The sequence below is a fragment of the Candidatus Erwinia haradaeae genome (assembly GCF_900698965.1).
In the GTDB taxonomy this organism is placed as follows: Bacteria; Pseudomonadota; Gammaproteobacteria; order Enterobacterales; family Enterobacteriaceae; genus Erwinia_E; species Erwinia_E haradaeae_A.
This window is the reverse complement of record NZ_LR217725.1, coordinates 403,701-461,371: the sequence shown is the minus strand read 5'-3', so window position 1 is coordinate 461,371 and position 57,671 is coordinate 403,701. Positions and strand designations below refer to the sequence as shown.

The window sequence follows — 57,671 nt, the reverse complement described above, 5'->3', positions numbered from 1 at the left end:
GTAAAAGTTGCTCTATTAGAGATGTGTTGCTCTATCAGAGATGTTTTGATCATCTATGATAGTTATCATAACTATGATCTATAAGTAGCTAGATCTAGCTCTTTCGGTATTTTTTTTGGATTAATCCTGTTCAGATCTTTGTAAGTAGTAAATAAAGTTCCAATTATAAACAATATCCCTACAAGCCACCCATACTGTTTTATCAATTTCATCGCACTGCCTTTTAAACAATAAGCTGCTCCATAATACTCTGATACATTTTACTTAAAACGTGTAAGTCTGAGCCTCTAACGCATTCATTACTTTGATGAATAGTGGCATTGACTAACCCCAGCTCTATAACCTGAGCTCCCATTTTTTTAAAAAAATATCCATCAGAAGTTCCACCAGTAGTTAATATTTTCGGGGTACGTTTTATATAATGCTCAACTGTTTTAACAACTACATCTATCAAATTACCCTTGAGGGTTAAAAATGGCTTTCGAGTCATTTGCCATATAATATTGTAACGAAAATCATATCGGTCAAGACATTCCTGAACGCGTCTCTGAATTAATATTTCCGTAAGTTGTGTGCTAAATCGAAAATTCAATTTAACAAAACAGTCTCCTGGAATAATATTGTCTGAACCGGTCCCAGCCTGTATATTAGAAATTTGCATACAAGTTGGTGGAAAAAATTGATTTCCTGTGTCCCATTGAGTTAATAATAACTCATGAAGAACTGAGATCGCATGGTGTATGGGGTTCTCAGCTAGATCCGGATAAGCAATATGCCCTTGGAAGCCCTGGACATGAAGATTGGCACTAATGGAGCCACGACGACCATTTTTGATTACATCACCTACTCTCTGAGCACTAGTTGGCTCTCCGATCAAACAATAATCTAGGGTTTCATGACGAGCGATCAATGTCTCCACCACCTTGGTTGTACCATTCTCGCCGCTGCCTTCTTCATCTGAAGTAATTAAAAATGCTAGCCGTCCCTGATGCCTTGGGTATATTTTTAAAAAACGTTCAGCCGCGATAATCATTGCTGCTATAGCACCTTTCATATCTGCCACCCCACGACCAAATAACATACCATTACGGGTAGTAAGTTCAAAAGGAGGGTATATCCAATCTTTCAAGTTACCACTTGCTACTACATCAGTATGACCTGCAAAAGCTAAACTTTTACCATGACCGTGCCATGCCCAGAAATTTTTTGTATCCCCAATATTCATTGGTTCAATTGTAAAACCTATCCTCTGAAGGCGAGACATTAGAATTTCTTGACAACCAGCATCATTCGGGCTAATAGATGGACAAACAATGAGTTGTTTTGTTAGCTCAACAATTGGACAGTTGTTCATAAATACATGCCCTAAACAGTAACTTAACTAGCTAATATATCTAAAACTTTAACAGATTCATAAATTATACGTACATAATTAAAGTATAGCATATACTGAATAATACAAGAATACTTAAATTTATCTTTTGATACATAACGCATGGCAGTTAGGAAGAGCTTTTATATTGCACAATCCTATTAGAGGTGCACGAGTTATTTCTAATATCGACTGGTTTGATACTTACCTAGCAAGGTGCTTAAACAAACTTTATGCCACTTTAATAATAATTAAGCCTAATAGCGCTTATTAACATAGATTATGTATAGACCTTCAGAAGGCATATCCTTACTGCTTACTCTTAAATAAACTATTGCTGTAATGATAAATCTAATCTAGATATATTATATCAGAATGTCTCACTGCAATGATCAAATGTGTATTCTATAAACTTCGAGAACCACATATAATGTGTCATTAAGCAATAAAATAGAAATGTAGTAACTGCTATAGCTATATTCTAAGATTGAACTTTTATTTTTTAGGATACAGATCTGGACGATCGTATGGTTCTTTCTCACCCCGTCTACGTGTTTTCAGTAGTTTTAATATCCAAGTATATTGCTCGAGATTCGGTCTGACTAATATTTCAACTTCTGAATTTAATCGCCGTGCCTGTTCAGCATTATTAATAAAAATAAAATCTTGCATGAGAGGCGCCCTTAGATAAATCTCTAGAGAATGGGTTTTACTATTATATACCGGAAAGAGTGGCACAACTGTTGCGTGACACACTTTCATCATCCGACCAACAATGGGTAAGGTCGCTTTGTATGTTGCAAAAAAATCTACAAACTCACTCTGCTCTTCTCCATGATCTTGATCTGGAAGATAATAACCCCAGTATCCCTGACGGATAGAGTTAATAAAAGGTCGTATCCCATCATTGCGAGCATGCATTCGCGCACCGCATCTACATCTAACTACATTCCAGATGTAATCAATAACCACATTGCTCTGATTATGAAACATGGCTGCAATTCTCTGACCTTCAGTTGCCAATAGCATCGCTGGTAAATCCACTGCCCAGCTATGAGGGGCTAATAATATAACATTATGTCCGCTTTGACGTAAATCGTCAATGATGTCCCTTCTATGCCAATGAATACGAGCTTTCGCTACATTTGGTCTTAGTGCTAATTCAGCCATCATAGCCATTGCCTGTGACATAGTGGAAAACATAGAATCTACAATTTTTTCACGTTCTGATTCAAGTTTTTCTGGAAAACAATACAATAGATTTATTAATGCCCTCCGTCTAGCATCTCGAGATAGTCTACCTGCTATGCGCCCTACAGTTCCTAGAATAGAATCACGAAAACATATTGGCATAAAAGTTAAAAGAGCTAAAACAGCAACACCTAGCCAAATGCCCCAATATCGTGGCAGTAAAAATGATTTTCGAAACATAGGAATAAACTGAGTGTGATTTTGTTTTTGGTTGTCCATGCACTGACTCTGCAATAATAATCAACATCTCATCTAAGGATAAGATTCATAACAAATCAGAAAGCCAAGCACAAATAATGATTTAGCTTTAAAAACTTTATATGCTCATATTTGATTGGCAATATTACTAAAGAGATCATTATTGAATGATACATATACCTTCTATAGAAGGCGATTGGTGATGCCATATTCGTTCATGCTTACCTAGAATACTAAAAACTTCAAATTATATAGTATTTGATTAAATAAGAAACCACCACACGAATGCAAAATACTACATCAATCTAGACTCCACTTCTTCTCGGGTGGATATGCCTCTTTAAGAAAAATCTTAATATCTTCATTAAAACGCAAAGATAAAACAGCATCAATAAAATCTCGTCATAAGATATGGAAAAACTCTAAATATAGTCATATGTGTCATGACTTTAAAATACTACGTATAAAACTAATTTTAGTAGTATTTTAATCAGAGCATCCACGCGCAAGATACTGATGAAATCTACATTAAAGACAGGTTCGATGCCATGCTAGCAAGAACTCTCATGACCATTCCTAGCCTAACATAGATCATAATAACATTGGCATCGGTAGCGACACATACAAGATTAGAGTTATCACTTAACACGACGATATGTGACATCGAGTACTAATCACGCTATAAGTCAAAAAATACATGTAACTAATTTCTATCTGATTTATTTTTATAATTTTAATTGCTGAATCTTTAGCAGGGGGAGGAGCTCTGCATAAAAATGATCATTGCTTCTAATGGTAATAAGGCATCGTAAACAAGTCACTATAGAAATGCAAGAACGCAATAACTATAGGAAAGCAAGTGTGACCAGTAAAGCTAGATTCACCTATACGAGTTTGAGGTCCCTAATGTATATATGATGCATATATAGAGGAATATGAGAATACTTATCGAGAAGATTCTCATAGTCATTAATAAAACAAAAACTAAATATGCATGATAGCTATGTGTAATGAAGTTACACTAGAATCTTAATATTCATTCTTCAGTTATTGATTTAATACCGCAGATTTTTAAGAGAAGCCCGTATACAATGTAAAGCACATCTCTTTTGGCTTGAACAATACAGGTTGAGTGTTTTATTACGAGCGAAACCCCAAATATCAGCTTTATCTTCTAGCATGCGCACTGTCCTTATTAGTCTCAGTAAAAAATGTAAAAATTTTCTGAAATTTCAGAAAACATTAAAATTATGATTCACTATTGAGATAGTATATGACAGTTTTTATATTTTATTCTATTTTAAAGCTTATTGAAAATAACATATAGCGAGATGCATGGCAGATATTGTCTTCACATGAAGAATGCTCGACCTGTATTATACCGAATGATAGTGTTATTTAGAAGTTTTATATCTTTTATATAAGACAACACAAATAATCTAGATATAGAAAAATACTTCAGAGATTTTTTCAGAGAAGATGTTTTACTGATACAACATAGAAACTATGGAGTTTCCTTTATCAAATATTTTCTGTAAATATTAAGAATAAATATTAATTTTGCACTAGTGGAAGGACTAGCACAATACAAGACACCTGATTTTTTAATCTTACTATCTAAGGTTTTTACCTTGATCGCTAATGATATTTCTGTGAAATATTATCAATATTATATATATAAGCTATAACTATACATACAATATAAATATTCCATAATAATACCCGAGTGTCAATCGTATGTAATCTATCTTAGACGGGCCCGCTGTGACAATATGAAAAAATTTTAATGATAACATTAGCGATTCCTTAGGTCTTAGTAAAACTAATGACTTCACCCCATCCATATATTGCTTAAATGACAGATACTTAGATTTTCGAAGATCTACATCTGTATAGCTCTTTTGATACTTAGTAACATTTTTTATCTTGCAGATCAGTGTTGCGCTCAATACGATATTTTATAATAATCAGTATTAAATCGCTCATATATGTAACTCTATCAAAGTATCACATTAGAGAGCACACTGAATAAGTTATTAATGTATCAATTTCAGTGCTTTTTGATGTCACTGAGCATCATAGAGTATCTCTTACAGAGATACTCTATGATGCTCATATTCTCATAAGAAGATCAAATGCTATATTTTTTCATACATATATCGAATCAACTGATATTTATCATGCAGTTACTATGTATATAGCCTATATTATCACTAATCTATGCATCTGATCTCTACACAGATATGAGCTTACGACATAATGTCTCTCTATAGAAATTTAAAAGAATGCTGTATTTGATTATGAAATTTCTGAATTTTAACTACCGTCTATTTCCAACATCTGATAACTCGTACACAGAGTGATATAAGTTATAAAAGGTTATAAAGTTGCTGATACATTTTTTAGCATAACTCTCAGTGAACCTATAAACAACCTCACTAGCGGTCAAGCAGTAACTGAACTTTTACGGTTAAACTGGATCTTCTGCTCTACTGGTCATGACATAAAATCATTACTAACAAATACTAGAAAGACTTATATACGCAATTACCTGTGAAACTCTTCCCATTTACCATTAATAAAGTGTGCACACCAACCAGTACTTTTACCATCTTTTTTAGTACTGACATACTGCTTTTTAGTTTTTCGGCTAAAATGTACTGTTGTTTTATTGCCGTCTACATCTGTCGTAGGCGCATTAGTTAAATATAGCCATTTTTTTGGTAATAGACTACAATAACGCTTCAGCTCTATCACCTGAGGGGCTCTAGTCTCACGTGATCTTGGAAATGTATGAGCTGCTAAAAACATTCCAGAAGCGCCATCGCGTAAAACAAAATAAGCATCTGAATTTTTACAGATTAATTCTGGTAAAGGTACTGGGTCTGTTTTTGGTGGAGCAATGTCACCATTACGCATTAATTTTCGTGTATTTTTACAATTATGATTGATACAAGCTACATACTCTCCAAATCGACCTAGCTTTATAAACATCTCGGCACTGCACTTTTCGCAGTTCATAACAGACTTGGTATAACTTTTGATCTTGAATTCACCGTGTTCAAGTTCATAACCATCACATTCAGGATTTTTACCACAGATATGTAGTTTTCGTTTATGATCTATAAAGTATACATCCATAGCAACACCACACAAATTACAACGACGTTTTGCACGTAAGATATCTGTATCGTCATTGTTGCCGCTTGACGTATTCACTAGTTCAGCGTTATCTGCAATAAGATGCATCGTCTGTTTACAACGCAATGCTGGTTCCAAAGTATATGCGCAGCATCCAAGAAACACCCCAGTCTTAGCAGTACGAATATTCATGTATCGTTCACACGAAGGACACTCAATAGAAGTGACTACTATTTTATTAGGCCTCATACCGCCTTGCACAGGATCTCTTTCTGCTACCGTTACCTGCTCTCTAAATCTTTTAAAAAAATTATCCAGAACCATCTTCCATTCTGCGGTATTACTTGCCACCTGATCTAAATGGTCTTCCATGTGCGCAGTAAAGTTATAATCCATTAAGTCAGGAAAGCTCTCCGTTAGCCGATCAGTGACTATCTCACCTATTTTTTTAGCATAAAAACGACGAGAATCGAGTTTAACATATCCGCGCTCTTGAATAGTCGCAATGATAGATGCATAAGTTGAAGGACGACCAATGCCACGCTTTTCTAGTTCACGCACTAGTAATGCTTCATTGAATCTAGCAGGAGACTGCGTAAAATGTTGACTAGGTAAAAGTTTTTTTAAGCTTAATTTGCTACCAACTATTAATTGTGGAACAATCTGTTCTTCATCAATCTTTCTTAGAGGCGGTATCACTTTCATCCAGCCATCAAAGAATAAAGTGCGTTCTTTTAAATTTAGTTTAAAGCCTTCTGCCTCTACGCTTAAGGTTCGAGAATTATACTGTGCAGAGATCATTTGGCAAGCAACAAATTGACGCCAAATCAGCTGATATAATTTTTTTGCATCAGATGTCATATGCGGTAATTGCATACTGAGCACGTTTACATCTGATGGGCGAATAGCTTCATGCGCTTCATCTCCATGCCCTTGATTACGATATACCCTCTCTATTTTTGGAAGATACTTTTTACCAAATTCCTTTGTAATATAACTACGAGCCATCCTAAGTGCATCACGACTGAGATTAGCAGAGTCAGTTCGTATGTATGTGATATACCCTGCCTCATACAATTTTTGCGCCAACATCATTGTTCGTTTTACACTAAAACCAAGACGAGTACTCGCAGCCTGTTGCAATGTAGAAGTAGTAAATGGGGCTCCTGGCTTTAGGGTTTTTAACTGATCTATGCAATTTTTAACTATAAAACTAGCTGTAGATAATACAGTGCTAGCGTCATGAATCTCAGACCGACTAACAGGATAGAAAGATTTTTTTAGATATTGCGTTACCTTCATCTGAAAAACAATACCATCAGGGGTTCTCAAAACGGCATGCAACATCCAGTATGCTACAGGAACAAAAGCTTTAATCTCACGTTCACGCTCAACAACCAAGCGAACCGCCACCGACTGCACTCGACCAGCGGAGAGTCCTCGTGCAATTTTCTTCCACAGAATTGGTGATATCATATAACCAACGACGCGATCCATAAAGCGACGCGCCTGCTGCGCATTCACACGGCCCATATTTATCAGACCTGGCTGCCTAAAAGCTTCAGAGATAGAAGATTGGGTGATTTCATTAAAAACTACACGACTATAACGTGATTGCTCTCCACCAATTACTTCTCTTAGATGCCATGCAATAGCTTCTCCTTCACGATCTAAGTCAGTTGCAAGGTAGATGTGGTCTACCTGTTTAGCGAGTTCTTTGAGCTCTGCTACGACCTTCTCTTTACCTGGCAAGATTTGATAAGTAGCCTCCCAATTTTTAAAAGGATTTACTCCCATCCGGCTCACTAAAGATGTTATCTCGTTTCTTTTATTTTTTTTATGGTCGCTACTAGTTATACAGTTAGTTCTTTTGTAAAATGATGAACCACTAGTAGGTAAATCACGGATGTGCCCTACGCTGGGCTTCACTATGTAGTCCCTGCCAAGATATTGATTAATCGTTTTTGCTTTTGCCGGAGACTCAACTATTACTAGAGCTTTACCCATAGTCATTTTCACCCAATGATAACCTTCTCACGTTATGTCTACCATTGCATAAAGTTAAATAGTCTATTTTGAGAGTAGCCTTGCCAAATAGCGTAATCGTAAGCTACTTAATTTACTTGATAAACTCTATTATTCAGTAGATATGTTTATGTCTCTGGTATAGCCATAGTTATCATAGTTATGGATTATACTGTCCTGTGTCTTACCTATCAGGTATGGCAATCTTGATGACAAGAGCCTCTCATATACTATGAGACAATAGCATATGAGACACTTACTTTTTTGAGTTATCACTCCATAAATAAAAATATGCAATATCAATAAAATATGCAATATCAATGATTAGTGAAGCATACAATCTAGCATAGCACTGGTCTATTTTGATATTACATACCTAACTGGCATGACCATAATATACAGTCTACTCTAGATTACGCCCATGTAAACCAATATAATAATGGTCGTATGCTATCTACAATGCAACCAAAAAGCCTGAAAATAACCAATTAAGGATACAATATCTACACTCTGTACCTCATATACTCGAACTGAACTCTTTATCCAATATCATTAACCATTTAAGAGTTATCTAGAAACGTCTATGATATTATCAAAAGGATTGATTTTATATAGTATCTATATTTTAGATAAATTGATTTAAGGACATAGCCCCTAAATATATTACATATTCATTTTACCTATGGCATGCATTACTATAATCTATATTTAATAATAGCTATTACTATGCCACTCCAGTACTTAATCCATATAAAAAATCCCATGTATAATCTTTTAGAGGTACTTTTGAGTAAACATCCTACTATAAAGCAAGTCAAGACTATCAATCTAACCATGCATTATCTAATAATATAAAAGCGATAACTTAAAATGCTTTATCGATACCACACGATCATTACATAAATATGTACATATACTTGAATGGTCACAGCACTGATAATAGTCTAGTAATAGTACTACATACTATATCTGAATACTAAAAAGATATATTACGTGCGGATGTAGAAATATACACTTATGATGATACAAATCAATATTTCTAGATTCATTGATGCAATGAATTTAAGTTAAGGCACCTAATATTCTATGAGTAGAAAAAATAAAAAGTAGCAGCTTTATTTGCTCGCTGGTAATCAATATTTTTCTTGTGTTGCAGTAAATCGCTCATACTTTATTACAGGCATAAATATATATTATATTATTTATGCCTGTAATAAAGGTCTAGGGATCTAATTGATATTGATAGATTTGTTTCCAAAGCGCTCGTTTGGCGCTTGGATTATAATGAAGTTCCGATAATATAGGTGACGTAATTTGAATTCCGGTAAAAACTTTAGAAGGTTGAACCCCTAGCAACCACCTGTGATGATGATTATCTTGTGGTAATAATGATAACTGATGCGTAGTTGCAACCTGAACTTCTATAGATCTTAAATTTAAGGTTCGTAATACATTTTCTACTATTGGATCTGTTAAAGCGGGCGGTTTATCTGCAACGATAACCAAACGAGTTTCGATGGGAAGATTAATTAGAACATCCCCCTGTAGGACATGAAGTCGCTTTAGTGCATACTGAGTAATACCTATTTGTTGTAACAACTGCTCACGACGTCTTATCAACATGCTCATTGCCTATCTATGAATTAGATTCTATAGCTATATAGCTATATATATAGCTAGGATCGATAAAGAGAAAGATTTTATTTGTGATTTTCCTAAAAATGTTAACAATACAATTAAGTACCATACTTTCCTTTAAAGCATCATCTGGATTTGGGTAATTGTTAGCAGGGTTATACATAAAACTCAGCACAGATAAAACCAAGAATTTTGTGTTATATGCAATAATATGCATATAACAGCGATCAGTGTATCTATCACTCTACAGATATATATCACTATATATAGTATCACTATAATACATTAGGATGTATGAATGTCCATGTTTAGCCCGGCTAGCATGATGCTCTTGCGACATCATAATAAATTTACTAAACGACATATAATTTTTTCTGGTAACCTGCAAGACACATTATCTGTTCAGCTCGAAACAGAAAATAGCTATATACATACCCAGCAATACCATCATTGGGAAACTCTAAATAAGATACTACAAACCAACGTTGATTTTAGCCTATTACCAGCATCAAACATCGTAGATAATTGTGATACCCTCATTTATTACTGGCCAAATAACAAGAAAAAGGCAAAATTTCAGTTACACAATTTATTGTCTTTACTGACATGTGGAAGTGATATTTTTATAGTTGGAGAATATTCTCATGGCATACGAAGCGCTCACAACATGCTTTCAAGTTGGGTAGACTTAATAAAGATCGATAGCGCTTATCGTTGCGGTCTGTATTATGGATCGCTTGAAAGAAAACCATATTTTAATTCTTACGAATTCTGGCATGAACACTTAGTGGGTGGACTCATTCTTAAAAGCTTACCAGGGGTTTTCGGTTATAATGGTTTAGATCACGGTACCCAGCTTTTGCTTTCAACTTTTAGCCCGGGTATACAAGGAAAGATTTTAGATATTGGTTGCGGTACAGGTGTGATTTCTGCTGTTATAGCTAGCCGTTCACCATTAGCTAATATCATGTTAACCGATGTTAGTGCAGCAGCCCTTGCCGCCAGCAAGGCTACACTATTATGTAACAACCTGACAGGAACTGTCATAGCTAGTAATGTTTATTCTAAAATCACAGGATATTTTAATATGATTGTTGCAAATCCACCATTCCATGATGGATCAAAAGTAACCCTAGATATTGCACGCACGTTAATTAGAGGAGCGCCTGAGTTTTTATATAAAGGAGGAGAGCTACGAATTGTCGCTAATGCCTTTCTTCCTTACCATCATATACTCAATGAAGTATTCGGTCATTATACAGTGATTATACACAACAAATATTTTAAGGTGTATAGTGCTAAAAAAACCCATTAGATAATTTTCAATAACTTGCAATCAGCACCTGATTTTCTTAAGTTTATCTATCATTACAGAGTAAATTTTAAAAAACTATTATTGTAATTACTCATTACAATAATAGTTTTACTTTAAATAAAAATCTTACATATAGTGTAATGAGCCAATTTGTATTGTTTTTACTGAAAATATCTAAAACCATTATTAGATTAGAAGGTTGTTTTTAAAGTTAAAACTTCATAATAGTCATATAACTCCAATGATCTATGTCATTGTGTATCGTGTTATCATAACGTGTCTTAAACGTTTTATCATACAATGTTCTTGATTTATTTATTATATATAAGATCTATATAATAGATATTGCTTTTAGCAGAGCTAATCTTTCATCAAATAAGATTAGGAATACTTGGTGAGTTTATCAGCTTATTATATCCAGTTTGTCTATAATATGTATAAAATGCAGCATAATCTGTCTAACTTTAACTGATTTAGCATATCACAACCTAGATAGCCATAGGTTCTCTAAAAATTAGGGCAAGGCCATTATAGTAGCCATTTAGAAAGTTCTAGGCAAGTTCTAGGCAAATGATACGGTTATAGTTTCGGTATTATATATATACATGCATCCATTAGGCTATGATTTGAGTGACTCATTCAAGTCAGAATTATTAGAGTCAGCATTGTCCGATAATCCTTTGATATATGATAGGTTAATATCATATACTTATGGCTAATATCATCAGGATATGCACCCAAACATGGTATAATCTCATAGAGCTTATATCTCTAATTAGCAAAGAGCGATATTGCTTCATTTGAAATTTATACACTGTGTATAAAAAACTACCATATCCTTAAACTTTAGTAATATCTAAAGAATTATGCAAGCTCAGCACTATTAACAATTAGCACTGCCAGCTAAAGCAGTTAGATATCCTGAGTATATGAGAATTCGTATCTCATAAATCACCATGAGATATTTTTAATATAAATAGTTCTCTATGCCTAACGAAACCTGATAGACTAAATGAAAATTTAGATATGACCGAGACTGGATAGTAACTTACTATAGGATGCGACATAACTCTAAATTATGCATTTTATTCACGTCTGTTATAATTCTATTATAATACCATTTGATAGTAGAATCTCCATGTAGTTTTTGTCACTATGATTAGTGATTTGTCTAGTTTTTAATTATTCTATGGTTTAGGGACCAGATGTTGGTAATCATAAAACGGAGCTATGCATAATGACATGGGATGAGCAATACCAAGGTGCTCTATTGAATTTATTATAACAATAATAAAAAATTAAAAACTCTTTTCAAACGGTATATACATCTTTATTCTAATTATCATAATATACTACTTATTATAATTCACTATTTCATTTAGTAAAGTCGTCTTAAACATCTTGCTAAGAATTACGCCAAGCGGTTAAAGCAGAAAGCCGACGCCTACAGAGCTCCTCGCTTACTTTGTAGCCCACAAACCCAGCAGAAATTATTGCTTGAGTAGATACACTTTTCGCAACTTGCCAAGCATCATGCAAGCACTCTCCTTTTGAAGAAAGATGTCCTAAGCATGTTTTAGGTGTTCTTGACTCAATGTCAAGAATTAGCGCGATCTGCTGAATACGATATGGTTTTCTCCAGGCATCGATACGGTTAAATAGTGTTAATAGCTGCTTAGGAGAGGAAAAATGAATGTTGTGTAAAATACTATAAAATTCAAATACTAATAGCGCAAGTTCACGATATTCTCTCGGAAGTCGCAAACGTTTACAGAAAATTGAAGTTATCGTGATACCCGGTACGTCACCTTTACTATCATTAGCAGCATTCTCTTGTGTTATCAAAGATTTTGTCAGATCATAGCACAGCGCAGCAAAGCGAATTTCAACTTCTGAGCTATATTGTGCCACTTTAGATAATGTTATGAAAGTGTTATATTTATGAGTGATCACCTGAGAACGTTTCTTTTTTTTCGCAGAAATGGAATAATATACAGAGTCTAATTCAGGAAATAGTTCTTTTAGGGCGCCACAAGCCTTTAAAACCTGAAAAAAAACCTGAGGACAACTTGTCTTAAGAGCCAGATCCATCTCGTTCCATATACGTTCTGGGGAAAGATAAGATAACTCACCACTCTGCACCACCTCCTTCATTAGAGCCAATGTCTCATGAGAAACACGAAACTTTAAATTAGCAAGATATGCAGAAAAACGAGCTACACGTAATACGCGTAATGGATCCTCACAAAAAGCAGAAGAAATATGACGCAATATTCGCTTTTGAAGGTCAATACGTCCACCGTACGGGTCATAATATGTACCATGTTTATCTAGTGCAATAGCATTAATTGTCAGATCACGGCGAGCTAAATCTTGCTTGAGGGTAACATCGGAGTTTGCATAACACGCGAACCCGGTGTATCCTCGTCCTGATTTCTGCTCAACACGAGCTAAAGCATATTCTTCATGAGTAATTGGATGTAAGAAAACTGGGAAATTACGACCAACCTGCTTGTAGCCCATTGTAAGCATTTTCTTAGGAGAACCACCTACTACCACCCAATCTTTATCCTTCACTGGCAAATACAACAGTTGATCACGGACAGCACCACCAACTAAGTAAGTTTCCATGCGTATACTCCAAAAAAATAAAATCAATTATTCATACAATCACTTACTTGCATTAATACGCAGCTTCTAATGTGTAATAACGTTAAGACTTTTTCTTTATAAGGAATGGTGAACTGTAACAGAGCCGGGGGTCTCTTATGCTCTGCATGGCAACTGGAATGCGAAAAATGATAACTTGATAAAGAATATATCTAGAATACAAAATTACTGGCAGCTTATCATGCCATCTACTTCGTGTCTTTTGAGTTCTTTTTATCTTTGAGAACACACTCAGTAACACGATCAAGCCCATGCATCCGTAATGCATACTCAGTAAATATTAAATGCCTAGTTAGTTATAGCCAATCATAGTGATTAGTTGAAAATTTTCTTGATAGTCAATTGTATAATATTTTTAAAAAAATTTTATTTTGTCATCTAACTATAGCATCAGCTCTGATTGTTAAATCTACATGAAGCTCTATAGAAACTTTCTCCAATAGACGTGTAAAAACAACTCATGATATCCTATAGCTAATTATAGCTAATTATTTTAGCCTTAGAGTTATATTTACAATAGACAGATCATGATTGATCTAAGTTATCCAATAGTATGTGTAAATATATATTTTATATACAATACCTGTAATTAAGACTAATATAGATTATGTATTTTTCAAAAAAAATTTAATAAAAAATGATGCATACACATAAATTGCACTCTTATGAGTCTTATCTGAGCATCCGTATGTCTTGCTGAGCACAATACAAAATCTAAAACCTGTTGACTTATGACCAAAACTATCGTCATATACCTGACATGATATATAAAGATATTAATTGAGGCATAAAAATAGGCCTGATGAAAAAACTTTACATATTTACTATGCATAGATATCCATAACATGCTAAAACTATCTATATAATGCATAGATATCCATAACATGCTAAAACTATCTATATAAATAGAGTAGATCAATATTTTATAAAATACAGACAAGATAAAAAATAGATTTCAAGACACCGATTATTTGCTAACTACAATGTAAGCATTGCATACCTATACAGTCACTGTAACAAGTAACTTACTATCCAAAATACAATAAACTCGATAGACCTGTCATATCTTATTATAAGGCGGATCAAGTGGATTTACTCTCTTTTTATGGACTCTTTCTTGCTAAGATTATTACTATAATAATAACATTAGTCATAGTATCGATGATACTTCCTAATCTTACCAAGCGTAGTAATGCTAGAGCCGGAAAATTAATACTGACTCGATTAGATAAATATTATCTTGAAATACAAAATAAAATCAATTTAGAAAAACTGACACCTTTAGAACAAAAATTATGGAAAAAGGAATATAAAAAGAACGAGAAAAAAAAACAGAAAGAATCAAAACAAAAAAATAAGATAGGGCACGCTGCAAGCAAAAAAAGACCAACTTTATATATTCTTGATTTTATAGGTAGCATGGATGCTAAAGAGGTGTCATCTTTACGACAAGAAATCTCTGCAATCATATCTGTTATTGAAACAGGCGATGAAGTATTGCTACGTCTTGAAAGCCCTGGTGGCGTAGTACATGGTTATGGTCTAGCCGCATCACAACTTCAACGGTTACGGCAAAAAGATATTCCGCTAACAGTTTCTGTAGATAAAATTGCTACTAGCGGAGGTTATATGATGGCCTGCGTTGCTAACCATATTGTTGCTGCGCCATTTGCATTAATTGGCTCGATTGGTGTAGTGGCGCAGATCCCTAATTTTCACCGTCTTTTAAAGAGAAAGAACATTGATATGGAGCTCCATACGGCTGGAGAGTATAAGCGTACCTTAACGTTGTTTGGTGAAAATAGCGAAGAGGGACGAGAAAAATTCCGTGATACTTTGAATCAAACACATGCGCTATTTAAGCAGTTTGTACATCAAATGCGGCCACAGATAAATATAGATATGGTATCAACTGGAGAACATTGGTATGGTAGTCAAGCTTTAAATAAAGGGTTAATAGACAGTGTTAGTACGAGCGATGATTTCATCATAGATAAAATGTCACAATATAGCATAATTAATTTATGTTATACTCAACATAGAGGAATTCTAGAACGTTTTAGCTATAATATATACAGTAATATCACTCAGATCATAGAGAAAACTTTAAGAGGATAATTATATAATTACTTTAATAAAGAAATATATCTAAAAGCTTTCTTACCTCAGAACGCTTTGAGATATAGCAAACATCTTGCTATTGATCTAAAGCTAATTAAATAGTATTACTCAGAAAGGTAGATAAAAATTATGCTTAAAATCTACATTCATTTAGCACAGTATTCATTTAGCACGGTACTCATTTAGTCATCTCAACAACATTTGATATGACTAAATGAATTTACATAGTGTTACAATGCACCATATAACTTAAATAAGCCGCATGGTGCTACAATAACCCTTTGAATGGATATTGTTAAAATAAAAGCTATCTCTATGATTATATTGATATTTATAGCACACCAGAGAGGCTGCATGTAGGTACATCCTCACTGTACTGTAAAAGAATCCACTCTCTAAAGATAGATCAATACAATCTAAAAATCTACCAATATCAATGAAGATATATTTAATAAAAAATATTGAAAAGATCAGATTTTTAGCAGCGTATAAAATATTGACGATAGTAGACTAGTTCTGCAATGGAATCATAAATATCATCTAGTGCTCGATGTGCACCTTTTTTTTGAACTCCCAATAAAATTTCCGGTTTCCAAATACGTGCTAGTTCTTTTAGGGTGCTGACATCTAGATAACGATAATGAAAATAATTCTCCAAATCTGGCATATACTTAAACAAAAAACGACGATCTTGAGCTACACTATTACCACACATGGGTGAGCATTTAGCGGGTACTAATGGTTTTAGAAATTTTAAAATTTCAATTTCAGCAGAACGTTCACTTATTTTGCTATTCTGTACCCTACTTATTAAACCACTAGCAGTGTGTGCTTTTATATTCCATTGATCCATCATGCCTAGAAGCTCCATGGACTGGTATATCGCAAAAACCGGTCCTTTAGAAATAATTTGCAAGTCCGAATTTGTTACAAGTATTGCAATTTCAAGAATACGATCTCTGTCTGGATTTAAACCAGTCATCTCAAGATCAATCCATATTAGGTTATTAATACTTAAAATCATAAACGCTCTCATAAAACAGATTAGTTACTTAAATAGATAGCGCATGTATTTTCTTTTAAAAAAATCTTTATCAGTAGTAATACTATCGATAAATCATGTGTGCATATCGGTTAGAATATCAGCGCGTGACAGAAGTAGACTATAATCTAGTAATTTTATAACCTTTGATGAATGAGGCTCTTTTAGGGCAATTCTTAAACCACGCTATAGCTATAAAGATACCTATTTAGCAAAATTTCCCCAAGCATTAGAATCTATAATTCTACTCTGTGTATACTATCAAAAGACTTTAAAAAGATAATTGTATACAATATAAAATTAAGTATTATGAGATAATGCATTTCTATTGAGCTAATCAAATTACACAGGATCGCTTAATGGCATTCAGATATTTTCTTCAAAATCCTTCAATAAACTATATGCCCAAAGATATCGCTGTGACATCAAAATGTATCTTAATCTTATAGAGTAAGATGTGTTAACCCTAATAACTTTCTAGGCAATCAGTACACATATTGTGGATCCTAATATTCTCTCTATCAAAAAGCAGGATTTTTAGAAAAGTTACATAATTATGATTATAATCATATGTTCATGTATATTTGAATATATAAAATTTTATTAATCTTTGATAATAAAATAACTATTCCATACTGAGTGAGCTCACTGGTACATAAACATAAACTTATTAGTTACTGGGGGGGTAAATGTCAAAACGATGCTTTTTAGTTTTTATAGACTTATTAGTGATCATTCCTGCTAATGCTTTCGCATAATTTGGACGCTTTACTACTACACGTTGTTTTGCAAGAGCACGCGCAGGTTTCAATAGCTCATCTGAGTCTTCGTCTTGACCTACTAGGCATTGTAATATGCGCATTTCTTTTTTTGCTAGAGCACTTTTTTTATTTTTCGGGTACATAGGGTCGAGGTATACGACATCTGGTTGTGGAGAGATCTTACTAAAAACTAGTAAACCATCAGGATTAAGCAAAATTAAACGCTCACGTAACCATGATCCAATCTCTAAATCAGCATAGCCCCGTCTTAAACCATCTTCTAATAGCGCTAGAATCACTGGATTACGCTCTAACATCTGAACTCGACAGCCGCATGAAGCTAGCACGAAGGCATCACGCGCTAATCCTGCAGTGGCATCTAATATGCTTGGAAAATGCTCTCTCGTTATACCGACAGCTTTTGAGATGGATTCTTCTATTCCACCCCCAAATTTACGTCTATATGATTGTGTCTTAGAAGAAAAATTTACTAATATACCACCCAATGCAGGTTCATTGCGCTTTTGTAATTCAAGATGAGATGGCTTCATTACTAAAGCCATTACAGTGTTATTATCATGTTCTAGCTTCCAACGAGCGGCTAAAGCTGATAGATTATTTCCATTTATTATACCCGATTCGTCTAGTAAACCAATACGCATAAAATAACTTATATTTTATTATTTATAGATGTTATGCCATACTGCTCTAACATTGTATCTATTTTTGGCTTACGACCAAGGAAACGATAGAACAAAATCATGGGGTTTTCAGACCCACCGCGTGTTAGAATATGTTCTAAAAGTGACCGCCCAGTATCTCGATTAAACACACCCTCCATCTCAAAACGCGACCAAACGTCTGAAGCTAAGACATGCGCCCATAAATAACTATAGTAGCCTGCTGCGTAGCTACCAGAAAAGATATGGTTAAATGCATTAGGAAAGCGACTCCATTTTGGTTCTGGTATCGCAGATATCTGATTTTTAATATCTTGAAATAACTCTACAATTTTTATACCTTTATTTGATTCATACTTCATGTGCAAGCGAAAATCAAATAAAGAAAGTACTAGTTGTTTTTGTATGGATAATGCTATTTGATAGTTTTTTAGTGCTAATAGCTTATCTAAAAATATTTGTGGTAATGCCTCTCCAGTTTGATAATGACCAGAGATTAACGCTAACGCTTCTGGCCGCCAACACCAATTTTCCATTAATTGACTAGGCATTTCAACTGCATCCCATGGTATACCATGAATACCAGATACGCCGCGTGTTTCAATGCGCGTTAACATATGATGTAAACCGTGACCATACTCATGAAATAGCGTAATGACTTCCTGATGAGTAAAAAGCGCTACCTCTTTGTTATATGGACGATGAAAATTACAAGTTATATACGCTATTGGTTTTTGTAAACTACCGTCTGATCTACGCATCTGACTTACACAGTCATCCATCCATGCCCCACCACACTTATGATCCCTCACATATAAATCGAGAAAAAAACTACCACGCATTACTTTATTTTCATCAAACAACTCAAAGAATCGAACATCTTCATGATATACCTCAACATCATAGCGCTCTATAGTTGTGATACCGTAGATATTTTCAACTATTTTAAATAGTCCATTCAGAACGAGATTCTCTGGAAAATAAGGACGTAACTGTTCATCAGAAATATTATACAAATGCTGCTTTTGCTTTTCACTAAAAAAAGCTATATCCCACGGCTGTAGATCGTTAATATTATATTCTTTTTCTGAAAATATACGCAATTGCTTTAATTCTTGCTCTGCTTGTAAATGCACACGTTTTGCTAGATCATTTAAAAAACTAATCACTTGATCTGGGTTTTTTGCCATTTTCATAACCAATGACTGCTCGGCATAAGATGAAAAACCAAGCATTGTAGCTAATTCACAGCGTAAAGCTAATATTTCATCCATTATTAATGTATTGTCCCACTTACCAGCATTTTGTCCCTGATCGGAAGCGCGCGTCGAGTAAGCATAATAGATCTCTTTACGCATTGTTCTATTATCACAGTAAGTTATCACTGGTAAATAGCTGGTTATATCTAATGTTAAGCGCCATCCATTCTGGTTTATGGCTTGTGCTTGTAATTTCATGGCCTCCAAGGAATTCTCTGGTATACCGCTTATCTTATTTTGATCTGTGATTACTGTGCTCCACCCCATGGTAGAATCAAGAACGTTATTACTGTAAGTCGAAGACAGAACAGATAGGCGCACAGAGATTTCTTTATAACGATGCTTCTCTACCTCTGATAATCCTATTCCAGAAAGCTTAAAGTCCCGAAGAGTATTATCTATAAATTTTTTTTGTTCGATATTTAACGATTGATAGATAGCAGTATTATCTTTAAGTTTGCAATATGCTTGATATAACGCTTCATTTTGACCAACCCAAGCACTATATTCAGATAACATCTCTAGCACTTCCTCATACGCTAAGCGTAATGCAGGATTATTTTTTACTAAGTTTAGGTGGCTAATAGGAGAAAAGACACGACTTAGATAATCGTCTGCCTCTATTAAAGGCTGTACTAAATGGTCCCAATCATATGGACCGCATTGAGATATTATTTTTTTTACTACCTCTCGACACTCGTGTATAACATGCTTCATAGCTGGAACAATATGCTCGGCCTTAATAGAAGCAAAGGGAGGAAGAACAAAAGAAGAAAGCAAAGGATTAGTCATCATACAACCCTGATGTTAGGAAAATAATCTATCATTCAATAATACATGATAGTAATATAATTGGTATTATTTCAATATAAGCTGTCGTGATAACTATAAAAACAATATTTTAAAACCGCTACTACCACACATGATTGTGTATTTTTTATGCAATATACAGTATGGTATACTGCTATGCATGGTAGTGAAATAGATCTTAATTTATTAATGGTTGTGTATAACCTGCTTAGTAAGTTTTATGTAAAGTAATTTAAAGCGTTAGATAGAATTTCGAGCAGCACTAACACAGATTTCAGCTATATTATCTCGCATTATATATCCTAGCTCACTCCCAGCTCGCGCCGCTATCAGATTATTATCTGATAACATTTCGAATAAATATCCTACGCTAGTGATATATTTAATAGCATTCATAATAAAAAAGTACAGCTAAATATACTATACAGTATATAAGATATCTTTTAGATATGCTTTTGTTTTTTATAAAGACATCATCTATATAATCTTTAAATGTAATTTATACATGCTTGAACTGTATTAAATAAAAATTTGACTTATCTTTTCAACAAGATATCAATCAATTTAGAAAAAAGGCGCTATACTAATACTTAGTGTAGCTTTTCATGATATAAATCATACTAACTACATTAGTTTTCTAAAATATTCCTGGAAAATCTAGATTTTTATTCATGTAAACAATTTTTTCTAGCAAAAATTGTTCATCTTCAACACAATAAGATAATCTTTAGTATTTAAAGCGCTTGTTCAAAAAATGTCATACTTATTTCACACCTACATGGTAATGATATGATATAATATCTATTATTAATCAGCGATCTACAAATTAAAAGCGATACACATAATAAAGATTCATTAAAGCATGAATTTTTATTGGTTGATAAGGTTGATAAGGTTGATAAGGTTGATAACGATACAAGCATGTCTTCACTCTATTATTATACAGTTTTAGAGATATTCAAATTAGACCGATATAGTTGTAATGTTAATTCAGAAAGCTCTGAATATAAACAACAAGCACTTCCATATATCATATAGATGAAAAATTTTGTAATATCTCGAATATTAAACAAAATAAAGATAAGTATAGTCACTTATGTGACGATCATGCTATAGATTTTACATCACACAAACTCTACACAATATGTTAAGGTTGTCAAAAGATCATTACCAGTAATGCTTTTAAAAAAATCCAATTATCTATATTTAGATAGATAATGAAATTATTTTTTTAATGATATTGCTTGTACTGATACCTTCTTGAAAGTGTAGAATTCGCACATCCCCGCCATTGGCCAAAACTTCTTGACTACCCGCAATATCTTCAATGTTATGTTGGTAATCTCCTCCTTTAACTAAAATATCAGGTAGTATGTCTGTAATAATCTTCTGCGGAGTATCCTCTTCAAAACTAACCACCCAGTCTACCATTGCAAGAGCACTTAAGACATGCATGCGATTCATTAGTGAATTAACTGGTCGAGATACCCCCTTGAGACGACTAGTTGAAGCGTCACTATTCACTGCAACAATGAGTCGATCACCTAACTTTTTTGCACTAACAAGATAAGAAATATGCCCGGCATGTAAAATATCAAAAACACCATTAGTCATGACAATTGTTTCACCGCATTGCCTTGCTTTACTAACTGCAACAATCAACTGTGCTTTATGTACCACTCCACAATCTGTCTCTGATCTGGTTACCATTGCTTTTTTGAGCTCTTTTAGCGAAACCGTTGAGGTGCCAATTTTACCAACTACCACGCCTGCAGCTGCATTAGCAAGTATACAACTCTCTTCTAGAGTTCTACCAGCCGCTAAAGAACTTGCTATAACAGCAATAACCGTATCCCCAGCACCAGTCACATCAAAAACTTCCTGTGCTTGGGTGGGCATATAAAAAGGTGCTTTCTCAGGTTGCAATAAGGTCATCCCGTGCTCTGAACGAGTAATTAATAATGCAGAGATGGCATACTGTTTTAATAATGCCATGCCTCTTTTAATAATATCATTTTCGCTGGAGCATTGTCCAACTACTTCTTCAAATTCATGCAAGGTAGGCGTAAGAAGAGTGGCGCCACAATAACGGGAAAAATCTTTACCTTTGGGATCTACTAAAGTCAGAACATTTTTTTGACGCGCCAAACCGATGATATTTTGTACACTAGTCAGAGCCCCTTTGGCATAGTCAGATAAAATCATTACACTTACCTGGGGTAAAAACTGCCTAATTTGATTCTCAATAAGAGAATGATCAATGTTTTCTTTAGATTCTTCCTCAAAATCTATACGAATCAGTTGCTGATTACGTGAGAGTACACGTAATTTAATCATAGTGGGGCGTTCGGCAATAGAAACACAATGGCAATATACGTTGCTATTGGCTAGGGATTCCATCAACACTTGACCTTCATAATCCTCTCCAATTAAACCAATTAGATAAACCTTGGCGCCAAGTGTTGCGATATTAATAGCAACGTTAGCTGCACCACCGGGGAATTCTTTTACACTACTGACTTTAACTACTGGAACCGGTGCTTCAGGAGAAATTCGATAAGTTGGACCATACCAATAACGATCTAACATCACATCCCCCACGACTAAGATTTTTAAATCTTTAAAGTCAGGCAGGGTATTTTTCATTTCAACACTCCACGCTAGATTCAGATTGATTGTATTGTATAACAGAGTTAATGTTAGCGAACTAAATAGTTGCGACACAAGAGACGAAAATATAGCGATGGCCTATCAGTTATAGATACTATTAAGACTATAATCCATCAATAATCTACCCTTATGAAATAAACTTTAGGATAAAGTACAATACATAGAACTGCGATTAATGCATTAAGAACAAAAGTTAAAGATTTAGGTTAATGCTCCGCTCAATATATACTCAATATACCGAACAAAAGCCTAAGATACATAAGTCTACTAATGTTTGGTATTAACAAATAATGCATATATTCTATCAATGTAACATTCTTAAAAATACTGTCACAGTAGAGACGATGACAGTTTGAGACATATTAACAGAAAGATAATAGAATAAAATTCATAAAATGTTATCTATTTAAGAATGTATACTCATATATACGCCAGAGAAGTTTAGTCATTGCATCTTATTAAGACTATATGGATAAGCATATATTAGACTCATAAATGTTATAACGATATCACAATACTCTCTAAATATCAGCGGCCTGTATTTGTTTATCCAGTGATGATTCAAATTATTAATCTATACCTAGATTATTTAAATTCAGTTTCTTCTAGTCATGTGTTCAGCTAAAGTGTTAGATAATTTACTGAACCTTGTAGATTTTATGTTCCAGATCAATCTCAATAGATATACCTAATAACTATATGGTAAAACAGTTTTGCTTTTCTTCGTTTTGATTTTTATATCACTCTATTACGCATGAATTGTGTATTCATATAATGATCAATATAGTAAACACCTAGGCGACCCCATTATCATACGGTGTGCACAAAAGTAAAAAATGAGAAAGCAAAATTTTTAGCATGAGCATTCTATATACATTAATGCAGTGTATGAATATTAATTAATACAAAATATATCTGTAAGGACAAAGACTAGCTGACATTAATATTTACACCGATGTTTTTAAGGTTTGTTGTTTATTAAAGTAATAAAAATTATTAAATTTCTACACGCACTAAAATATACAACCATCTCCTGTTCTTTGTTAGAGAAATAATTATCTATTAGTAATGAGAAATGCAATGGATATTTATAGACACCTTACAGGTTTAGGTAGTCCAGCAATTTTAGTTGCTTGTTTTGCTGGACCTTTTGGAAATAACCGGAAAAGATAACGGCTATTTCCGTATTCTCTACCATACTGTTTTTTTATAGCTTGAACTAGCATACGCACTGTGGGAGAAACATTGAATTCTAAATAAAATCTATGTACAAAATAGATAATCTCCCAATGCGCAGTGCTAAGCTCAATTTTTTCCTCTCTTGCGAGTTCTTTTGCAAGATCCTCACTCCAATCGCCCAAGGATATTAAGTACCCCTGTTCGTCACGAGCGACTGAGATAGTAGTATTTGTTCGCTGACTACACTTCATTATGTAGACTCAACTGTTTGTATCAATAGTTATATTATTTACCTTTAAAGATAAAAATAACAATATATGCAATCTACCATTCCATATTATTTTCTGTCGTGCGATATAACTGATCAATCGACAGGATGGTTTTTCGCTATAGAGGAGAAAAACCATCCTAACACAAATCAGTTATCATAACGCACAGCATAATTCAGTCTTGATTTTTATGACGATCCATAAGTTCAATATACGCCATCGAGGCATTATCACCTAATCGAAAACCGCATTTTAAAATTCTTGTGTACCCGCCAGATCTATTTATAAAACGGGGGCCTAGCTTAGTAAATAATTTTGCAACCATCTCATTATTACGAATACGAGCAAATACTAAACGACGATTAGAGACACTATCAATTTTAGACAGTGTAATCAGGGGCTCAAGAATGCGGCGGAGCTCTTTTGCTTTTGGAACAGTTGTTTTAATAAACTCATGATGTATTAAAGAGATAGCGATATTTCGAAACATGGCCTTTCGATGGCTGCTGTTACGATTCAGTTGACGACCGATCTTGCGGTGTCTCATAACTTTTCCTTCTCAATAAGGGCTTAATTTATAATGAGGTTATTTATTAATAATTCTGGAGGCCAATTGTCTAATCGCATTCCTAAAGATAAATTACGGGTTGCTAGAACATCTTTAATTTCAGTCAGAGACTTTTTACCGAGATTAGGCGTCTTTAAAAGTTCCACCTCTGTACGCTGTACTAGATCACCAATATAGTGAATAGCTTCCGCTTTAAGACAATTGGCAGAACGAACAGTTAACTCTAGATCATCGACTGGACGTAATAAAATCGGCTCAAATTCTGGTTTTTCTTCTTTGGTTTCAGGATGGCTGACATCACGTAAATCAATGAAGGCTTCTAGTTGTTCTGATAAAATAGTAGCTGCTCGTCGGATTGCTTCTTCTGGATCAATAGTGCCATTTGTTTCAATTTCTATGACTAATTTATCTAAGTCAGTCCTCTGTTCTACACGTGCTGATTCAACATTATAGGCTATACGATCTACTGGGCTATAACAAGCGTCGACCAATAGTCGACCAAGTGTGCGCACATCTTCTTCGATCTTCACACGAGAAGAAGCAGGGATATAACCACGACCACGTTGTACTTTCATCCGAATACTAATACTAGCGTGCTCATGCGTTAAGTTGCAAATTAAATGTTTCAAATGAACGATTTTAACATCTTCGTGATGAGCAATATCCGCCGCAGTGACTGGACCAACGCCTGACTTACATAACGTAAGAATAACCTCATCTTTGTCATATATTATAATTGCTAGTTCTTTCAAATTCAGAAGAATTTCCAGAATATCTTCTTTAACACCCTCTTTTGTGCTATATTCATGCAATACACCGTCAATTTCGACCTCTGTCACCGCACAACCAGGCATTGATGATAATAAAATACGGCGCAGTGCGTTACCTAGTGTATGACCAAAACCACGCTCTAATGGTTCAAGGGTCACTTTAGCATGCGTTGAGCTAATTTGTTCAATATCTACTAGTCGCGGTTTTAAAAATTTAGTCACAGAACCCTGCATTATGTCCTCTCTTAAATACTACTTTACTTAGAGTAAAGTTCGACGATAAGGTGTTCATTGATATCTGCAGTAAGATCAGTACGTTCCGGAACATGTTTAAATACCCCTTCCATTTTTGTAACATCAACAGCTAACCACGTTGGTTGTTCACGCTGATTTGCTAGTTCTAATGCGGCTTTGACACGAGATTGTTTTTTGGCTTTATCTCGAATGCTAATAACATCGTTTAATGATACCTGATAAGAAGCAATATTTACTACTCGTCTGTTTACCATAATGGCTTTATGGCTAACTAACTGTCGCGCCTCAGAACGTGTAGCACCAAAACCCATACGATACACTACATTATCTAAACGACCTTCTAAGAGCGATAATAAATTATCGCCAGTATTACCTCGTAATCGAGCCGCTTCTTTATAATAATTGCGAAATTGGCGCTCTAGTATCCCATACATACGGCGAACTTTCTGTTTTTCACGTAATTGAATTCCGTAGTCTGATAGACGTTTTGTATGGGCTCCATGCTGACCAGGGGCTTGCTCTAAATTACATTTTGTGTCAATTGCGCGCACACCAGACTTGAGAAATAGGTCTGTGCCTTCGCGACGACTAATCTTTAGTGTCGGACCCAAATATCTTGCCATTTTCTTTCTCCAATCTTCCTTAAAAAGAAATGTTAAACTCGACGTTTCTTGGGTGGACGACAACCGTTATGTGGGATTGGGGTTACATCGGTAATATTTGTAATACGAAAACCAGCAGCATTGAGAGCGCGAATAGTTGATTCGCGACCCGGACCTGGTCCTTTAACCATTACCTCTAAATTTTTAATACCATAATCCTTTACAGATTCTGCACAGTGTTCTGCAGCAACTTGTGCAGCAAATGGCGTAGATTTACGAGAACCACGAAAACCAGACCCACCAGCTGTTGCCCAACCTAATGCATTACCCTGACGATCCGTGATGGTGACAATAGTATTGTTAAAGGAGGCATGAATATGAGCTACTCCATCAGAGAGTTGTTTTTTTACTCGCTTACGTGAACGAACCGGTACCTTAGTCATTATTTAATTATCCAGATTATTTCTTGATCGGTTTACGCGGACCCTTGCGCGTCCTAGCGTTAGTCTTTGTTCGTTGACCGTGAACTGGAAGACTGCGGCGATGACGCAATCCACGATAACACCCAAGATCCATAAGACGCTTAATGCTCATGGTGACTTCACGACGCAGATCACCTTCAACAACAAATTTTGCCACTGCATCACGAAGCATGTCAAGTTTCTCTTCGGGTAGATCTCTGATCTTAACATGTTCAGCAATACCCGTTGATCTGCAAATAAACTGTGAACGGTTTTTGCCAATACCAAATATCGCAGTTAATGCAATTACGGTATGTTTTTGATCAGGAATGTTAATCCCTGCTATACGGGCCACTATGCACTCCTATATCTTAAGAACTGGTGTCTCCTGGTGTTTCTTTTATCCAAAAGCCCATTTTAGAATACTTCTATTAGAACATATAGTCAATACACAAGTATTTAAATCGGTTTAATCCAATTACAACATATAAGCATTTCTTAACCTTGTCGCTGTTTATGTTTAGGCTCAGTACTACAAATTACGCGGACCACTCCATTACGACGAATAATCTTGCAATCACGACATAATTTTTTAACAGAAGCACATACTTTCATTTTTCCCCCTTAACGACTGTAACCTTTTAAGTTTGCTTTTTTTAATACAGATTCGTATCGACTAGACATTAACAATGTTTGTACTTGCGCCATAAAATCCATGATAACAACTACCACAATCAGCAAAGATGTGCCACCAAAATAAAATGGAACTTTCATTGCATGACGCAGAAACTCTGGAATGAGGCAAATCAATGTAATATATAAAGAACCAATTAATGTTAGTCGGGTCATAACCTTATGAATATACTTGCCGGTATGTTCTCCTGGACGAATCCCTAAAATAAATGCACCACATTTTTTTAAATTATCTGCTGTTTCACGTGGATTAAAAACTAACTCTGTATAAAAAAAAGAGAAAAAAACAATTGCTGTTGCATAGAGTAACACATAAAGTGGCTCTCCAGGCTGTAGGAAAATTGAAATTTTAGTCAACCAACCAGAACCAATACCACCACCAAACCATGATGTTAGCGTAGCAGGAAGTAAAATTAGGCTAGAAGCAAAGATAGCAGGAATAACCCCAGACATATTAACTTTTAAAGGTAAGTGTGTGTTATGTGCAGCATAAATTCTTCGACCTTGCTGACGTTGTGCGTAATGCACAGGGATTCGTCGTTGACCACGCTCAATAAATACAACAAATAAGGTGATAGAAAAGACTAGCGCTGCTAGTAATATTAAAAAAAGAACATGTAACTCACCTTCTCTGGCTTCTTCAAGAGTATGCCCAACTGCAGGTGGCAAACCAGCTACAATACCCGCAAAGATAATCATAGAAATACCATTACCCATTCCTCTCTCTGTAATTTGCTCACCTAACCACATAAGAAACATGGTTCCAGTTACTAGACTAATAACAGCAGTGACGCAGAATCCCAGCCCTGGATGCAATACCAGACCGTGCATTCCTGGCATATTTGGTAAACCTATAGCGATTCCGATGGACTGAAGTATGCCAAGCGCTAAAGTAGCGTAACGGGTATACTGGCTAATTTTTTGACGACCAACCTCTCCTTCCTTTTTTATTTCAGATAGCGTAGGGTTAACCATCGTTAATATCTGTACGATAATTGATGCGGATATATATGGCATTATCCCTAGAGCAAAGATAGAAGCGCGACTTAAGGAACCTCCAGAAAACATATTGAACATGTCAATAATAGTTCCACGCTGGTTCTCAAGTAGATTGGAAATAATAGTAACATCTATGCCTGGAATAGGAATAAAAGAACCAATACGAAAAATAGTCAGCGCACCGATAAGAAATATTAGTCTAATTTTTAGCTCACTAAAGCCACCTTTTGTGCTTTGAAAACCAAGTCGTGATTGCTTAACCATTGATTAGTTATGCCTCAATTTTTCCGCCAGCAGCAAGGATTAAAGAACGAGCACCTTGGGTTACACGTAACCCACGAATCGTTTTGGCTGTCTCAATACCACCAAAAAGTATCACTTTGACAAATTTAGTCTGCATACGAATTAAACGTGCTTCTTTTAAGGTATGGAGATCAATGATAGGATTTTTAATCCTATTTAAATCAGATAAGCGTACTTGTGCGGTAAACATAGCCTTACGAGAAATAAAACCAAATTTTGGTAGACGCCGGTACAAAGGTGTCTGACCCCCCTCAAATCCGCGATGTGCACCACTACCAGCACGAGATTTTTGTCCTTTATGACCCCGTCCAGCGGTTTTTCCAAAACCAGAGCCAATACCTCGTCCTAAACGTTTTGCGACATGTTTAGAACCTTCAGCAGGCGATAAAGTATTTAAATACACCTATAACCCCTCCCCGGATTTAATCATGTAAGACACGGCGCTCATCATACCTCGAATAGCTACTGTATCTTTACGATATACAGTATGACCAATTCGCCGCAGACCTAAACCAAGCAAAGTGGCCTTATGCTTAGGTAGGCAACCGATCGCGCTACGAGTTTGAGTAATTTTGATCATTTTAGCCATGCCGCATATCTCCAAGGATATTGTCAATAGATTTACCGCGTTTAGCAGCAACCATCTCTGGAGATCTCATTTTCATAAGACCATCTAAAGTAGCGCGAACCACATTGATAGGATTCGTTGAACCGTAAGCTTTAGCTAGCACATTATGAATACCGGCTACTTCTAGCACGGCGCGCATTGCGCCACCAGCAATAATACCAGTTCCTTCTGATGCTGGCTTCATAAATATACGCGACCCTGTATGAGAGCCTTTAACAGGATGTTGTAAAGTACCATGGCATAACGCAAAGTAATTCATATTTCGTCGAGCTTTTTCCATTGCTTTTTGAATAGCGGCTGGCACTTCACGTGCCTTACCGTAACCAAACCCCATACGTCCATTACCGTCTCCCACAACAGTTAGGGCTGTAAAAGAAAAAATACGGCCACCTTGAACAGTTTTAGAGACGCGATTTACAGAGATGAGCTTTTCCTGTAGTTCACCAGGTTGTTTTTCGATATGTGCCATCTTACACCTTATACCTTAGAACTGTAGACCAGCTTCGCGAGCGGCGTCTGCTAATGCCTGCACACGACCATGATATTGAAAACCAGAACGATCAAAAGCTACATGTGTGATGCCTTTTTCAATTGCACGTTCTGCAACCACTGTACCAACAGTGGTTGCAGCGTCCTTGTTTCCAGTGTATTTTAATTTTTTACTAATGATTTTTTCTACTGTAGAAGCAGCTACTAAAATTTCAGCACCATTAGGAGCAATAACCTGTGCGTAAATATGACGTGGAGTACGGTGCACTACTAGGCGAGTGGCACTGAGCTTTTTTAGCTGATAACGTGAGCGAGTTGCTCGTCGAAGACGAGAAGATTTTTTATCCATAGTCTTACCTTATTTCTTCTTGGCCTCTTTGCGACGCACAACTTCATGAGCATAACGAATCCCTTTACCCTTATAAGGTTCAGGAGGACGATAAGCACGTAGATCGGCGGCAACTTGACCAAGCAGCTGTTTATCAGCACTTTGTAGTGTAATATCAGTTTGAGTGATACATGTAGCCGTAATGCCTTCTGGAAGCACATGATCGATAGAATGAGATAGGCCTAGCGATAAGTTTAAGCGATTCCCTTTTAGGGAAGCACGATAACCTATGCCAACGAGCTGTAGTTTTTTAGTAAAACCTTGGGTCACACCTATGACCATCGCGTACACTAGAGCACGAGCAGTGCCTGCTTGAGTCCAACCACCAGTAAAACCTGTCCGTGGCAGAAAAATCAGAGTGTTTTCAACTTTTTCTACTAATACAGCTTTATTTAACGTGTGTATTAACTCATCGTTTTTACCTGTAATAGTAATCACCTGACCGTCAAGTTTTACCTGTACATGGATCGGAATACTAACAGGTGCTTTAGCAACACGAGACATTTTTCCAGTCCCTCCAATTAAGCTACGCGCAGTTACGCTATGTAGCAGACAATTTCACCACCGAGACCTGATTGACGAGCCGAACGATCTGTCATCACACCCTTAGAGGTAGAGACTACGGAAATACCTAGTCCAGCCATAACCTTTGGTAATTCGTGTTTTCGTTTGTAGACTCTTAATCCTGGACGACTCACACGCTGAATACTTTCAATAACAGACTTTCCTTGAAAATACTTTAAAGTTAACTCTAGCTCTATCTTGATATCTCGTATTATAGAATATGTTAAAATATATCCTTCCTCTTTTAGAAGAACAGCAATAGCTAATTTTAATTTAGAAGAAGGCATTTTAACTGAAATTTTATTCGCTGCCTGAGCGTTACGGATACGAGTTAACATATCTGCAATTGGATCCTGCATACTCATCTGTTTTACTCCTAGTATATAGCTAGTCTTTACCAGCTAGCCTTTTTTAAACCAGGTACCTCACCGCGCATGGCGGCCTCACGCAATTTGATGCGACTTAAACCAAATTTACTAACGTAACCATGTGGTCGACCAGTCTGACGACAGCGATTACGCTGACGAGAAGGGCTGGAATCACGAGGTATATTTTGTAATTTTAACATGGCATTCCAACGCTCTTCCGTAGATGCATTGACACTAGAAATAACATCTTTTAGTGTTTTACGTTGAGAGCGATATTTTTTGGCCATTTTTACGCGAACAACTTCGCGTGCTTTTAATGCTTTTTTAGCCATAAGAGCGCCCCTTAATTACTTGCGAAATGGAAAATTAAATGCAGATAAGAGCGCCTCCCCTTCAGTATCAGATTGTGCCGTAGTAGTAATACTGATATCCATCCCACGAATTCGATCAATTTGATCATAATTGATCTCTGGAAAAATAATCTGCTCGCGTACACCTATACTGTAATTGCCATGTCCGTCGAAAGATTTGGTAGATAAGCCTCTAAAATCACGAATACGTGGAACAGCAATAGAAATAAGACGCTCTAAGAATTCCCACATACGTTCGCCACGTAGAGTTACTTTGCACCCAATCGGATAACCCTCACGAATTTTAAAACTTGCTATAGACTTACGTGCTTTAGTAATCAGAGGTTTTTGACCAGATATGGCCGCCAAGTTAGATACTGCGTGATCTAATATTTTTTTGTCCGAACTTTCTTGACCTACACCCATATTTAGAGTAATTTTTTCAATTCGTGGTACACGCATGACAGAGTGATACCCAAAGTCAGTCATAAGTTTTTTCACTATTTCTTTTTTATACACAGCATATAATCTTGCCATTGAACTACTCCATATTACTTATGGTCTTACTGTTAGATTTAAAGAATCGGACTTTTTTTCCTCCCTCAAATCTAAAGCCTACTCGATCGGCTTTACCAGTGTCTGAGTTAAAAAGTGCAACATTAGATATCTGTATTGCCGCTTCTTTTTTCACAATCCCACCTGGGTGATTAAGAGCTGGAATTGGTTTTTGATGTTTAATAACTAAATTAATACCCTCAACAAGGATTTTTCCACAAACTAACACATGCTTTACTTTACCGCGCTTGCCTTTATCTTTGCCAGATAACACAATTACTTCATCATTACGCCGGATCTTAGCGGCCATTTTTGGTTCCTTAAAGCACCTCTGGTGCTAAAGAGATAATCTTCATGAATTTTTCACTTCGTAATTCACGAGTTACGGGTCCAAAAATTCGCGTCCCAACTGGTTGCTCACTGTGATTATTTAATATCACACATGCATTTCCGTCGAATCGAATGATAGAACCGTCTGGGCGACGCACACCTTTTTTGGTACGCACAACTACTGCTTTAAGAACGTCACCTTTCTTAACTTTACCACGAGGGATAGCTTCCTTGATGGTAATTTTAATGATATCGCCTATACCCGCATAACGTCGGTGTGAACCACCCAGAACCTTGATACACATTACACGACGCGCGCCAGAGTTATCGGCAACGTGCAACATAGTCTGTTCTTGGATCATTTTAGTACTCCGCTAGTTTTAGTTACATATTTGAATACCTACACTGACTTAGATTTGATTAATCTTTCTATCAAAATAGAAATAGTATAGCACTGCTTCTATTGTTATAGATAGAAATAATAAACGGCTCGCTGTCGGAGCCGTTTCTCTTAAAATATGAGGTGTGTGGCATCCTATTATATAATTGTTTTCTCTATAACACGAACGAGAGTCCACGACTTGGTTTTGGATAACGGACGACACTCACGGATACTTACAACATCGCCAATCTCGCATTCATTGTGCTCATCATGCACATGTAATTTAGTCGTACGCTTTATAAATTTACCATATATCGGGTGCTTTACAAACCGCTCAATAACCACGACAATTGATTTTTCCATTTTATTGCTAATTACTCTACCTTGCAATGTACGAATTTTGTCAGTCATGATACTTTAGCCTTGTGAGTCAGCACAGTCTTAACGCGTGCAATATCGCGACGAACCTGCTTAAAAACATGAGTTTGTTTAAACTGACCGGATCCTGATTGCATACGTAAATTGAACTGTTTACGTAAAAGGATCACAAGTTGGATATGAAGATCTTCAATGCTTTTTTCACATAGATCTATAGCTTTCATTACATCACCGTTTTAGTTACAAAGGTGGTTTTAATGGATAGTTTTGATGCTGCTAATTTAAACGCTTCACGGGCAAGCTCTTCTGAAACACCGTTCATTTCATATAAGATCTTACCTGGTTGAATTAAGGCTACCCAATATTCCACATTACCTTTACCCTTACCCATACGCACTTCTAGTGGCTTTTCAGTAATTGGCTTATCTGGGAAAATACGGATCCAGATTTTTCCCTGACGCTTCATAGCACGAGTCATGGCGCGGCGTGCTGCTTCGATCTGGCGGGCAGTTAAACGACCACGATCAACAGCTTTAAGACCAAAGACACCGAAGCTAATATCCGTACCTTGCGCTAAACCACGATTTCGGCCTTTCTGCATCTTGCGGAATTTTGTACGCCTTGGTTGTAACATCAGCGATTCTCCTTACTTGCGGTTTTTACGCTGTTTCTTTTTAGGCGGAGCAGATTGTTCCGGTTGTTCAATCGCAGTCATACCACCTAGGATCTCCCCTTTAAAGATCCATACCTTGACCCCAATAACACCATACGTAGTATGAGCCTCAGAGGTATTATAGTCAATATCTGCTCGTAGAGTATGCAATGGTACGCGACCCTCGCGATACCATTCAGTACGTGCAATTTCCGCACCGCCCAGGCGACCACTGACCTTGACCTTTATTCCTTTGGCACCTAAACGCATTGCATTCTGTACGGCTCGTTTCATAGCACGACGGAATATTACACGACGCTCTAATTGTGCTGCGATATTGTCAGACACTAACTTAGCATCTAGTTCTGGCTTACGAACTTCAGAAATATTAATCTGTGCGGGAACACCAGAAATATTTGCGATAACTTGACGAAGTTTTTCTACATCTTCGCCTTTTTTTCCTATAACTATACCCGGACGGGCAGTATGAATTGTTACGCGAATGCTTTTAGTAGGTCTCTCAATTACAACACGAGAAACTGATGCTTTAATTAGTTCTTTCATGAGGAATTGACGAACTTTAAAGTCGCTGTCTAAGTTATCAGCAAATTCTTTGGTATTAGCGAACCAAGTAGAGTTCCAGGACTTTACGATACCCAATCGCATACCATGAGGATGTACTTTTTGACCCATTTCTACTCTCCAGAGTCTTATCGATCGGATACGGCCAAAGTAATATGACTAGCTCGCTTTAAGATGCGATCAGCACGACCTTTTGCACGAGGCATAATGCGTTTCATACTGGGGCCTTCGTTAATAAATATTTTCGTAATCATTAAGTTATCGATATCGGCGCCCTCGTTATGCTCAGCATTAGCAATAGCAGATTCTAAAACTTTTTTGACTAAAATCGCTGCTTTCTTATTTGTGTAGGTTAAAAGGTCTAAAGCTTTTGACACTTTTTTTCCTCGTATAATATCAGCAACTAAGCGAATCTTTTGTGCAGAAGATCGAGCATATCGTTGTTGTGCAATAATTTCCATCTTTGATCCTCCTGTTTTAGCGTTTCTTGACTTTTTTATCAGCAGTGTGGCCGCGATAGGTGCGCGTAGGAGAAAACTCACCTAATTTGTGACCAACCATATCATCAGACACAAATACAGGAATATGTTGGCGACCATTATGAATCGCAATGGTTAAACCGATCATTTTTGGAAAGATTGTCGAACGACGTGACCAAGTGCGCACAGGCTTTCTTTCTCCGGTTACTAAAGCTTTTTCTACCTTCTTTAGTAAGTGTAGGTCAATAAATGGACCCTTCTTAAGAGAACGCGGCATGGCTTATCCTTTAAATTATTTGCTACGGCGACGCACGATAAATTTATCAGTACGTTTATTTCTTCTAGTTTTTTTACCCTTAGTTTGTAAACCCCAAGGAGAGACTGGATGCTTACCAAAGTTACGCCCTTCACCACCACCGTGCGGATGATCTACGGGATTCATGGCTGTACCACGAACAGTTGGGCGAATACCTCGCCACCGCGCTGCGCCGGATTTACCTAGTACACGCAGCATGTGCTCAGCATTGCCAACTTCACCTAAAGTGGCACGACAGTCTAGCGCCACTTTGCGCATTTCACCAGAACGCAAGCGTAATGTAACACAAGAACCTTCACGTGCAACGATTTGTACATAAGACCCCGCTGATCGTGCAATTTGCCCACCTTTCCCTGGTTTCATTTCTACATTATGTACAGTAGACCCAACTGGAATATAGCGCATAGGTAATGTGTTACCAATTTTAATCATAGCTCCAATACCAGATTGTATTTGATCGCCAGATGTCACCCCTTTAGGGGCTAAAATATAACGACGTACACCATCTTTATACAGTACTAACGCAATGTTAGAGGATCGATTTGGATCATACTCAAGACGCTCAACAACTGCTGGAATCCCATCTTTATTCCGTTTAAAATCAATTACACGGTACGCCTGCTTATGCCCGCCACCAATATGTCGAGTGGTAATTCTACCAGTATTATTACGACCACCAGTTTTATTGTGTTTCCTGACAAGAGGAGCAAATGGTTTTCCTTTATGTAGATCCGAGTTGATTACCTTAACCATATGACGACGACCAGGAGATGTCGGTTTACATTGCACAATTGTCATTATTATTTCGTTACTCCTTCTTTACTCAGTTCTGCCAACCAAGGCTATATCTTGACCTGATTTTATAGTAATATAAGCCTTTTTCCAGTTTTTACGATGACCTACACGCTGTTTGTGACGCTTGGTTTTACCTTTTACTAATAATGTATTTACACATTCCACTTCCACTGAAAAAATCTTCTGTATAGCCGATTTAATTTCTAATTTACTAGAATCTATAGAGACCTTCAGAACAATAGTATTGTGCTTTTCCATTGAAGAAGAAGCTTTTTCAGAAACATGAGGACTGCGCAGGATTTTTAGTAAACGTTCTTCCCAGTTCATATAAGCGTCTCCTCAAGCTGCTTCATGGCATCAACAGTAATTATCACTTTTTTATAAGAGAGCAAGCCAATTGGGTTAATACCCGCTGTGTTACATACCTGAACTGAATATAAGTTACGTGAAGCAAGAAGTAAATTCGCATCTATAGAACAAACGACGATTAGTGCATTATCTAGATGCATCTCTTGGAGCTTGTCTAGAAGAAGCCTAGTTTTAGGTTCTGGGATTGAAAATTGTGTAACAATAAATAGACGATCTTTACGTATAAGCTCAGAGAAGATGCTTTTCATTGCACCACGATACATCTTTTTGTTAATTTTTTGACTATAATCTTTAGATTTAGCAGCAAAAGTTATACCGCCAGAGCGCCAAATCGGACTTTTCACGGAACCAGCACGTGCACGACCTGTACCTTTCTGGCGCCATGGTTTTTTACCTGACCCAGTCACCTCAGCTCGAGTCTTTTGAGCACGAGTACCCTGACGCGAACCTGCTGCGTATGCAACAACTACCTGGTGCACTAACGCTTCGTTAAAATGACGATTAAAGGTAGTATCAGAAACAGTTAGCACCCCTTGTGCATCTTTTAATACTAATTCCATTTCTATACCTCTTTACCCCTTTACAGCTGGTTTAATGATTAAATTACTGCCAGTGGCACCAGGAACTGCTCCTTTCACTAGAAGCAAATTTCGATCAATATCAATACGCATGACTTTTAAACTCTGGATGGTTACACGTTGATTTCCCATATGGCCTGCCATTTTTTTACCTTTGAATACTTTTCCTGGAGTCTGATTTTGCCCTATAGAACCCGGAACACGATGAGACAGTGAATTACCATGTGTTGCATCCTGAGTCCGAAAGTTCCAGCGCTTAACGGTACCAGTAAAGCCTCTGCCTTTAGAAAAACCAGAGACATCAACTTTTTTTAAACCAGAATTAGAGAAAATCTGAATATTAATACTCTGTCCTATGTGAAATGATTCTGCCTCAGAAGTTTTAAACTCCCATAAACCCCGTCCAGCTAAAATACCAGATTTAGCAAAATGACCCGCTTGAGGCTTAGTAATACGGTTTCTTTTTTTTATGCCGGTAGTCACTTGAATAGCAGCATAACCATCTTTTTCAAGTGTTTTCACTTGAGTTATACGATTTTCTTCTAACTGAATTACAGTAATAGGTATAGACAGGCCCTCTTCTGTAAAGATGCGGGTCATACCAATTTTTTTACCAACTAAACCAATCATTTGACCCTCTCCCTGCTGAATATGCAGTCTAACCTAGACTAATCTGCACATCTACACCGGCAGCTAGATCTAGTCTCATCAATGCATCTACTGTTTTTTCAGTAGGCTCGACGATATCAACTAAACGCTTATGCGTACGAATTTCATATTGATCTCTCGCATCTTTATTAACATGAGGGGAGATCAGAACAGTAAAACGCTCTTTACGTGTTGGTAATGGAATAGGACCATGCACCTGCGCGCCGGTTCTTTTAGCAGTCTCTACGATCTCCAAGGTAGATCGATCGATTAAACGATGATCAAAAGCTTTTAGACGGATACGAATTCTTTGGTTCTGCATGATACCAGAACTCCAATTATTTATAAAAAACTACTATGACTAATCTGTTTACGATTAGTATGCGCGTATTATAATTTTAATTATATAAAATACGAGTTACGAGTGATATGTGTCAGTAGTGATGTCTTGCTTGTAATGAAATCCTTTAGTACTAAAAAACATGTCTTATTAGTACTGATATACTATATCATGTATATACACAAAGCAACTGCAATGTTTTTGTCTATATATTTAATATCATTGAATCATTACGGAATCCAACTTAGGGATAAGCAGATTACATTTACTCTCTAAGCGTCTCTGATGACAATCACAGCTAATAGGAATCATAAATTCAACAAATCACTTTAGAAACAATACCGGCTCCAACAGTACGACCTCCTTCTCGGATAGCAAAACGTAATCCTTCATCCATAGCGATTGGGTGAATAAGGGTCACTGTCATCTTGATATTATCGCCTGGCATAACCATTTCAACGCCGGCTGGCAGATCTATAGTACCTGTTACGTCAGTTGTCCGAAAATAAAACTGTGGTCGATAACCTTGAAAAAATGGAGTATGGCGTCCGCCTTCTTCTTTAGATAAGATATAAACTTCTGATTCAAATTGAGTATGAGGCTTAATGGTTCCAGGCTTAGCTAAAACCTGACCTCTTTGGATGTCTTCTCTCTTAATACCCCTCAACAAAATACCGCAATTTTCTCCTGCGCGTCCCTCATCTAAAAGCTTACGAAACATTTCAACACCAGTACAAATTGATTTTACAGTATCTTTAATACCAACAATCTCTACTTCATCACCAACTTTAATCACCCCACGCTCTACACGACCAGTTACTACTGTACCACGACCAGAAATGGAAAAGACATCTTCAATCGGCAGCAAAAAGTCTTGATCAATCGCACGCTGAGGTTGGGGAATATAATTATCTAAATGATTAGCTAATTCGATAATTTTCGCTTCCCATGTAGCATCGCCCTCTAAGGCTTTTAACGCAGAGCCATAAACAATTGGGGTCAGATCACCAGGGAAGTCATACTGTGACAAGAGATCCCGAACTTCCATTTCTACAAGCTCTAATAATTCCTCATCATCAACCATATCACATTTGTTAAGAAAAACAATAATATATGGCACTCCTACTTGACGACCGAGCAAAATATGTTCACGAGTTTGAGGCATTGGGCCATCAGTTGCCGCAACCACTAAAATTGCTCCATCCATTTGGGCAGCACCAGTAATCATATTCTTAATATAGTCAGCGTGCCCGGGGCAATCAACATGTGCATAATGTCTTTTTGTGGTATCATATTCTACATGTGAAGTATTGATGGTAATACCCCGTGCTTTTTCTTCTGGTGCGTTATCTATCTGATCAAATGCACGCGCAGTACCGCCATACCTTTTAGCTAATACAGTTGTAATGGCTGCAGTTAAGGTGGTTTTACCATGATCAACATGACCAATCGTGCCAACATTGACATGCGGTTTAGAGCGTTCAAATTTTTCTTTAGCCACAACAATATTCCTTACTTTCTGTACCCTCACAATACTGAGTGGAGGATAATTCCATAATATAAACCCGGCACTTTATTTGCCACGGGCTTCGATAACAGCTTGAGCGACATAATTTGGGGCTTCATAATACTTTAGAAACTCCATGGAGTACGAAGCACGACCTTGAGTTTGTGAGCGTAGGTCAGTTGCATAACCAAACATTACAGATAAGGGCACCTGAGCGCGAATAGTCTTACCGGTGGTAGTGTCTTCCATACCTTCAATAAGTCCTCGTCGACGATTGAGATCACCAATGACATCGCCCATATATTCTACGGGAGTTTCTACCTCAACTCTCATTATCGGTTCCAGTAGAACAGGTTTAGCTTGATTAAATGCAGATTTAAAAGCTAAAGAGGCAGCTAGTTTAAAAGCTAGCTCAGAAGAATCGACGTCATGATATGAGCCATAATGCAGGCGCACCTTAATATTTACTACTGGGTATCCAGCCAATGGACCAGATTTTAGTTGTTCCTGAATCCCCTTATCAACAGCGGGGATAAATTCTTTAGGGATGGAGCCACCAACAATATCATTGACAAACTCATAACCAAGACCGCCCTCTTCTAACGGCCCCATGTCAATTACGACATGAGCAAATTGACCGCGACCACCTGACTGCTTAATATATTTACTTTCAATATTCGTTACTGTTTGACGAATAGTTTCACGATAGGCTACTTGAGGTTTACCAATGTTAGCTGACACATTAAATTCACGCTTCATCCGATCAACTAATATCTCTAAATGCAACTCACCCATACCAGCAATAATAGTCTGAGATGACTCTTCGTCCGTCCAAACACGAAATGAAGGGTCTTCTTTTGCTAAACGACCTAGAGCTATGCCCATTTTTTCCTGATCAGCTTTAGTTTTTGGCTCTACTGCTACAGAGATCACTGGATCGGGAAACTCCATACGCTCTAGAATAATAACATTATTTATGTCACATAAAGTATCGCCGGTTGTAACATCTTTTAGACCGATAGCAGCAGCAATATCGCCCGCATATACTTCTTTTACTTCTTCACGCTTATTGGCGTGCATTTGGACAATGCGACCCAAACGTTCACGCTGTAATTTCACCGGATTCATAACCGTATCACCGGATCTAACAAAACCGGAATATACACGAAAAAAAGTTAAATTACCTACAAATGGATCTGTAGCGATTTTAAAAGCTAGTGCCGAAAATGGCTCATTATCATCCGAGTCACGCGCTACTGACGTGCCTCTGCCGTCATCTAAAACACCCCTTATCGCGGGCACATTAGTTGGCGCTGGAAGATATTCAATCACAGCATCTAGCATCGCCTGAACACCTTTGTTTTTAAAAGCTGAACCGCATGTTACTAGAATTACTTCATTATTAATCACACGCTGACGGAGGGCATCCTTGATTTCTTTTTCAGTCAATTTTTGACCGCTCAGATATTTATCCATCAGTTCTTCAGAAGCTTCCGCTGCAGACTCCAGTAAGTTTTGGTGCCACTCTTCAGCTAATGCTTGCATATCAGAAGGAATGCTCTCATATGTAAAAGTCACGCCCTGGTCAGCATCATTCCACTGAATAGCTTTCATTTTTACCAAATCAATAACACCAGTAAATGTTTCTTCTGAACCAATAGCTAACTGAATAGGAACTGGGTTTGCTGCAAGCCGTACTTTAATTTGATTAACAACTTTTAAAAAATTCGCCCCCATACGATCCATTTTATTAATAAATGCGATACGTGGCACGATATATTTATTAGCTTGACGCCAAACAGTTTCCGATTGTGGCTGAACACCTCCGACCGCACAATAAATCATCACTGCACCATCTAAAACGCGCATGGAGCGCTCTACCTCAATAGTAAAGTCTACATGCCCTGGAGTATCAATGATGTTAATACGATGAGATGAGAACTGATTAGCCATGCCAGACCAAAAAGCAGTTGTAGCTGCAGAGGTGATAGTAATACCGCGTTCCTGCTCCTGTTCCATCCAATCCATAGTGGCTGCACCGTCATGAACTTCACCAATTTTATGGTTCACACCAGTGTAGAACAAAATACGTTCAGTAGTTGTCGTTTTACCTGCATCAATGTGTGCGCTAATACCGATATTACGATAACACGTTATAGGTGTATGACGAGCCATATTATTCCTCTGAGTCTCGGGTGTTCTTTTCAATGCAGTCAGAAAATTAGATATTTATGCAATACTCTATATTGATCACTGATGATATGATTGTTACCAACGATAATGAGCAAATGCCTTATTAGCATCGGCCATGCGATGAACGTCTTCACGTTTTTTTACTGCAGTGCCTTTATTTTCTGCAGCATCGGCTAGTTCATTCGCTAAACGTAGCGCCATAGATTTATCACTGCGTTTGCGAGCCGCCTCTACGATCCAACGCATTGCAAGTGCATTCCGACGTACTGGGCGCACTTCAACAGGTACCTGGTATGTAGACCCGCCAACACGCCTAGATTTAACCTCTACAATAGGGCGAACATGATCTAGGGCATCTTCAAATATTTCTAATCCCTGTCTTCCAGAACGTTGGATCACAGTCTCTATCGCACGATAGACGATAGTTTCAGCAATAGATTTTTTACCATCAACCATAAGAATGTTGACAAACTTAGCTAGCAGCTCAGATCCAAATTTTGGATCTGGTAAAATTTTACGCTGACCTATAATGCGACGACGTGGCATAAGATGCTCCATTATTCATTCATAATACTTAAAAACTCTTAGGTTCTTTTAAACTGTCGTTCTTTAAAACTGTCTTTTAAGACTGTATGCGTAATATTTTCACATGATAGTAATTAAAATGTAGATTTACTGAAGTGTCACCAGGAACGATTAAGATTTTGGCTTTTTTACACCATACTTAGAACGTGCCTGCTTACAATCTTTAACACCAGAGCAATCTAGTGAGCCACGCACGGTATGATACCGTACACCTGGTAAATCTTTTACACGGCCACCACGAATTAAGATAACAGAGTGCTCTTGCAGATTATGACCTTCCCCTCCAATATAAGACGTAACTTCAAACCCGTTAGTTAAACGCACGCGACATACCTTACGCAAAGCTGAATTTGGTTTTTTAGGGGTTGTAGTGTAAACTCGAGTACATACACCACGTTTTTGAGGGCATCTCTCTAACGCAGGTACATTGCTCTTTACAACTTTTCGTACGCGTGGTTTTCTCACTAACTGGTTAACTGTTGCCATAACTCACTCCTGGATTTTTCTATGCCAGCAGTTATTCCGTGTGACTGGCAAAATAATACTAATTTAAAATTTTAAACGTAATGGTATCAAAAGTCAAGAAATAACAAAAGCACCAAATATCACTTACCACGATATTTGCTGAGCATGTTGTATTTTTAGCTCTATAAACCCATCATAACTAATAACTTGTGCTTGCGGTGAAATATATATCAGCAGACCGCGAGCGATTAGATCCTCTTTTAAAATATATAAGCTGATCATTATGTTTAAAAGCCCTTTAAGAGTTTCAGCCCCCTGAATTGCAGAAAGCACCCCGTCCTCTAATAACAAGACATCATCCCCTGCTGACATTAGGCGTAAAATTGCTGGAAAATCACAATAAAAGGGTGATCGAGAGATAGTATGTAACATAATAATCCTAGAAAGTAATCACTTTATTATAGTGATTTAATATATTGCGTAGATCTTTTGGAGGTAATACTTGTACTTTAATGACAAACTGGTTCTTAGGGAGTATACCACGCGCCTCTAGCGCTGCCTCACAAACATAAAATTGTGTTATATCATATAGTAAAGGAAGAGCAGCGAATGTAACACTGTAATTTCGTGCTAAAATGCAATCGCTCTGTTGTCCTGCCAATAATTGCAACACACCATCACTAACAAAAAATAAGCCAATTTTTTTACTTAGTGTTAATGTCGCTAGGACTGCATCAAGACCTTCACGTCCTGCACTAGAACCATGCGGGCACTGTGTAAAAATAAAAGCAATATCACACATTAAAATTTTACGACTCGATCAGAGGTGAGAACTGATGCTGCTAATGAGACTAAACCAGTAAATCGAAAACCTATAGCTAGATTAGCCGCCCCTAAATCCAGCGCCAATGATTCTTTTTGATTACATATTCCACGTCGTAATGCTGCAGAAATACAGATATTAAGTATGACTCCATGTTTCTGGTGTAATTTTTGCCAAAAGTGAGTTAAGTTAACTTCATCGCTAGCGGGAGCATGCAATGCATTAGCATTCATAACACCTTCACAATAAAAAAAAATACTATCAAGAGTATGATTATTAGCTATAATTGCGTTAGCAAATAGCCACGCACTGCTAGCACTTTGAGTACCATAGGCTGGCCCTGTAACTATCAGGCAAAAACGCATGATGAATCCTTTATAGAGATATATATACTTATATGCATATATAAGTATATATATATTATGTATGTATAAAATACTTCAGGTTGATCAAACTAATTTTTTGAGATCTGAAATAAATCTACATATGTACTGTGTATCTAAAACATAGCATTAGTAATGCTTTTCTACTCGTACCTATGAGAATAGATTCTTAACATTTACTAAATTGTATCTGACGATGCAATATCGATTTACTAAATTATATCCTAAGTTTTAATATTGAAAAACATTGAAAACTCTTTTTAAAAGCTATATAGCAATTTAAAGACACTATATAATAAGCATACACCAGGCAGAATGGGGATAGATCTGTATCTTATTTCGCGATATATGATATGTAGTATTTACATATTTTAAATATTTTTTATTTTATTTAAGCTCTACCAAGCTATCGCACAATATCCAGCTCTATAATATTAAGTTCTAGTTAATTATAAATTATATCTAGCTATCTTTATAAGTTTTGTATGATGAAATCTTTTTATGATTATCCTTGCTCATAGCACTTGCTCATAGCATATGATTGCTAATCAGCAAAATACTATAATTTTTATTATGATTTGTATTTGATAACAATAGTTGTACGCTATTTTAGATCTAAAGATAGACAAGGTTGATGGAATGCACCCTATAAGATTGTAGGATTGTATGACAAATCAGAGCCAATAGGATTTAGATTGTATCTAATAAAAAAATTACTTTCTATGCATTCAACAAGATTTGTACTATGAGTAGTAGTATCGTCACAATTCATAATATCAATATAGAAATATATATATGTCTGATATGTCTGCTAAACTTGAATTAATCTTACTACGATATATCTCATCTTTTCTTTAGGTCATTAGGTCATTAGGTCATTAGGATATTAGGATATTAATCCTAACTGTTATAACAATTTTTTATACGTAACTACAATCAATTCACACTATTTTGATCAAAAAAATTTCTAGCAACTATTACGTCATCTTGAATTTGCTCTTTTAACGCAGCCAGAGAATTAAAACGCTTTTCATCTCTTATTTTATAAAGAAAAATTACCTCAATGTACTGACCATAAAGATCAATAAACCTATCTAATACATGTACTTCTAGTTGTTTATGTGATCGCGCTAATGTTGGGCGCATGCCAATATTTGCCACACCATGTAAAACTTGATTATCCAGTTGCTTGACATATACGATGTACACTCCTGTGATCGGTGTTGCAGTACGAAGTAATGGTACATTCGCAGTGGGAAAGCCGAGCATATGACCAATCGAATCTCCGCGCACCACTCTACCACAAATACTAAATGGGCGCCCTAACAACGTTGTAGCTAAGGGTAAGTTATTTGTGGCTAATGCCTGACGTATCGCTGTGCTGCTTATACGTTTTTTGTTATCCAATAACGTTTTGGCACCAAGAATCTCAAAACCATAGCGTATAGCGGCATGCTGCAATAAAAAAAAATCACCACTTCGTCCTGACCCAAAGCGAAAATCATCCCCTATTGCTAATAATGTTACACCTAACCTATTGATTAGTAGATCGGTAATAAAATTTTGCGCACTTTGTAAGGCGAAATGACGACTAAAACGAGCGCATAATACTGAATGTACTCCAGCGTTTTTCAAATAACACAACTTTTCATGCAATCTAGTCAAACGGGGCGGTGCTGATTCTAAGGAAAATCTTTCTAGTGGGTGAGGCTCAAACAACATAACCATTATTGGAGTATTGCGTTGACGCCCTTTTTTGCACAGTTGCGCCAGTAATGACTGATGCCCCCGATGTACACCATCAAAGTTACCAATAGTTAATGCACAGCCGCGATCTCCTGCCCTTAGATTATGTATACCACGTATTAACCGCATAATTATCTCAAATGATGCAGCAAAAAGAGAATGATAATGTTGTAGAAACCTACAAGTCTCTCTTCTCTTGCTAGCTTTAACAGGATATAGTGTGTCACTATTTGGTCTTTTTAGGTACCATAAAATTTCAATCAATTCAAAAACTCAGGTCTATCCATCCAAGACATACAGCCTGAGATTCATCTCAGGCTAGTAACGTCTGAGGTTGCATGATGTATGTAGAAAGTGGTCATTTATAAACACCAAGAATTAGCAATACAAATATTCCTATCCTAACGCTGTACCCAAAGGATTAACTGTTCTATCAGAAACAATAATCCTTGCATTAATAACAATTATTATTGTTAGCATTATGCAGTCATTATAATTGATCGATATTCTTGGATAAATATTGAGAAACCCCAGCAGGTGACGCTATGATGCCATCTTTACCTTTTTGCCATTGCGCAGGGCATACCTCTCCATGCTGCTCATGAAACTGCAGTGCATCAACCATACGTAACATTTCATCAATATTACGACCTAATGGTAGATCATTGACTACTTGATGCCGAACTATACCAGTCTGATCAATCAAAAAAGAAGCACGTAACGCTACACCAACTTGAGGATGTTCAATACCCCAAGCTTTTTGGATTTCACGTTTGATATCAGCGACCATAACATATTGAATATCACCAACTCCGCCATGATTAATCGGTGTTTTACGCCATGCCTTGTGTACAAATTGTGAATCAGAAGATACCCCAATAATTTCTACACCGCGTTTCTGAAACTCTAAATACCTTCTATCGAACGCAATAAGCTCAGATGGGCATACAAAAGTAAAATCCATTGGCCAAAAGAAAAGTACACTTATTTTTCCATTAATATACTCTATAAAGTTAAATTTCTCTATGATATTACCGTCTCCCAAAACAGCAGACGCAGTAAAATCAGGGGCTGGATGCGTTACTAAAACCATAATAAACTCCTAAAAAACTTCTGATAACTCAGAGGTAAAATATTTAATTAACAGCAGAAATTACCTTACGAATTGTATCCATACCACGTAGTATATATTATACGCGTCATCAGTTTAAATTTAAAGTATAAACCATATTCTACTTATTGTAGACTACACTTCAATTCCTATTCAATGTATAGTATTTAATGTTTAATGGAGTAACTTTAAAGTGGTTATTCCAATCATCTTGGATATTTCTGTATGACCACACTACTCTAACATAGAGCTGTAGATAACAACTACGAAAAATAATGTGATATATTTTTCTCAAGAACACTAATGAGCTTCTACTAAAACCTTCACATTGCAATCAAATCCAGCATGTCTAGCGCAACATCAAAAAATACAATATCAAAAGATAATTGAAGTCACGTGGGCACTGCATAATATAGAATAAATGCTCAGATTCGAATCTGATAGAGAATACATTCTAATATGACTAGATATACCATAAGTTTAACATTAAAAAGATCTTTTTGAATTAATAATCGATCAGCATACCTTATAGAGAGCATTGCATAACATTAGATAATATAAAAGTATATTATTATATATTCATTAGACAGTATTATTTAACGATGTTAGACCTGAGCTCATAAAGCATAAGCATAACCTTATGTGTAATATACATATCAACTATACTCTATGCATCCACCTAAGACTGCTAGTTTCAATGTTATTGCACCTATTATCATTGCTCACCCTAATCTAATAGATTGTATTTACCTTTAAACTGTTTGCATCATACCATGTGTATCACTTTTGTTATTTTATTTATATTATTTATACTCTGACCAGTTATTTTACTAGACTGTTAGAAACATTATCTAAACTGTTTAGAACATTGCCCTAATAGACATCAGATAGAATAGATATATAAAATATATATTTTGTCCTTAACGCATTTTACAGTGTTGACAATGTAGAAACTAAGATACACCTAGTTCATGCATAAAATAAGATACTTAACAATTACTATCTTAAATGGTAACATGATACGTAATTCAAAAAGCACGGACAATAATTATGGATCAGTTATGTAATAAGAATTGCTATAATAAAGTAGTATTTTTTAGATTAGATCTCATGCCACCGGTTATACCATTATGCTTTAGCATAACAGTACTTAGACGTATTCTACTATTAATTAAAGCTTACTAATTTTCTTTATCTCTATTGTATAATACAAGCTATAATTATACGCTTATCTTTCAATAGACTTTTTATAAAGATTATCCATAATATAAAACAAAAATTAGTGACACAGCGATGATAAGTTCCAATGTTTATCTCAATCAGTTTAGCTTTAGTTCTTATCTAAATAGAGCATCCAATACCAATATTATGAGCAGAATGTCATTCTCGATCATATTATATATGCATATATATAATATAGCACTAGGATAACACCCTCGACAACTCATACGAAAATACTTATTATCTGGTTAGATATATAGATATATAGATATATAGATATATAATTTGATTATCTAGTGTTTACGGTCTGTTACCTACTTAAGGATATAACATGTGTGTAACTCGTGTCGAAAAGGACTCTATGGGGGCCATTGAGGTGCCGATCAATCAGCTCTGGGGTGCACAAACACAACGTTCGCTGAAATATTTTGACATCTCAACAGAAAAAATGCCAGAAGAGCTTTTGTATGCATTAGCACTTATTAAACGTGCAGCTGCAAAAGTCAACAAAGATCTCGGTTTAATAAAACCCACTCACGCAGAGGCTATTATGTTGGCAGCTGATGAAGTGCTGACCAAAAAACATCATCAGGCGTTTCCGCTTTCTGTTTGGCAAACAGGATCTGGTACTCAAACGAATATGAATATGAATGAAGTACTCGCCAACCGTGCTAGTGAGCTTCTCGGTGGAAAGCGGGGCATGTCTCGCCTAGTGCATACGCATGATGAAGTGAATCATAGTCAAAGCTCCAATGATGTATTTCCAACCGCCATGCATATTTCAGCGGCCTTAGCGATACAAAAAAACCTAATTCCATCGCTAGAAACGCTCCATATGACACTACATAATAAAGCCAAGGCCTTTAAAGATATTGTAAAAATCGGTCGCACTCATTTACAAGACGCCACGCCATTAACTCTTGGGCAAGAGATTTCAGGTTGGACATCAATGCTTCAGCATAATCTAGTCCACATTCACAAAAGCTTACCACATTTATTAGAACTAGCGATAGGAGGTACAGCTGTAGGTAACGGTCTAAATGCTCACCCTGAATACTCCCTCCGCATGGTCAATGAAATTGTTGCGCTAACTAAAATAAAATTTATTATGGCACCAAATAAGTTTGAGGCATTAGCAACTTGTGATGCTATCGTCCATGCTCATGGTGCCCTAAAAAGTTTATCCGCTTCTTTAATGAAGATTTCTAACGACATTCGATGGTTAGCCTCTGGTCCGCGATGTGGTATTGGTGAGATTACTATTCCCGAAAATGAACCTGGTAGCTCTATTATGCCAGGAAAAGTAAATCCTACTCAATGTGAAGCGGTAACTATGATTTGCTGCCAAGTTATGGGAAATGATGTAGCAATTAACATAGGTGGAGCATCAGGCAACTTTGAGTTAAATGTTTATCGACCTATGGTGATATATAATTTTTTACAGTCTTTACGTATATTATCTGATGGTATAAATAGCTTCAATGATCATTGTGCACTAGGCATTCAGCCCAATCATCATCGCATTAGTAAATTACTGAATGAATCATTAATGCTTGTAACAGCGCTGAATGTGCATATCGGTTACGATAAATCAGCAAAAATTGCTCACAAAGCTCATACAGAAGGATTAACATTAAAAGAATCTGCAGTACAACTTGGCTTTTTAACAGAAGATCAATTTAATACCTGGATTCAGCCTAAAAAAATGGCGGGTGTTTAAAACACCTATGATTAACATAGCTGTCTGATGCTTATACAATAAAGATAGGTACAGATACTAAAAGACATTTAGAAACTCATGATGAGAGCTTATGAATATCGCATAATTATCTGTCCATACTACTATTCTACCTGATCTTATATCAGAGGGAATGCTACTCTACTGTTACTGATTTTGCTAAGTTACGGGGCTTATCTAAATCAGTTCCACGTATTAGGGCAATATAATAACTTAATAACTGCAATGGTACAATGTAGACGATAGGTGCCAGTACTTCTGGAATATGAGGTAACGGAACAATGTATATGTTATCACTACCCACGAAACTAGATATAGCATCGGTAAAAATATATAGAAGACCACCTCTAGCGCGTATCTCTTCAATATTAGATTTAAGTTTATCTAATAGTGCATTCTGTGGCGCAACCACAATAACTGGCATATCAGAATCAATTAATGCTAATGGCCCATGCTTTAACTCACCAGCAGCGTAAGCTTCAGCATGAATATAAGAGATCTCTTTTAGTTTTAGAGCCCCCTCCATAGCTATTGGATACTGATCTCCTCTACCGAGAAATAAAGCGTGGTTTTTATTAGAAAAGTCTTGTGCTAATTGAGCAATCAGTTGATCTTGCAATAATACCTTTTCAATACAGCTGGGCAATATCTGTAAGGCATTAACAATCTCTCGTTCCACTTGCGATGTTGCATCTTTTAAGCTGCTAATTTTTGCCACTAAAATTAATAAAATAACCAGTTGAGCAGTAAAAGATTTAGTAGATGCCACGCCAACTTCTATTCCAGCTTTCATCATGAGCGAAAAATCAGATTCACGCACCAAGGAGGAAGACGCTACATTACAGATAGATAAAGATCCTAGGTATCCTAAGCGCTTAGATAAACGTAATGCCGCTAACGTATCAGCTGTTTCGCCAGACTGAGACAGAGTAACAAACAAGCTATTTTCTCGTACTACTGATTTGCGATAACGAAATTCAGAGGCAATTTCAGTATCACAAGGCATCTTTGCTAGTGACTCCAACCAATAACGAGCAACCATTCCTGAATGATAAGAAGTGCCACACGCCACAATCTGTATATGCTCTACTTTTTTTAGAAGAGAATAAGCCTTCTCATTAAGCTCATGAAGCTCGACAAAACTATTATTATGTCGACCACTTAAAGTATTTTTCAGTACAGAAGGTTGTTCATAAATCTCTTTCTGCATATAGTGACTATATACACCTTTATTTACTACATCGTAATGTGTGTCTAATTCTACTTCGCAACGCTGTGCAATGTTATTGCAGCGATCTATAATTTTAATACCATAACAGCTAATTTGCGCAACATCTCCTTCTTCTAAATATATAAAACGACGCGTCACTGACAGTAATGCCATAGGGTCTGACACAATAAAGTTTTCACCGACCCCGCAGCCAATCACTAAGGGGCTACCAGAACGCGCAGCAATTAATCTATCAGGAGAGTCAGTATCTAATATTACCATTCCATACGTACCACGAAGGTCTGGAATGACTCGCTGCACTACTGAAAGTAACGAACCACCTCTTTGTTGCTCCCAGTGAACTAGATGAGCTACTACTTCCGTATCAGTCTCTGAGTAAAAAGTATAGCCTCGGCCCTGAAGTTGGTCGCGTAGTAGCTCATGATTTTCAATAATTCCATTATGTACTACTGCAATATTAGTAGATATATGTGGGTGAGCATTACTTTCTGCTGGTTTGCCATGCGTAGCCCAACGCGTATGTGCAATACCAGTTTCTCCTGAAAGTGTAGCGTGCTCTGCTGCACAGGCTAGATTATTCACTTTCCCGACGCAACGCAAACGGCTCGCCTGCCCGGTAGAGTTAACCACCATGAGACCCGAAGAATCATAACCACGATACTCAAGCGAACGAAGCCCTTCAAGAAGAATTTTTGCAATATCCCGCTGGGAAACAGCGCCAATAATTCCACACATTGTTATGAGCTCCTGATGTTGTTATTAAGTAAGTAGCCATTTATCAATCCGATATTCTCAGGAGATCTACTTTTATTTTTCATTTATATATAGATGATCTCGATATTAATATATTCAGTAGATATTCCCTAAATATGTCAAAGCTCAATTGCACAATTACTCGTCTTTCTTCTTAAACCGATCCCAATTTGAATTTAAAATTTGCTTTTTCTGATCGTAAACCAACCCAATATCGGATATATCTTTTATAATAGTAGTGCTAGCAGCAATAGTAGCGCCAGACGATACTTTAACCGGAGCAACAAAGTAAGTTCCGGAGCCGACAAAAACATCATCACCGATTATAGTCTTGGATTTTTTAACGCCATCATAGTTACAGGTGATGGTTCCTGCCCCAATATTAACATTGTTTCCGATCTCTGCATCACCAATATAGCTTAGGTGCCCTGCTTTAGAACCCATCCCAAGATGTGTATTTTTTAATTCTACAAAATTCCCAACATGTGACCCCTCTTCTAATTTACTGCCTGGACGTAAATGAGCGAACGGTCCAACAATAGACTTTGGCCCTAAGTAAGCATCTTCAATAATGCTATAAGGATGAATGACGCTATGATCAGATATAACGCTATTTTTAATCAAACATCCACTACCAATAGTGACTTGATTTCCAATAATCACATGACCTTCAATAATGACATTAGTATCAAGAACCATATCAACACCATGTTTTAATGTGCCACGTAAATCAAAACGATTAAGATCGTGAAGCGTAGCACCGGCTAAAAGCAATTTCTTTGCCTGTTCAACTTGGTAGAGACGCTCTAACTGAGCAAGCTGAAGATGGCTGTTGACGCCACCTGCTTCGATATTTTGTACAGGATGCACTGAAACAATTGGACAATCTTGCTTGTTAGCTATCTCAACAATATCGGTGATATAGTATTCACCGATTTCTTTGTGACTAGTAAGCTGACTTAGCCAACGCTTTAAATCTGCACCACCTGCTAAGAGAATACCTGTGTTAATCTCATTAATTTTTAATTGTTCCGGTGTAGCATCTTGTTGTTCGATAATACCAACCACTTTCCCGTTTTGACGAAGAATTCGTCCATAACCAGTTGGGTTGTCTAATTTGCGCGTAAGCAAAGCAATACCACCGTCTACCTTGGCCATCTGGAGACGACACAGCGTTGCGCTTGAAATTAAAGGTACATCACCATATAACATTAAAATATCTTCATCATCATCAAAATAAAATGAAGATTTCTGCATGGCGTGACCTGTACCAAGCTGTTCTGATTGCAGAATCCAATTTAAAGGTTCATCCTTAAGAGTGGTTTTAAGCAGATGACCGCCATATCCATAAACTAGGTGAATATTTTTTGCGTTAATCGCTTTAGCGCTATCTATAACGTACTGAACCATAGGTTTACCTGCAAGTAAATGAAGCACTTTTGGTATATCAGAGTGCATACGAGTTCCTTTACCAGCAGCAAGAATTACTACGCTTATAGAATGGTTGAACATAAATATCCTAACTAATTACCTAACTAATTATTTATTCAACGTGGCAACGATAATACTTTGTATTAGTGCTAAACTGTGTTTACTACTACGAGTAAGTATATAAAAATATATGTAAAAAGAAGATTCACTATATTAACAACGCTTGTGATATAACAGTAGCATCATCATGCTCTCATGTATCATGTTCTTATAAATCACGTCAAATAATTTACATAATATAGTGTATAATATACCAGAATCTGCCTTGAATTCATCAGGTATCGTTTGATATAACCCGCTTACATTTTGTACTAATTTATAACCTTATGGTCTACCTTATACCTAATACTGTATACCGATATTGAATCTACTAAGATGATGAAAAACATCTACAGAACATCATATAGTATACATGATGAAAATCTTCCATATTAAAGTAATAAATTTAGAATATATGTAGTTTTTCCAAACAGAAAAGATTACAAAAGTACATATTGAAATCATATAATTAATCATGGTAAAAAGATGTTTCAGATTTTTAAATTATATGCTAAATGATTATAATTTAATTTTATGCACAGATTACTCTGTGCGTCACAATGCAGAATCATGACTCTACTGCAACCACATGTCACTCAGTTATAGCTGTCATATGTTATGACAGAGACCAATTCATATTGTATATACTCTCTGATGATTTTCATTTCATGAAGGAATTACATCTAGATGCTAACTTCATTATTCAATCTGTTCTATAAAACTACAGAGGACTAAGCGTACTACTAGATAAGCCTCATTCTATTTGATGCTATATCTGAACTGGTGTTTTGCTTTTCCATAACAAAGACTTATAAAAATAACATCTATTATGTCCTATATTACTTTATGAATAAGCAATGCTATCTCCTTGCATAAGAACATCAGGACAGAGCATCATACATACAGAAAATTATATATAGGTTTATTTATATAAAGGTTTATATTGATTGATAGCATCTTTTGAGGCTTACTATAGTCTACTAGATCTTAGTATACCATCACTTTTAACTGAGAGAGCAATGATTCCACTCATGTCTAAAACCATGAGGTTTCTTAAGAACTACAAAAATGTATCCATTTTTAGAGCTTCTAAAATGAGCAATCATAACAAAATTAATCCATGTGTGACAAAGTCACATCATAGCATGATGTAACTAGCAATAATAAAGATATGTTATTAATAACATTTGTATTAAAGATATTAATCTTTAATCAGAAAATAGTCTTTTACCTAAAAATACATGATGATGTCAAATACAATCAAGATGATTACGGTAGTTTACCATTTGAAGAATATAAATAAATCTAAAAGATATACTTGTAAACATAACGCAAGAACATATTGTCCATCAGACAATGCTAAACATTAGACTGATTGTAAAAATTATCGCGTTCAGCATTATTATAATTTATAATTTTGATATCATCGAATATCAAATATCTATAATAAATAAAATATTAGCTAACACTAAAGCCATATGTTATAACATAACAAAAAAGATATAAGATTAATATCATTCTAAAATCATAATTTTATCTAAATCTTCTTGTAATGATTAGCTTGTGTATACACTCTAATAAATATAATACATTTTAGATCTGTTATCTGAATTTGGATCTGTGATCTTATGTACATTTATCTTATATACATTAACGATCAATCATTGACTCAATTTACTTATTGATATAGGTTGATTATATCATTTATTGGTTAAACATAAACTATAATTAGAAAAATTTTATATCTATTACACTATAGCTCACGATTTTACACTATAACTCAAGATTTAAAAATTTAATCCTTAAGATTATAATAACTATGTCTATTTTATCATTGGTTGACTTATAAGATATGACACTTCTTTAATGCAGTTATTTTAATATCATTATTTCTCTCACATAACATATAAGGTAATGATCTTCTGAGTATTAAAATTACTCACCTCTTCCGCATTATTGCACAAAACATAATTTGATGCATATCTTATTGATTCTGAATTTATGACACAAACGGTTCATGCCATACATTACAATATAAATAAAATATTTATTTTACTAAAAAAAGTAATATTTCTTACTTATAAAGTAATATTGCTTACTTATAATGGCACATGAGTGGTATATGAATATATTTTATTTTTGACTAAAATAGTATCAATTAAGTAACATTTTCTATTAATCAATCAAGACTAATTAATAAAGACCTAATTAATCCTAATTAATAAAGACCTATTGTGCTATCAGGTATAGTAACAATAAATACATATTTATATTAGAGATATATATTATCTTAAAGAAGTCTGTATTTAGCAGAAAACATTAATATTCTATAAGTTTTTAGAAATACAAAAATATTGTAATGTACTGCAGTTATCTGTAAAATTAAATACAATAAAAACTGACAAATACTTTAGGTAAAAACATTTTGTAGTATAATTGCTATTAATAGATTATCTTTCAATTAAATAGGAGATTTTGTTTTTAAAGTGCAGGTCTATATCTTAACTATTTGAAAAAATATTCAGAATAAATATTAAGAAGAAATCATAAGAAAATTAAGATAAATATTCAGTCTGAAAACTTAAATATTTTGGAATCATTGTTAATTATATCATTAATAGCTCATCTATTGTTTGCTACCATAGTTACATTTTAATGCACTTTGCTAACTCGTTAGATTGTATCTGTATCAATATTTCAAATATATCACGAATATAGTTTGCGTAATGCATATATAGTTTATGAATATTTTTAATGCATCTTCAAATGTTAAATAATCTTCTAGTGATTAGAAAAAGATAATATACTAGTTAAGTAGTACTTATGAGTCAGGATTTGCAATCCTATTTCATAGCTCTAACTTCTGTATAATCGAGTTAGCAAAAAACACTACTATTAGTAGTAGTGTTTCATTTAAACTAAGCAAGGATGATTTTAATATCTAGAAACACTAAGTTTTTAAGCTATGCAATTTAGATGAAAAATATTTTAAAAAAATAATCCTTTGATCTACTATAGTATAGATAACGATTATTACTAACCCAAGTAAGATTTTCTTAATGCTAATTATTGTATTGAAATATGTTTCAGTATATATATATCGAAAAAGTGCAATTATCTAAAACTAAAAAACATTTTTCGGAAAAATCTCATCTAATCATTATTACATCACTTTTACCTGTCTATGGTCTAAGTCATCTAAAGATTTTTTGAATCGTTTGTTATATTTGATCTACTATTCACGTTTATCAGAGAAGTCTACTAACACAATTAATAGCTCTGACATTTATACTGTAACCCTAAAAAATTTCTGCAATTTATGGTTGTAACACGTTTCTACTCATTACAGTTGTAACATATGATACAGTTATAAAGATTTTCTTAGCAAGCCTCTAAAAACTAAAGAGATTATGGGCTATATAGTCAACATAGAGTATCTTTGGATTGTTATCCTCTTACCACAAATCTTCACTGGTGAAGATAACTCATTACGCTATCTATATCTACAATAGGTAGTCTCTTTACTAACATCTGTAACATATTTTATAAAAACCGAAAGAAATACTAAAAACTCAAGAATCAAAAAATGTATTTGTTATAACAGGTGCAAGCTATTAGAGACAAACACATAACTCAAACCCTCAATCCTATCTTAAAAAATTCTTCAATGATATACCAAATCAGTTATGCCTGGTGTAATAGCGTAATAAAAGCACATCTATTCTACTCTACTATAGAGCTGTATATTTACTTAAATATGAGGCCTATTGTCTCTAGAGAGGTCTTATATTGCTGCTTCAGACATCGCATATTTCACAAAGAGATCATAAGCAAATCGATGCTGATAAAATTACGGATTTTGCTTTAGTGTAAGTTTCAACAACCTACCGGTAAAATTTTAAAAATTTTATATCTCTTTGTGTTACATACTATTGCTATCACTATCACTTCTAGGTATCAGATATCCTCAAAAAAAATTCACAACCTAGCCATTAGATTAGATAATGAGACCTATTGGTCTTCTTCATCCCATAATGGCGAGCTGTATCAATCATGAAAAAATCACCGGGTGATTTTCTATTTTGATAGTAATAACAGATCATCAGTCATCCATTTCTATGGAGATAGCTATTTGAAAATAT

Annotated in this window: 54 protein-coding genes; 3 read left to right on the top strand and 51 right to left on the bottom strand. The window is 35.8% G+C overall.

Annotated features, from left to right (window positions below; translation table 11 throughout):
• Window positions 1–71: 71 nt before the first annotated feature.
• The 6 genes from CIPSTX3056_RS01485 to CIPSTX3056_RS01460 form a co-directional block, all read right to left on the bottom strand.
• On the bottom strand, window positions 72–212 hold the full coding sequence (locus tag CIPSTX3056_RS01485) for a hypothetical protein (protein WP_162271168.1): 141 nt from the start codon (window positions 210–212) through the stop codon (window positions 72–74).
• 11 nt (window positions 213–223) lie between these two features.
• Entirely contained in the window at window positions 224–1,354 is a 1,131-nt protein-coding gene (dapE, locus tag CIPSTX3056_RS01480; RefSeq protein WP_072666198.1) for a succinyl-diaminopimelate desuccinylase, read from the bottom strand.
• Window positions 1,355–1,867: 513 nt separating this feature from the next.
• Window positions 1,868–2,842: a lauroyl-Kdo(2)-lipid IV(A) myristoyltransferase gene (gene lpxM / locus CIPSTX3056_RS01475; RefSeq protein WP_072666197.1), complete on the bottom strand. Its 975-nt coding sequence runs from the start codon at window positions 2,840–2,842 to the stop codon at window positions 1,868–1,870.
• A gap of 502 nt (window positions 2,843–3,344) precedes the next feature.
• Window positions 3,345–3,485 carry a hypothetical protein gene (locus CIPSTX3056_RS01470; RefSeq protein WP_157883604.1) on the bottom strand — a complete coding sequence of 47 codons (141 nt, stop codon included), beginning with the start codon at window positions 3,483–3,485 and terminating at the stop codon, window positions 3,345–3,347.
• A 1,883-nt stretch (window positions 3,486–5,368) separates the two neighbouring features.
• Window positions 5,369–7,969 (bottom strand): type I DNA topoisomerase, encoded by a 2,601-nt coding sequence (topA, locus tag CIPSTX3056_RS01465; protein ID WP_072666196.1) that lies wholly within the window; start codon window positions 7,967–7,969, stop codon window positions 5,369–5,371.
• Between the two features lie 1,239 nt (window positions 7,970–9,208).
• Window positions 9,209–9,616 carry a DNA polymerase III subunit psi gene (locus CIPSTX3056_RS01460; protein ID WP_231939193.1) on the bottom strand — a complete coding sequence of 136 codons (408 nt, stop codon included), beginning with the start codon at window positions 9,614–9,616 and terminating at the stop codon, window positions 9,209–9,211.
• 307 nt (window positions 9,617–9,923) lie between these two features.
• On the opposite strand from CIPSTX3056_RS01460, the gene rsmC reads away from it, so the two are divergent.
• Window positions 9,924–10,940 (top strand): 16S rRNA (guanine(1207)-N(2))-methyltransferase RsmC, encoded by a 1,017-nt coding sequence (gene rsmC, locus CIPSTX3056_RS01455; protein WP_072666195.1) that lies wholly within the window; start codon window positions 9,924–9,926, stop codon window positions 10,938–10,940.
• Window positions 10,941–12,344: 1,404 nt separating this feature from the next.
• Here rsmC and CIPSTX3056_RS01450 read toward each other — a convergent pair.
• The gene (locus CIPSTX3056_RS01450) at window positions 12,345–13,571 is read right to left on the bottom strand and encodes a multifunctional CCA addition/repair protein (protein WP_072666194.1); all 1,227 of its coding nucleotides are present in this window, start codon (window positions 13,569–13,571) and stop codon (window positions 12,345–12,347) included.
• Between the two features lie 1,125 nt (window positions 13,572–14,696).
• Between CIPSTX3056_RS01450 and sohB the strand changes: the two genes are divergently transcribed.
• Window positions 14,697–15,728 (top strand): protease SohB, encoded by a 1,032-nt coding sequence (gene sohB, locus CIPSTX3056_RS01445; RefSeq protein ID WP_072666193.1) that lies wholly within the window; start codon window positions 14,697–14,699, stop codon window positions 15,726–15,728.
• Window positions 15,729–16,209: 481 nt separating this feature from the next.
• Here sohB and orn read toward each other — a convergent pair whose 3' ends face one another.
• The 42 genes from orn to CIPSTX3056_RS01235 form a co-directional block, all read right to left on the bottom strand.
• On the bottom strand, window positions 16,210–16,755 hold the full coding sequence (gene orn / locus CIPSTX3056_RS01440) for an oligoribonuclease (protein WP_072666192.1): 546 nt from the start codon (window positions 16,753–16,755) through the stop codon (window positions 16,210–16,212).
• 688 nt (window positions 16,756–17,443) lie between these two features.
• Window positions 17,444–18,196: a class I SAM-dependent methyltransferase gene (locus tag CIPSTX3056_RS01435; RefSeq protein WP_072666191.1), complete on the bottom strand. Its 753-nt coding sequence runs from the start codon at window positions 18,194–18,196 to the stop codon at window positions 17,444–17,446.
• Between the two features lie 8 nt (window positions 18,197–18,204).
• Window positions 18,205–20,265 carry an oligopeptidase A gene (prlC, locus tag CIPSTX3056_RS01430; protein ID WP_072666190.1) on the bottom strand — a complete coding sequence of 687 codons (2,061 nt, stop codon included), beginning with the start codon at window positions 20,263–20,265 and terminating at the stop codon, window positions 18,205–18,207.
• Window positions 20,266–21,489: 1,224 nt separating this feature from the next.
• On the bottom strand, window positions 21,490–22,929 hold the full coding sequence (gene hldE / locus CIPSTX3056_RS01425) for a bifunctional D-glycero-beta-D-manno-heptose-7-phosphate kinase/D-glycero-beta-D-manno-heptose 1-phosphate adenylyltransferase HldE (RefSeq protein ID WP_072666189.1): 1,440 nt from the start codon (window positions 22,927–22,929) through the stop codon (window positions 21,490–21,492).
• Between the two features lie 1,112 nt (window positions 22,930–24,041).
• Window positions 24,042–24,383, bottom strand: a complete 342-nt coding sequence (locus tag CIPSTX3056_RS01420) for a TusE/DsrC/DsvC family sulfur relay protein (RefSeq protein WP_072666188.1) — start codon at window positions 24,381–24,383, stop codon at window positions 24,042–24,044.
• Between the two features lie 193 nt (window positions 24,384–24,576).
• The gene (rplQ, locus tag CIPSTX3056_RS01415) at window positions 24,577–24,948 is read right to left on the bottom strand and encodes a 50S ribosomal protein L17 (protein WP_072666187.1); all 372 of its coding nucleotides are present in this window, start codon (window positions 24,946–24,948) and stop codon (window positions 24,577–24,579) included.
• A 23-nt stretch (window positions 24,949–24,971) separates the two neighbouring features.
• A complete protein-coding gene (locus CIPSTX3056_RS01410) occupies window positions 24,972–25,973 on the bottom strand; it encodes a DNA-directed RNA polymerase subunit alpha (protein ID WP_072666186.1) in 1,002 nt (333 codons plus the stop codon).
• Window positions 25,974–25,996: 23 nt separating this feature from the next.
• Complete coding sequence (gene rpsD, locus CIPSTX3056_RS01405; RefSeq protein ID WP_072666185.1) at window positions 25,997–26,617, bottom strand: 30S ribosomal protein S4; 621 nt, start codon at window positions 26,615–26,617, stop codon at window positions 25,997–25,999.
• 32 nt (window positions 26,618–26,649) lie between these two features.
• Window positions 26,650–27,039: a 30S ribosomal protein S11 gene (rpsK, locus tag CIPSTX3056_RS01400; RefSeq protein WP_072666184.1), complete on the bottom strand. Its 390-nt coding sequence runs from the start codon at window positions 27,037–27,039 to the stop codon at window positions 26,650–26,652.
• A gap of 16 nt (window positions 27,040–27,055) precedes the next feature.
• Window positions 27,056–27,412, bottom strand: a complete 357-nt coding sequence (gene rpsM / locus CIPSTX3056_RS01395; RefSeq protein WP_072666183.1) for a 30S ribosomal protein S13 — start codon at window positions 27,410–27,412, stop codon at window positions 27,056–27,058.
• A 143-nt stretch (window positions 27,413–27,555) separates the two neighbouring features.
• The gene (rpmJ, locus tag CIPSTX3056_RS01390) at window positions 27,556–27,672 is read right to left on the bottom strand and encodes a 50S ribosomal protein L36 (protein ID WP_072666182.1); all 117 of its coding nucleotides are present in this window, start codon (window positions 27,670–27,672) and stop codon (window positions 27,556–27,558) included.
• Window positions 27,673–27,681: 9 nt separating this feature from the next.
• A complete protein-coding gene (secY, locus tag CIPSTX3056_RS01385) occupies window positions 27,682–29,013 on the bottom strand; it encodes a preprotein translocase subunit SecY (protein ID WP_072666181.1) in 1,332 nt (443 codons plus the stop codon).
• Between the two features lie 7 nt (window positions 29,014–29,020).
• Complete coding sequence (rplO, locus tag CIPSTX3056_RS01380; protein ID WP_072666180.1) at window positions 29,021–29,455, bottom strand: 50S ribosomal protein L15; 435 nt, start codon at window positions 29,453–29,455, stop codon at window positions 29,021–29,023.
• Window positions 29,456–29,641: a 50S ribosomal protein L30 gene (gene rpmD / locus CIPSTX3056_RS01375; protein WP_072666179.1), complete on the bottom strand. Its 186-nt coding sequence runs from the start codon at window positions 29,639–29,641 to the stop codon at window positions 29,456–29,458.
• Window positions 29,634–30,149: a 30S ribosomal protein S5 gene (gene rpsE, locus CIPSTX3056_RS01370; RefSeq protein ID WP_072666178.1), complete on the bottom strand. Its 516-nt coding sequence runs from the start codon at window positions 30,147–30,149 to the stop codon at window positions 29,634–29,636. The genes rpmD and rpsE overlap by 8 nt, the downstream gene beginning before the upstream one ends.
• A 15-nt stretch (window positions 30,150–30,164) precedes the next feature.
• Window positions 30,165–30,518 (bottom strand): 50S ribosomal protein L18, encoded by a 354-nt coding sequence (gene rplR, locus CIPSTX3056_RS01365; protein ID WP_072666177.1) that lies wholly within the window; start codon window positions 30,516–30,518, stop codon window positions 30,165–30,167.
• A gap of 9 nt (window positions 30,519–30,527) precedes the next feature.
• A complete protein-coding gene (gene rplF, locus CIPSTX3056_RS01360; protein ID WP_072666176.1) occupies window positions 30,528–31,061 on the bottom strand; it encodes a 50S ribosomal protein L6 in 534 nt (177 codons plus the stop codon).
• 32 nt (window positions 31,062–31,093) lie between these two features.
• Window positions 31,094–31,486 (bottom strand): 30S ribosomal protein S8, encoded by a 393-nt coding sequence (gene rpsH / locus CIPSTX3056_RS01355; protein WP_072666175.1) that lies wholly within the window; start codon window positions 31,484–31,486, stop codon window positions 31,094–31,096.
• A 29-nt stretch (window positions 31,487–31,515) separates the two neighbouring features.
• Complete coding sequence (gene rpsN, locus CIPSTX3056_RS01350) at window positions 31,516–31,821, bottom strand: 30S ribosomal protein S14 (RefSeq protein ID WP_072666174.1); 306 nt, start codon at window positions 31,819–31,821, stop codon at window positions 31,516–31,518.
• 15 nt (window positions 31,822–31,836) lie between these two features.
• Complete coding sequence (gene rplE, locus CIPSTX3056_RS01345) at window positions 31,837–32,376, bottom strand: 50S ribosomal protein L5 (protein ID WP_072666173.1); 540 nt, start codon at window positions 32,374–32,376, stop codon at window positions 31,837–31,839.
• 4 nt (window positions 32,377–32,380) lie between these two features.
• Window positions 32,381–32,704, bottom strand: coding sequence for a 50S ribosomal protein L24 (gene rplX, locus CIPSTX3056_RS01340; protein ID WP_072666172.1), 324 nt, complete (start codon window positions 32,702–32,704; stop codon window positions 32,381–32,383).
• 10 nt (window positions 32,705–32,714) lie between these two features.
• Window positions 32,715–33,086, bottom strand: coding sequence for a 50S ribosomal protein L14 (rplN, locus tag CIPSTX3056_RS01335; RefSeq protein ID WP_072666171.1), 372 nt, complete (start codon window positions 33,084–33,086; stop codon window positions 32,715–32,717).
• A gap of 176 nt (window positions 33,087–33,262) precedes the next feature.
• Window positions 33,263–33,517, bottom strand: a complete 255-nt coding sequence (gene rpsQ / locus CIPSTX3056_RS01330; protein WP_072666170.1) for a 30S ribosomal protein S17 — start codon at window positions 33,515–33,517, stop codon at window positions 33,263–33,265.
• Window positions 33,514–33,708: a 50S ribosomal protein L29 gene (gene rpmC / locus CIPSTX3056_RS01325; RefSeq protein ID WP_072666169.1), complete on the bottom strand. Its 195-nt coding sequence runs from the start codon at window positions 33,706–33,708 to the stop codon at window positions 33,514–33,516. Before rpmC ends, rpsQ begins: the two co-directional genes overlap by 4 nt.
• A complete protein-coding gene (rplP, locus tag CIPSTX3056_RS01320) occupies window positions 33,708–34,118 on the bottom strand; it encodes a 50S ribosomal protein L16 (RefSeq protein ID WP_072666168.1) in 411 nt (136 codons plus the stop codon). Before rplP ends, rpmC begins: the two co-directional genes overlap by 1 nt.
• A 12-nt stretch (window positions 34,119–34,130) precedes the next feature.
• The gene (rpsC, locus tag CIPSTX3056_RS01315; RefSeq protein ID WP_072666167.1) at window positions 34,131–34,829 is read right to left on the bottom strand and encodes a 30S ribosomal protein S3; all 699 of its coding nucleotides are present in this window, start codon (window positions 34,827–34,829) and stop codon (window positions 34,131–34,133) included.
• Between the two features lie 17 nt (window positions 34,830–34,846).
• On the bottom strand, window positions 34,847–35,179 hold the full coding sequence (gene rplV / locus CIPSTX3056_RS01310) for a 50S ribosomal protein L22 (protein WP_072666166.1): 333 nt from the start codon (window positions 35,177–35,179) through the stop codon (window positions 34,847–34,849).
• 16 nt (window positions 35,180–35,195) lie between these two features.
• A complete protein-coding gene (gene rpsS / locus CIPSTX3056_RS01305) occupies window positions 35,196–35,474 on the bottom strand; it encodes a 30S ribosomal protein S19 (protein ID WP_072666165.1) in 279 nt (92 codons plus the stop codon).
• A gap of 15 nt (window positions 35,475–35,489) precedes the next feature.
• Window positions 35,490–36,311 carry a 50S ribosomal protein L2 gene (rplB, locus tag CIPSTX3056_RS01300; protein WP_072666164.1) on the bottom strand — a complete coding sequence of 274 codons (822 nt, stop codon included), beginning with the start codon at window positions 36,309–36,311 and terminating at the stop codon, window positions 35,490–35,492.
• A gap of 21 nt (window positions 36,312–36,332) precedes the next feature.
• Complete coding sequence (rplW, locus tag CIPSTX3056_RS01295; RefSeq protein ID WP_072666163.1) at window positions 36,333–36,635, bottom strand: 50S ribosomal protein L23; 303 nt, start codon at window positions 36,633–36,635, stop codon at window positions 36,333–36,335.
• Entirely contained in the window at window positions 36,632–37,237 is a 606-nt protein-coding gene (gene rplD, locus CIPSTX3056_RS01290) for a 50S ribosomal protein L4 (protein ID WP_072666162.1), read from the bottom strand. Before rplD ends, rplW begins: the two co-directional genes overlap by 4 nt.
• 12 nt (window positions 37,238–37,249) lie before the next feature.
• Window positions 37,250–37,885, bottom strand: a complete 636-nt coding sequence (gene rplC, locus CIPSTX3056_RS01285; RefSeq protein ID WP_072666161.1) for a 50S ribosomal protein L3 — start codon at window positions 37,883–37,885, stop codon at window positions 37,250–37,252.
• 28 nt (window positions 37,886–37,913) lie between these two features.
• On the bottom strand, window positions 37,914–38,225 hold the full coding sequence (gene rpsJ / locus CIPSTX3056_RS01280) for a 30S ribosomal protein S10 (RefSeq protein ID WP_072666160.1): 312 nt from the start codon (window positions 38,223–38,225) through the stop codon (window positions 37,914–37,916).
• Between the two features lie 334 nt (window positions 38,226–38,559).
• Window positions 38,560–39,744: an elongation factor Tu gene (gene tuf, locus CIPSTX3056_RS01275; RefSeq protein ID WP_072666159.1), complete on the bottom strand. Its 1,185-nt coding sequence runs from the start codon at window positions 39,742–39,744 to the stop codon at window positions 38,560–38,562.
• 72 nt (window positions 39,745–39,816) lie between these two features.
• A complete protein-coding gene (fusA, locus tag CIPSTX3056_RS01270) occupies window positions 39,817–41,925 on the bottom strand; it encodes an elongation factor G (RefSeq protein ID WP_072666158.1) in 2,109 nt (702 codons plus the stop codon).
• Between the two features lie 93 nt (window positions 41,926–42,018).
• A complete protein-coding gene (gene rpsG, locus CIPSTX3056_RS01265) occupies window positions 42,019–42,489 on the bottom strand; it encodes a 30S ribosomal protein S7 (protein WP_072666520.1) in 471 nt (156 codons plus the stop codon).
• A 150-nt stretch (window positions 42,490–42,639) separates the two neighbouring features.
• Entirely contained in the window at window positions 42,640–43,014 is a 375-nt protein-coding gene (gene rpsL / locus CIPSTX3056_RS01260; protein ID WP_072666157.1) for a 30S ribosomal protein S12, read from the bottom strand.
• Between the two features lie 123 nt (window positions 43,015–43,137).
• Complete coding sequence (gene tusB, locus CIPSTX3056_RS01255) at window positions 43,138–43,425, bottom strand: sulfurtransferase complex subunit TusB (RefSeq protein WP_072666156.1); 288 nt, start codon at window positions 43,423–43,425, stop codon at window positions 43,138–43,140.
• A gap of 7 nt (window positions 43,426–43,432) precedes the next feature.
• A complete protein-coding gene (gene tusC / locus CIPSTX3056_RS01250; protein ID WP_072666155.1) occupies window positions 43,433–43,795 on the bottom strand; it encodes a sulfurtransferase complex subunit TusC in 363 nt (120 codons plus the stop codon).
• Complete coding sequence (gene tusD / locus CIPSTX3056_RS01245; RefSeq protein WP_072666154.1) at window positions 43,795–44,181, bottom strand: sulfurtransferase complex subunit TusD; 387 nt, start codon at window positions 44,179–44,181, stop codon at window positions 43,795–43,797. Before tusD ends, tusC begins: the two co-directional genes overlap by 1 nt.
• A 954-nt stretch (window positions 44,182–45,135) precedes the next feature.
• Window positions 45,136–46,074 carry a bifunctional riboflavin kinase/FAD synthetase gene (gene ribF / locus CIPSTX3056_RS01240; protein WP_072666153.1) on the bottom strand — a complete coding sequence of 313 codons (939 nt, stop codon included), beginning with the start codon at window positions 46,072–46,074 and terminating at the stop codon, window positions 45,136–45,138.
• A 361-nt stretch (window positions 46,075–46,435) separates the two neighbouring features.
• Entirely contained in the window at window positions 46,436–47,038 is a 603-nt protein-coding gene (locus tag CIPSTX3056_RS01235) for a peroxiredoxin C (RefSeq protein ID WP_072666152.1), read from the bottom strand.
• 1,570 nt (window positions 47,039–48,608) lie between these two features.
• On the opposite strand from CIPSTX3056_RS01235, the gene fumC reads away from it, so the two are divergent.
• Window positions 48,609–49,997, top strand: a complete 1,389-nt coding sequence (gene fumC / locus CIPSTX3056_RS01230; RefSeq protein WP_072666151.1) for a class II fumarate hydratase — start codon at window positions 48,609–48,611, stop codon at window positions 49,995–49,997.
• Between the two features lie 154 nt (window positions 49,998–50,151).
• Here the strand turns inward: fumC and glmS are convergent, their stop codons facing one another.
• Window positions 50,152–51,981: a glutamine--fructose-6-phosphate transaminase (isomerizing) gene (gene glmS, locus CIPSTX3056_RS01225; RefSeq protein ID WP_072666150.1), complete on the bottom strand. Its 1,830-nt coding sequence runs from the start codon at window positions 51,979–51,981 to the stop codon at window positions 50,152–50,154.
• Window positions 51,982–52,137: 156 nt separating this feature from the next.
• Window positions 52,138–53,511 carry a bifunctional UDP-N-acetylglucosamine diphosphorylase/glucosamine-1-phosphate N-acetyltransferase GlmU gene (gene glmU, locus CIPSTX3056_RS01220; protein ID WP_072666149.1) on the bottom strand — a complete coding sequence of 458 codons (1,374 nt, stop codon included), beginning with the start codon at window positions 53,509–53,511 and terminating at the stop codon, window positions 52,138–52,140.
• Window positions 53,512–57,671 lie beyond the last annotated feature (4,160 nt).

Excerpts from the sequence above, each read along its gene's own strand:
- secY (WP_072666181.1), bottom strand. The coding sequence starts at position 29,013 with ATGGTTAAGCAATCACGACTTGGTTTTCAAAGCACAAAAGGTGGCTTT.
- topA (WP_072666196.1), bottom strand. The coding sequence starts at position 7,969 with ATGGGTAAAGCTCTAGTAATAGTTGAGTCTCCGGCAAAAGCAAAAACG.
- rplX (WP_072666172.1), bottom strand. The coding sequence starts at position 32,704 with ATGGCCGCTAAGATCCGGCGTAATGATGAAGTAATTGTGTTATCTGGC.
- rplV (WP_072666166.1), bottom strand. The coding sequence starts at position 35,179 with ATGGAAATTATTGCACAACAACGATATGCTCGATCTTCTGCACAAAAG.
- rpsG (WP_072666520.1), bottom strand. The coding sequence starts at position 42,489 with ATGCCACGTCGTCGCATTATAGGTCAGCGTAAAATTTTACCAGATCCA.
- rsmC (WP_072666195.1), top strand. The coding sequence starts at position 9,924 with ATGTCCATGTTTAGCCCGGCTAGCATGATGCTCTTGCGACATCATAAT.
- hldE (WP_072666189.1), bottom strand. The coding sequence starts at position 22,929 with ATGAAAAATACCCTGCCTGACTTTAAAGATTTAAAAATCTTAGTCGTG.
- rplB (WP_072666164.1), bottom strand. The coding sequence starts at position 36,311 with ATGACAATTGTGCAATGTAAACCGACATCTCCTGGTCGTCGTCATATG.
- rplF (WP_072666176.1), bottom strand. The coding sequence starts at position 31,061 with ATGTCTCGTGTTGCTAAAGCACCTGTTAGTATTCCGATCCATGTACAG.
- orn (WP_072666192.1), bottom strand. The coding sequence starts at position 16,755 with ATGATTTTAAGTATTAATAACCTAATATGGATTGATCTTGAGATGACT.
- rplW (WP_072666163.1), bottom strand. The coding sequence starts at position 36,635 with ATGAACTGGGAAGAACGTTTACTAAAAATCCTGCGCAGTCCTCATGTT.
- CIPSTX3056_RS01420 (WP_072666188.1), bottom strand. The coding sequence starts at position 24,383 with ATGAAGTGTAGTCAGCGAACAAATACTACTATCTCAGTCGCTCGTGAC.
- tusC (WP_072666155.1), bottom strand. The coding sequence starts at position 43,795 with ATGTGTGATATTGCTTTTATTTTTACACAGTGCCCGCATGGTTCTAGT.
- rpsE (WP_072666178.1), bottom strand. The coding sequence starts at position 30,149 with ATGGCACATATCGAAAAACAACCTGGTGAACTACAGGAAAAGCTCATC.
- ribF (WP_072666153.1), bottom strand. The coding sequence starts at position 46,074 with ATGCGGTTAATACGTGGTATACATAATCTAAGGGCAGGAGATCGCGGC.
- rpsD (WP_072666185.1), bottom strand. The coding sequence starts at position 26,617 with ATGGCAAGATATTTGGGTCCGACACTAAAGATTAGTCGTCGCGAAGGC.
- rpsS (WP_072666165.1), bottom strand. The coding sequence starts at position 35,474 with ATGCCGCGTTCTCTTAAGAAGGGTCCATTTATTGACCTACACTTACTA.
- rpsQ (WP_072666170.1), bottom strand. The coding sequence starts at position 33,517 with ATGACTGACAAAATTCGTACATTGCAAGGTAGAGTAATTAGCAATAAA.
- rpsL (WP_072666157.1), bottom strand. The coding sequence starts at position 43,014 with ATGGCAACAGTTAACCAGTTAGTGAGAAAACCACGCGTACGAAAAGTT.
- CIPSTX3056_RS01235 (WP_072666152.1), bottom strand. The coding sequence starts at position 47,038 with ATGGTTTTAGTAACGCATCCAGCCCCTGATTTTACTGCGTCTGCTGTT.
- rpmJ (WP_072666182.1), bottom strand. The coding sequence starts at position 27,672 with ATGAAAGTATGTGCTTCTGTTAAAAAATTATGTCGTGATTGCAAGATT.
- rpsC (WP_072666167.1), bottom strand. The coding sequence starts at position 34,829 with ATGGGTCAAAAAGTACATCCTCATGGTATGCGATTGGGTATCGTAAAG.
- CIPSTX3056_RS01470 (WP_157883604.1), bottom strand. The coding sequence starts at position 3,485 with ATGTCACATATCGTCGTGTTAAGTGATAACTCTAATCTTGTATGTGTC.
- tusB (WP_072666156.1), bottom strand. The coding sequence starts at position 43,425 with ATGTTACATACTATCTCTCGATCACCCTTTTATTGTGATTTTCCAGCA.
- CIPSTX3056_RS01460 (WP_231939193.1), bottom strand. The coding sequence starts at position 9,616 with ATGAGCATGTTGATAAGACGTCGTGAGCAGTTGTTACAACAAATAGGT.
- rpsJ (WP_072666160.1), bottom strand. The coding sequence starts at position 38,225 with ATGCAGAACCAAAGAATTCGTATCCGTCTAAAAGCTTTTGATCATCGT.
- glmU (WP_072666149.1), bottom strand. The coding sequence starts at position 53,511 with ATGTTCAACCATTCTATAAGCGTAGTAATTCTTGCTGCTGGTAAAGGA.
- CIPSTX3056_RS01485 (WP_162271168.1), bottom strand. The coding sequence starts at position 212 with ATGAAATTGATAAAACAGTATGGGTGGCTTGTAGGGATATTGTTTATA.
- rpmD (WP_072666179.1), bottom strand. The coding sequence starts at position 29,641 with ATGGCTAAAATGATCAAAATTACTCAAACTCGTAGCGCGATCGGTTGC.
- rplQ (WP_072666187.1), bottom strand. The coding sequence starts at position 24,948 with ATGAGACACCGCAAGATCGGTCGTCAACTGAATCGTAACAGCAGCCAT.
- rpsN (WP_072666174.1), bottom strand. The coding sequence starts at position 31,821 with ATGGCTAAAAAAGCATTAAAAGCACGCGAAGTTGTTCGCGTAAAAATG.
- rplN (WP_072666171.1), bottom strand. The coding sequence starts at position 33,086 with ATGATCCAAGAACAGACTATGTTGCACGTTGCCGATAACTCTGGCGCG.
- rplR (WP_072666177.1), bottom strand. The coding sequence starts at position 30,518 with ATGGATAAAAAATCTTCTCGTCTTCGACGAGCAACTCGCTCACGTTAT.
- CIPSTX3056_RS01435 (WP_072666191.1), bottom strand. The coding sequence starts at position 18,196 with ATGCGTATTGGTTTACTAGACGAATCGGGTATAATAAATGGAAATAAT.
- tusD (WP_072666154.1), bottom strand. The coding sequence starts at position 44,181 with ATGCGTTTTTGCCTGATAGTTACAGGGCCAGCCTATGGTACTCAAAGT.
- rplP (WP_072666168.1), bottom strand. The coding sequence starts at position 34,118 with ATGTTACAACCAAGGCGTACAAAATTCCGCAAGATGCAGAAAGGCCGA.
- rpsH (WP_072666175.1), bottom strand. The coding sequence starts at position 31,486 with ATGAGTATGCAGGATCCAATTGCAGATATGTTAACTCGTATCCGTAAC.
- lpxM (WP_072666197.1), bottom strand. The coding sequence starts at position 2,842 with ATGGACAACCAAAAACAAAATCACACTCAGTTTATTCCTATGTTTCGA.
- fumC (WP_072666151.1), top strand. The coding sequence starts at position 48,609 with ATGTGTGTAACTCGTGTCGAAAAGGACTCTATGGGGGCCATTGAGGTG.
- prlC (WP_072666190.1), bottom strand. The coding sequence starts at position 20,265 with ATGACTAATCCTTTGCTTTCTTCTTTTGTTCTTCCTCCCTTTGCTTCT.
- fusA (WP_072666158.1), bottom strand. The coding sequence starts at position 41,925 with ATGGCTCGTCATACACCTATAACGTGTTATCGTAATATCGGTATTAGC.
- rpsK (WP_072666184.1), bottom strand. The coding sequence starts at position 27,039 with ATGACTAAGGTACCGGTTCGTTCACGTAAGCGAGTAAAAAAACAACTC.
- CIPSTX3056_RS01410 (WP_072666186.1), bottom strand. The coding sequence starts at position 25,973 with ATGCAGGGTTCTGTGACTAAATTTTTAAAACCGCGACTAGTAGATATT.
- dapE (WP_072666198.1), bottom strand. The coding sequence starts at position 1,354 with ATGAACAACTGTCCAATTGTTGAGCTAACAAAACAACTCATTGTTTGT.
- glmS (WP_072666150.1), bottom strand. The coding sequence starts at position 51,981 with ATGTGTGGAATTATTGGCGCTGTTTCCCAGCGGGATATTGCAAAAATT.
- rplC (WP_072666161.1), bottom strand. The coding sequence starts at position 37,885 with ATGATTGGTTTAGTTGGTAAAAAAATTGGTATGACCCGCATCTTTACA.
- rpmC (WP_072666169.1), bottom strand. The coding sequence starts at position 33,708 with ATGAAAGCTATAGATCTATGTGAAAAAAGCATTGAAGATCTTCATATC.
- CIPSTX3056_RS01450 (WP_072666194.1), bottom strand. The coding sequence starts at position 13,571 with ATGGAAACTTACTTAGTTGGTGGTGCTGTCCGTGATCAACTGTTGTAT.
- rplD (WP_072666162.1), bottom strand. The coding sequence starts at position 37,237 with ATGGAATTAGTATTAAAAGATGCACAAGGGGTGCTAACTGTTTCTGAT.
- rplE (WP_072666173.1), bottom strand. The coding sequence starts at position 32,376 with ATGGCAAGATTATATGCTGTGTATAAAAAAGAAATAGTGAAAAAACTT.